The sequence below is a fragment of the uncultured Desulfovibrio sp. genome (assembly GCF_944327235.1).
Taxonomy (GTDB): domain Bacteria; phylum Desulfobacterota; class Desulfovibrionia; order Desulfovibrionales; family Desulfovibrionaceae; genus Desulfovibrio.
Genome location: NZ_CALVHE010000014.1, coordinates 1 through 42031, shown reverse-complemented (window position 1 = coordinate 42031; position 42031 = coordinate 1). Strand labels below are relative to the sequence as shown.

The window sequence follows — 42031 nt, the reverse complement described above, 5'->3', positions numbered from 1 at the left end:
ACAACAAGAAACAATATCTCCAGCATCACAAGATAGAACACATGTTTTCCCGGTGAATGACTGGCGTCACATAGCCACGCGCTATGATCGCTGTGCTCACAGATTCCTTTCAGCAATTCACCTTGCGGCTATCGTTATTTTTTACCTTTAATGAGTCCTGAGCCTACAAGATGGCCGCCATTCTGGACAAGTTCCCGAAGCTCCGGGTTTGCGCCGCGCATCTGGGGGGCTTCCGGCAATGGAAGTACGCGCTGGACGTGCTGGCCGACCGCAACGTCTGGATGGACACGTCCTCCTGCATGCAGGAGATCGACGACGACACCCTGCGCGCCATCCTGCGGCGGCACCCGCGCGAAAGGCTGGTCTTCGGCACGGATTACCCCATCATGGACCCGCAGGACGAGATCGACGCCCTCCAGCGCCGCACCCGCTTCACGGACAGCGAGCTTGACGAGCTGCTCATGAACGGATCGGCCATGCTTTTTGGCTGAGCCCGGCCCCTGCGCTTTCGTCCACGGGCGGTTGCGCGGGAGGGGCCCGGCCCCGTGCACGGCAAGGCCCCGTTTCCTGCCGGGAACGGGGCCTTGTTCTGCGCGCCTTGCGGAGAAGGGGGGATCAGTTCTGCGGGGCTGCGAGGCGGGCGCCGATGCAGCCCACGAGGATCAGCAGCATGAAGCCGGCCTGGGGCAGGGAGATGCGGTCTTGAAAGAAGAGCATGCCGCCCACGGCCACGCCGATGGAGCCGAGGCCGGTCCACAGCGCGTAGGACAGGCCGGCGGGCAGGAAGCGCATGGCGTAAGACAGCAGGCCCATGTTGAGGAAGCTCAGGACAATGGGGATGAGGGAGGCAACAAGGGGACGGGAGGTCGTGGGAGCCCATTTGAGGCTCAGGCCCCAGATAATTTCCGTGACGACTGCGGTGAACAAGGCAAGCCAGGGCATGGGGATACTCCTTGCGGCTTACGTGGTGAGCGCGGGCATGCGGAAGCCTGAAGATCATGCCCGCGTTCCTCCGCAAGGAGGGCGCATGCCGGCTTTCTACCATCCGGGGCATCCCGTGGCAAGTCCTAGGCTCAGGACTCATTATTTCCAATGACGTCAAAAAAGGATAAGTATGGATATGGAGGTTTCTATGTCCACTCTTTTTTACCTTTCTTCCGCTCAGATGGATGTCATTCGCCCTTTTTTTCCTCGTTCAAGAGGCATTCCCAGAAGGGACGATCAAAAAATTATCAGTGGAATTATCCATGTTCTCAAGTTCGGTCTCCGATGGAAGGATGCTCCAAAAGAATACGGCCCCTATAAAACTCTTTATAACCGTTTTGTCAGATGGAGTAACATGGGCGTCTTCAAAAAGATTTTTACGGCTCTTTCCGAAAGTACCCAGGACACCTCCCTTCTCATGATTGATGCTACCTGTCTGAAAGCTCACAGAACTGCCGCAAGTTTGAGAAAAAAAGGGCTTCCTCTCGCTGTATCGGACGCACAAAAGGAGGATTGAACACCAAATTACATGTAGTCTGCGACTTCGACGGACGTCCGATTCGGACATTGCTGACAGCCGGAAGCATCAGTGATTATGGCGGTGCGGCATGTCTCTTGCCAACTCTGCCTTCAACCCGAATACTTCTTGCTGACAGGGGCTATGATGCCGGATGGATTCGCAGTTTTTTGAAAAATCGAGGTTGCACTCCCTGCATTCCTTCTCGGAAAAATACAAGAGTCATGAGTATTACAACAAGAAACAATATCTCCAGCATCACAAGATAGAACACATGTTTTCCCGGTGAATGACTGGCGTCACATAGCCATGCGCTATGATCGCTGTGCTCATACATTCCTTTCAGCAATTCACCTTGCGGCTATCGTTATTTTTTACCTTTAATGAGTCCTGAGCCTAGGGCCTGTTAACACTATTCGTTGCCTGGTTGTGGGGAAGGGAAACCCCTCGCTTTGCTGTCGATGCCCGTAAGGCTCCTGTGTCGCCTAACGGACACGGCTCTGCAGGCCGCCTTTCGGTCGCTCCCTTCCCCCCAAGCCCCCCATCCCTTCCCCAGCGCGCTTTTACCGGGGGGAGAGTCAAAGACACGAGGCACTCTCGTCCCAAAAGCAAACGACGTGTATACAGCCTGTTTTGTTTATTCATTGAAATTATTTGAAAATTTGTTTAACAGACCCTGGAGCATTTCCGTTTGGAACGCTTCGCGTTCCAAACCATACGGCCGGGCGCTTCGCGGGAAAGCGTGGTTTTTCCGCTTGGTTTGGGCCGGGCGGCGCTGTGCCGCCGCCTCGCGGTTTATCTTTGAAAAAGATAACGCTCTCTCGCAAACGGCCAAAGCCGCGTCGCGCCGAAAACCGACGCCGAAAAAACAACCATCAAGAAACAGTAACGGCGACATCCGTACAGGATGTCGCCGTTTTCTTCGATCCCAAATACGGGGCGGCTCGCGCCCCTCTCGCTTACGGATGATCCTTGAACTTGTCGGCCAGGGCCTCGCTGCCGTTGTGGCACGGCGTACAATCCATGACGCCCTTGGCCCAGTTGGCCTCGTTGCCCTTGGTCTGGTGACAGGCCCCACAGGTCTCCACGGCGTCCTGCTTGGCGAAGGCGCCCTTGAAGTTCTTGCCCTGATCGATCTTGGCATTGAGGATCTCGGCAGCCTTGCCCGCCACGTCGGCCGTGAGGCGTCCGCAACGCTCGTTGCGCTTCTTGCTGGTGGCCTCGATCTTGTTGGCGTAGCACCACTTGGAGACGGAGATATGACACAGCACGGACTGCGACGCGCTCTGCGGCAGTTCGCCCTTCACGCCCTTGGCCGCATCGCCGGGCTGGTAGATGGGCAGCTTGGTGGTCTCGTACCAGCGATAAAGCTCATTGACCATCGGGGTGCGCTCGTCACGCCCCCAGAACAGGGCAAAGGCCGCCGCAGCGCCGTACAACGCGCCGCAGATGGTGCCCCAGTCGGAGATGCCGCCCTTGTTGGCCTCCAGCATGGAGAAGGGGAACTGGCTGTACGGGGCGCCGTACTTTTCGGCCATCAGGCCCACGATGCTGTAGAACGTGCCGTAGCCGCAGGCATAGCCCTTGTGCCAGTAGCCCTCATAAGCCACGGCGGCGCATTCCCTGGGATCAAGCTTGTGCGGCGTCCAGCTGAAATCGCCGCCCGCCTGCGCGAAGCGCTTCATTTTTTCCGAAGCCGCCACAGCCGTCGCCGCCACGCCCGAAAGCGCCGTTCCGGCGGCCAGACCGCCGAGTCCCATCATGAGTTGCCTTCTGCTGAGATCCATAGCTCCTCCCTTGGATAAAAACAGGTGCAACAACCCCGTACCTTACGGGGCCTTGTTCAATATTTCACTACACCCATCCTCCGGCAAGGTCAACGCGCGAACAGAATTTTCAAAAAAAATCCGTCCGACCTCTGGACGACTTTCAGGAAGGACTTACTTTTGCTTCACGACCGGATGCGGCTCCGCCCCCGGTCCTGAGAAGAGTTTTTTCCGCTGGGAGGATTCAGATATGTCCAAGATTATCGGCATCGACCTTGGGACCACCAATTCCTGCGTCTACGTCATGGAAGGTAAGGATCCCAAGTGCATCACCAATCCGGAAGGCGGTCGCACCACGCCCTCTGTCGTCGCCTTCACCGACAAGGAGCGGCTGGTGGGCGAGATCGCCAAGCGTCAGTCCGTGACCAACCCCAAACGGACCATTTTTGCCATCAAGCGCCTCATGGGCCGCAAGTACGCTTCCCCCGAAGTGGACCGCTGGAAGGAACACTCCCCCTACACCATCACCAAAGCCGCCAATGACGACGCCGGTGTGGAAGTGGATGGCCGCACCTACACGGCCCCTGAGATCTCGGCCATGATCCTGGCCAAGCTCAAGGCCGATGCGGAAGCCTACCTCGGTGAGAAGGTGAGCGAAGCCGTCATCACGGTGCCCGCCTACTTCAATGACGCCCAGCGTCAGGCCACCAAGGACGCCGGTCGCATCGCCGGTCTGGAAGTGAAACGCATCATCAACGAGCCGACCGCCGCCTCCCTTGCCTATGGCTTCGACAAGAAAGCCAATGAAAAGATCGCGGTGTTCGACCTCGGCGGCGGCACCTTCGATATCTCCATCCTGGAAGTGGGCGACAACGTCGTGGAAGTGCGCGCCACCAACGGCGATACCTTCCTCGGCGGCGAAGACTTCGACCAGCGCATCATCAATTTCCTGGTGGAAGAGTTCAAGAAGGAAAACGGCATCGACCTCTCCAAGGACAGCATGGCCCTGCAGCGTCTGAAGGAGTCCGCCGAAAAGGCCAAGAAAGAACTCTCCACTTCCATGGAAGCGGAAGTGAACCTGCCCTTCATCACGGCCGACCAGAACGGCCCCAAACATCTGCTGGTCAAGCTCTCCCGCGCCAAGCTGGAAGCCATGGTCAGCGACCTTGTGGACCGCACCATCGAGCCCTGCAAGAAGGCGCTGGCCGACGCCGGTCTGTCCGCCAACCAGATCGACGAGGTCATCCTCGTGGGCGGCATGACCCGTATGCCGCTGGTGCAGAAGGTAGTGGGCGAGTTCTTCGGCAAGGACCCCAACCGTTCCGTGAACCCGGACGAAGTGGTGGCCATGGGCGCCGCCATCCAGGGCGGTATCCTTACCGGCGACGTGAAGGACGTGCTGCTGCTTGACGTGACCCCGCTCTCCCTCGGCATCGAGACCATGGGCGGCGTGTTCACCAAGCTCATCGACCGCAACACCACCATCCCGACCCGCAAGAGCAACGTGTTCACCACGGCGGCGGACAATCAGCCTTCGGTGTCCATCCATGTGCTGCAGGGCGAGCGTCCCATGGCTGCCGACAACATGACCCTGGCCCGCTTCGACCTGACGGGCATCCCGCCGGCGCCGCGCGGCGTGCCGCAGATCGAGGTCAGCTTCGATATCGACGCCAACGGCATCGTCAACGTGTCGGCCAAGGATATGGGCACCGGCAAGGAACAGTCCATCAAGATCCAGTCCTCCTCCGGTCTCTCGGAAGAAGACATCCAGCGTCTGGTGCGTGAAGCCGAGGCCCACGCCAGCGAGGACAAGAAGAAGCAGGAAGTCATCGAGGCCCGCAACCATGCCGACAGCCTTATCTACGGCACGGAAAAGAGCCTGAACGACCTGGGCGACAAGGCCGATGCCGGACTCAAGGCCGACCTGGAAGGCAAGATCGCCAATCTGCGCAAGCTGATGGAAGGCGATGACGCCGCGGCCATCAAGGCGGCCACCGAAGAGCTGGCCAAGGCCTCGCACAAGCTGGCCGAGCAGCTCTACCAGCAGCAGGGCGGCGCGCAGCCCGGCGCCGACGGCGGGTGCGCCGGCGGTTCCTGCGGCGGCAATGCCGGCGGTTCCGCCAATGGCGGCGACGACGTGGTGGATGCCGACTACACGGAAGTGAAAAAGTAAACCTCCCGACGCATGAGCGTCAGCGTCTGTGCCAAAGGCGGGCTTCGGCCCGCCTTTTTTTGTTTGCGAGGCACCTTCCCTCGCCGCATCTCCCCGCAACGCCCATCTCGTCCGCGCCGTACGCTTGTGCGACAAGGCTTGCCTCATGCTACGCCCTGTATTATTCTGAACTGAAACGACTGGACATTTTTCTCCGGGGAGGGAACATGAAACGAATACTGCTTTTTTCGCTGCTCATGTCGACGTTCCTGCTGGCAAACGGCTGCACCAACGGCTCCTACCACGACTATGACTCACGGCATCGGCCGCCGCCTCCGGGCCACCGCCCCCCGCCGGACTACAGACCTGAGCATCGCCCGGACAACAAGCCAGCGCTTCGTCCCGACGACCGACCTGCGCATCGTCCGGAGAACAAGCCTCAGCTTCGTCCCGAACACAAGCCCGGGCCTCCACCGACCTCGCATCCCGACTCGCGCCCGAACAGACCGGTCCACCGGCCATGAAGCAAGACTGAAACGCCCGCGCGCGGCATCCCCGGCGGATGCCCGCCCGCTTTTTGGTTGCGGGACAGCCCCATAGCGAGCTTGTTCCTGTCCTTTCTTTTTTAACGCTGGGATCAGTATCCATGACTTTGCCGCGCTCTTTCTCCATCATCTGTCTGCTTGCGTTCCTCTGCCTCGTTCTGGGCGGATGCTCCCTCCCGACCACCAGTGGCAAGGAGACTTCCAAACCTACTGCCAAAAAGGGCTCCCTCGTCGTGCTGCTCCTGCCTGCGGACGGTCCCTTTGCGCCCATAGCCCAAAAAATACGGCGCGGCGCGACGACCGCCGCCCAAGAAATGAAGTCCAATGGCACCGAGGTCCAGCTCCTGACGATAGATTCAAGCGATCCATCCTGGGAGCTCCGCCTCAACGCCGCGATCGACTCCCGACCTGAAAGCTTCTTCGTGATCGGCGGGCCGCTCCAGAGTTCCGTCTACGCAAAGGCCCGAAAGTCCGGCATCCTGCGGCGTCATGCCTTCTTCACCTTCATGCCCCAACTGGACGACGGCGAGGAAGGCAAGCTGGCCTGGCGTTTCTTCCCCAGCCCGCAGGACCAGATCGACGCGCTGCTCTCCTTTGCTACCGATACCATGGGCGTCTCCACCTTCGGCGCCTTTTACCCCGGCGACGTCTACGGGCTGCGCATGACCGGCCTCATGGAACAAGCCCTTGCCAAGCGCGGCCTCAGCCTGCAAAAAGCTTCCTATGATGCCGGCAACCCCAATTCCTGGGCAAGCGCCGTGGCCCCCCTCATCAAGCCGACCCAGAACCAGGACGGCAGCAATGCCGTTCCCATTCCCCAGACAAGTTTCGAGGCGCTTTTCCTGCCGGATTCCTGGCGCAACATGGGTATGCTGACGACCGCCCTCACCTATAACGGCGAGGACAGGCTCATACTCATGGGCACGACGCTCTGGGAACAGGGCCTCTCCGGCAAGCGTCTGCCTGATGTGGAAAAGTTCGCCCTTGCCGTCTTCCCCGGCGCCTGGAACCAGGCCCGCGCCCCCAAGGCCCTGCAGGGCGCCGGTCATGACTTCTGGACCGCGCTGGGCTATGACTTCGTGCGCTTTGCCGTGCAGCTTGGCTTCGACAAACTCTCCCCCAGCCCCGACCGCGCTCCCAGCGAAGTCATCAATGCCGCCTGCGCCCGCGTGCGCATGATCTGGGGCATGGCGCCCATCTCCTGGGACGGCAACGGCATCGCCCACCAGAAGCTTTACCTCTTCCAGCCCGCGGCTGACGGCATGAAGCCGCTCTCGGCGGAAGACTACAAGGCCACCCGTCAGGCCATCCTGCAGCGCGCCGCCCTGCGGCAGCAGGGTCTGCCCAGCGTGGACGCACAGGGCAATCCCCTTGTGCCCGGCGTACAGCCCGGTGTACGACCCGGCCAGCCCATCCCTCTGGACGCCTCCGGCCAGCCCATCGCGCAGCCGGCCGCCGCACAACCCGGCGTCCAGCCCGCAACACAACCGGTTGCCGGACAACCGGCGCAGCAACCGGCCATCGGCACCACGCCGATCCCCTCCTACAAGCTGCGCCTGCCCGGATCGGGCAAATAGCATCAGTCCCCACAGTCGGACGCGGCCCCGCCGCGTCCGACCTTTTCAAGCTCAAAGGAAACCACATGTCCGAAAAAAACATCTCGCAGGCTGACGTGGCCCACATGGCTACGCTCTCGCGGCTGCACGTCTCCCCGGAGGAACAGGCCCTCTTTGCCCGCCAGTTCGGTGACATCCTGGCCTACATGGACGTGCTCGCCGGAGTGGACACCACCGGCATCGAGCCGCTTTACAGTCCGGTACAACATGAAGGCTCCCTCCGCGAGGATGAGGCCCGCCACCTCCGCAGCCGTGAAGCCGTCCTTGCCAATGCCCCGCATGGCGACGGGGAATATTTTGTCGTGCCGCGTATCGTCTAGTCCGACGGAGACCCCCATGACCGATTTCTGCACTCTCAGTCTGGGCGACGCTCTGGACGCCCTGTACACCCGACGCATGACCGCCGAACAGGCCACGCAGGCCTGCCTTGACCGCATCGCCGCCACGGAGCCCGTAGTGGACGCCCTGCTCCATGTCGATGCCGAAAAAGCTCTGGCCCACGCCCGCGCACTGGATGCCCAGGGCCCGGATACGAGCAAGCCCCTCTGGGGCATACCCGTCACCGTCAAGGACGCCCTCTCCACCGAAGGGATGCCCACCACCGCCGGCTCCCGTATTCTGGAAGGCTTCACCCCCATCTATGACGCCTTTGTGGTGGAGCGCCTCAAGGAAGCCGGGGCCGTCATCCTCGGCAAGAACAATCTGGACGAGTTCGCCATGGGTTCCGGCACCGAAAATTCCGCCTACAAGGCCAGCCGTAACCCCTGGGATCCCCAATGCGTGCCCGGCGGCTCAAGCGGCGGTTCCGCCGCCTCCGTGGCCGCCTGCCAGTGCTTCGCCTCCCTCGGCTCGGATACCGGTGGTTCCATCCGTCAGCCCGCCGCTCTCTGCGGCTGCGTGGGCCTCAAGCCCACCTACGGCCGCGTCTCCCGTTACGGACTCATCGCCTACGGCTCCTCGCTGGATCAGGTAGGCCCTCTGGCCCGCAGCGTGGAAGACTGCGCCCGCGTCCTGTCCGTCATCGCCGGATACGATGAACGAGACACCACCTGCGCGCCCGCGCCTCTCGACGATTATGTGGACGCCGCCCGTACCGGACGGCGAGCCGCCAGCCTCGACGGCGTCCACCTCGGCCTGCCCCGCGAATTCTACGGCGACGGCCTTGCCCCTGAAGTCCGCGAAGCCTGCAACAAGGCTATCGAGGCCGCCCGCGCCGCAGGAGCCGACATCGTGGACGTGAGCCTGCCCCACACTCATGCGGCCATAGCCACATATTACATCATCGCCATGGCCGAAGCCTCCTCCAACCTCGCCCGCTTCGACGGCGTGCGCTACGGCCGTCGCGCCGAGGATGTGGAAAATCTGGAGGAGCTCTACTTCCGCTCCCGCAGCGAAGGCTTCGGGCAGGAAGTCAAGCGCCGCATCATGCTGGGCACCTATGTGCTCTCCTCCGGCTACTATGACGCCTACTACCGCAAGGCCGCGCAGGTCCGCCGCCTCATCCGCGACGAATACCACGCCGCCCTCGGCCAGTGCGACGCCCTCTTCTGCCCCGTCTCCCCCGTGACCGCCTGGAAGATCGGGCACAAGAACGACGACCCGCTGCAGATGTACCTCATGGACGCCTATACGCTCTCCCTCAACCTCGCCGGTCTGCCGGGCCTCTCCCTGCCCGTGGGCCTCGGCGCGGAATCCGGCCTGCCCGTCGGGATGCAGCTCATGGGACTCCCCTTCTCCGAGGCCGCCCTGCTCCGCACCGGCGCCGCCCTCGAAGCCGTCCTCCCCGCCATCGGCACCCCCGCCGGGCTGTAAGCGGCTGCGGCTGAGGTCTTGTTTCTGTTTGTGAGGGGGAGAGGGGAACCGTTTTGAAAAACGGTTCCCCTCTCCCCCTCACGCTCCCCCTCTCCCTTCCCCAAACTTTTGCCGAGGTCCATGACGGGCGACTTGCCCCGCCAAGGTGACGCGCGGCTGTCACGTCCCCCGGCGACACAAAAAAACAAAGGCCGGACAGCGAAAACTGTCCGGCCTGCTCTTTGTTAGAGCGGTTCACCTTTGAAAAAGGTGAAACGCGAGGCGGCGGCACCGCGCCGCCCAGCCCTAAGTGAGCGGAAAAACCGCTCTTTTTCCGCGAAACGTCAGGCCGTATGGTTTGAAACGCAACGCATTTCAAACCGAAATTGCTCTAAGGGGTCGGCTGACTTGCGGTCAGGAGACGCCTTCCGATGCCACGGAGGCTTGTGTCTGGACAAATAACGTTTTTTGGAGGGGAGGGGTTCGGGGAGGGGGACCTTTTGTTCACAAAAGGTCCCCCTCCCCGAAAAACAAAACACAGGACATCATATCATGCCTTGTGCAGCATGATATCGAGGATGACCTTGTCGGCTTCCTTCATGCCGATGGAGCCGAGGCGGCCGAGGTTGGCGATGCAGGATTCTATATCGTCGTCGACGATACCTTCATTGCCGGGGACGACAGTGCCGTCGAGGGCCAGCAGCACGGCCTGGATACCGGCGCTGACGGCGGTGGCGACCTTGAGGGCGCAGCTGCTTTTGGCGCCGTCGCAGATCATGCCGGCCACGTTGCCGACCATGTTGCGGATGGTGCGTTCCATGTCCGGCAGCCCGCCGCCCATGAGCAGGGCCATGCCGCAGGCGGCGGCGGTAGCGGCCACCATGGCCCCGCAGTGCGCGGAGAGGCGGCCCAGATGGTGCTTGATATGGATGGAGGTCAGATGGCTGACGATGAGGGCGCGCGTCAGGTGTTCGTCGTCGCAGCCCTGCCGGATGGCGCAGGCCACCACCGGCATGGTGCAGGTGATGCCCTGGTTGCCGCTGCCGGAATTGCTCATGACCGGCATCATGACGCCGGCCATGCGGGCATCGGCCGCGGCGGCGGTGAGCTTGACGGCAAAGGTGGGCAGATCGTCGGCCAGCACATGCCGCCGGATCTGGGCATCCACCATCTTGCCCACGCCGAGGCCGTACTGTTTGCGCAGTCCTTCCTCGGCCACCTGACGATTCATGCGGGCGGCATCCAGGATGAAGCTGATCTCCTCGAGCGGCGCGGTACGGGCGAACTCGTCGATACGGGCCATGCTCAGGGGCCAGACGGTCGTCCCGTCCTCCTGCCGGGCGGGCGTTGCGGCCGTATCGCTGACGAGCACGCCATCCTGCCAGACGCGGGTGATATTGTCGTGGCTGTCGCGCAGCTCGGCGGCGGCGGTGCGACCATCGGCCGAGGCGGTCACGAGACAGTAGAGCAAATCCTCGTTGTCCGGCAGGTGGAGGACCACGGCCTCACTGGCGGCCATGTCGCGGGCGGCGGCAGCGGTAGCGGCGTCCAGATCGCGCAGACATTCCAGCCCAAGGGCGCTTTTGCCGCCCAGCGCACCGGCCGCGGCGGCCACGGCAAGGCCCATCTCCCCGGTGCCGGGCACCATGACGCCCATGCCGTTCTTGAGCAGATTGGCGCTCACCGCCACATCCAGCGACTGGGGACGGCAACCGAGGGCCTCGGCGGCGCGGGCCGCGCAGAGCGCCACGGCAATGGGCTCCGTGCAGCCCAGCGCGGGCACCACTTCCTTGTGCAGCAGGCCGATGATGGCCTTACGGTCTTGGGGGGTCAGACTCATGCCTGCTCCGATGCGCCGTTTTGCAGCGGGCCAAGCTCGCCGTTACGATTGAACAGACCTTCCAGCATGAGGGTCAGCGCGCCGTCGCCGGTGACGTTGCAGGCGGTGCCGAAGCTGTCCTGCAGGGCGAAGATGGCGATGAGCAGGGCCACGCCGTTCTGATCAAAGCCCAGTACGCCGGTCACGATGCCCAGCGAGGCCACCACCGTGCCGCCGGGCACGCCGGGCGCGCCCACGGCAAAGATGCCCAGCAGCACGCAGAAGAGCAGCATCACGCCCACGCTGGGCAGGCTGCCGTAGAGCATGAGATGCAGGGTCATGCAGAAGAAGGTCTCCGTGAGCACGGAACCGCAGAGGTGGACGGTCGCGCCCAGCGGCACCATGAATTCCACCATGTTGCGGCTCAGCACGCGGGACTTGCGGGCGCATTCCAGGGCCACGGGCAGGGTGGCCGCGCTGGACATGGTGCCCACGGCGGTGAGGTAGGCGGGCGTGTAGTGGCGGCAGACCTCAAAGGGATTACGCCCGGAGAGGATGCCGCCGATGCCGTACAGCAGGGCCAGCCAGATGAAATGCCCCACGATGACGATGAGCACCATGGAGACAAAGACCGGCAGATGCAGGCTCAGGGAGCCTTCATAGGCCAGACCGAGGAAGGAGAGCCCCACGAAGAAGGGGAGGATGGGTATCATGATGCGCACCACCAGCGCGCTCATGACGCGTTCCAGTTCGCTGAAGAGGCGACTCAGGGTCTCGGACTTGGTCCAGGCGATGGCCACGCCGAACAGCAGCGCCAGCACCAGCGCGCTCATGACGCTGAACAACGGCGGGATGTCCAGCCGAAAGACCATTTCCGGCAGCTTGCGGAGGGTCTCCGTCTCCTTGGCCACGGAAAGATGGGGGATGATGGCGTAACCGGAGATGGTGGAGAAGAGCGCCGCCCCCAGGGACGAGGCATAGGCCAGCGCCACGGCGGTGAAGAGGATCTTGCTGGCGTTCTGCCCCAGACGCACGATGGCGGGCGTGATGAAGCCGACGATGACCAGCGGCACGAGGAAGAAGATGATCTGTCCGAAGATGTGCCGCAGCGACACGACCACGTCCATGACGTGGTTGAGCGAGCTGTCGGCATTGTTGCCGATGTACGTGCCGACGAGCGCGCCGATGACGATGCCGGCCAGCAGTTTGAGGATCAGGGAAAAGTCCCCCGCCTTGGCAGCCATACTGCACCTCCCAAAATAAGGTTCCGGCCCGCGAGAGTACGAGCCGGAACCAGTATAGCGCACAGCGCCGGGGCACGCAACGCGGCCCCCCTATTCGAGGATATAGCGCATGGGATTGACCGGCACGCCGTTGAGGATGACCTCGTAATGCAGATGCGGGCCGGTGGTGCGGCCGGTCATGCCGATGTAGCCGATGACCTCGCCACGCTTGACGTACTGCCCGGGCTGGACCACGAAACGCTGCATGTGCGCGTACTTGGTGACGATGCCGCCGCCGTGGTTGATCTCCACACTGAGGCCGTAAGCCCCGTCATGCCCGGCCTTGAGGACGGTCCCCTGGGCCGTGGCCGTGATGGGCGTCCCGATCCGGTTGGAGATGTCGAGGCCCTTGTGGAACTGGCGTCTGCCGCCGCCGAAGGGAGCGGAGCGCGCGCCGAAGCCGGAGGTCACGAAACCCACCACCGGCCAGATGGTCGGCATGGTGGAGATGGCGTCACGGTTGTCGCGCAGGGCATGGAGCAAGTCCTGCTGGCGCACCTCTTCCAGCCGCACGGCGTCGGAAAGGGAGTCCAGGAAATCCTGCATCTTGCGGGCCGCCAGTTCCTGCCGGTGCATGGGCAGGTAGGAATGGGCAAAGCTGCCCGCCTGATCGTCCCCCACTTCGGCGGGGTCCTGCTCCATGTTCATCATGATGCGCAGCTTGCTGTCGAAGTTGCGCACCCGCTGCAGGTCCTGCGTCACCTCGCCCAGCTTGCCGCCGAGCAGCGAAAGCTGGCGGCGCTGGTCCTCCAGACGCCGTTCGGTATTGGCGAGGGACTCCTCAAGGTGCCGGTTCTGCAGCCATTCCCGCCACAACCACACATTGCAGGCCACCAGCGCCAGCACGATGATGCAGGAGACGAAGCCGAACCAGCCCCGCAGCCGCACATTACGGCTGCCGCTGCGTCCTTCGCGAAAGATGACGATATGGTATTTGCCGAGGAGCATACCTTCTACTTCTAAGCCGCCATGCGGGCCGCTGTCAACGCACGCGTCCGCCGCGGGCCCTGTCGCCGGGAGCGGACGCGGCCTGCGCCGCCTCACTGGTCAGGGCGCTGTCGCGGTGCTTGTCCAGCTGCCAGCGGGTGAGGGCGTTGCCGATGCACCGGCGCGAATCCCTGGCCACGGCGTAGAGATGTTCCAGCGTGGCGCTCATGTCGCTGCGGGCCGAATGCCCCGCCGAAGGGCAGACGTTGGCCCAGATGGGCAGTTCCCATTGCTGGGCGGCCTTGCGGATATATTTCTTTTCCACGAGCAGCAGCGGACGGATGAGCCGCAGCTTGCCGCCGAAAAAGGGTTCATTCATGCTCATGCCGTCCACGCGGCCGTTGCGGCAGAGATTGAGGAAGAACGTCTCCACGAGATCGTCGGCATTGTGGCCCAATGCCAGATGGGTCAGGCGATAGCGGGAACAAAGCTCGAACAGCCGTTTGCGCCGCAGCCAGGCGCAGCGGAAACAGGGGGAACGCCGCTGGTTCTCTTCCGAATGGGCGTGCGGGCCGTAGTCCGTCACTTCCAGATGCGAGGCGATGCCGTGCCGCGCGAGCCACGGCAGCAGGGCCGCGTGGCTTTGCGGATCGAAGCCCGGATTGAGATGGATGGCCATGAGCTCGAAACGGAAGGGGACGATGCCCTGCCGGATATGCAGGCTCTTCAGCAGCACAAAGCTGTCCACGCCGCCGGAGACGGCCACTCCCACCCGGCAGCCCGGCCAGAGCATACCCGCCTGCTGCATGGCCTTGCCCGCGCCCTTGACGCAGACCTCCTGGGCATAGGATCGTTTTTCGCGCATGGTTCCCCTTGCCTGCGGGCGGTTCCCGCAGGGCGGCATGTCGCACGAAGGCCCGCCCCGCGTCAAGAGGAACGGCGCGGGATGCCTTCGGGAACGGACGCCGACCTCCGGCGACGTCATGCGCGGGGGGCCATCTTCCCTTGACAGAAGGAAGACAGACACATAAGATTGTGCGTTACAACAAATTTGAGCCTTGCCGCCGCGTCCGTTCCCGGGCACGGCTCTTTTCGTCCCTGCCCCGGACGGATAACGCCCGGCAAGGCGGGTGAGGCCCTGTCGGAGCCGTCCCGCGACAGCCCCGCGCCAACCCAGAAGGAGGACGCATGGCCCGTATTACTGTGGAAGATTGTCAGGAACGCGTGGACAACCGCTTTCTGCTGGTGCAGATGGCCATCAAGCGCGTGCGCCAGTACCGCGAAGGCTACGAGGCGCTGGTGGACAGCCGCAACAAGGAAGTGGTGACCGCCCTGCGCGAGATCGCCGCCGGCAAGGTCATGCCCGAGGACATGAGCCTGTATACGCCGCTGCCTGAAGGTCAAGAGGCCCCCAACAGCGAAGGCTAGTCATGGCGCAACGCGATTATTACGAAGTGCTGGGAGTGTCCCGCGACGCTTCGGAAGACGAGATAAAAAAGGCCTACCGCAAGCTCGCCATGCAGTATCACCCGGACCGCAACCCGGGGGATGCCGAGGCCGAACGCAAGTTCAAGGAAGCCGCGGAAGCCTATGACGTGCTGCGCGATGCCGACAAGCGCGCCCGCTATGACCGCTTCGGTCATGCCGGTCTGCAGGGAGGCGCGGGCGGCTTCGGCAGCACGGACGATATTTTTGCCCACTTCAGCGACATCTTCGGGGACCTGTTCGGCTTTGGCGGCGGGACGGGCCGCAGCGGCCCCCGGCCCATGGCCGGCGCCGACCTGCGCTACAACCTGGAGATCAGCTTCGAGCAGGCGGCCACCGGCGCGGAGATCCCGCTCAAGCTGCCCCGTCACGAAGAGTGTCCCGAATGCAAGGGCAGCGGCGCGGCTCCCGGCACCAAGCCGGAGACCTGCCGCCAGTGCAACGGCACGGGACAGGTCCGCCGGACACAGGGTTTCTTCCAGCTGGCCATGCCCTGCCCGGCCTGTCATGGTACCGGTCAGGTCATCGCCACGCCCTGCCCCCGCTGCAAGGGGGACGGCGTGGTGGAGAACGTGCGCGAGATCGTGGTACGCATCCCGGCCGGGGTGGACACGGGCACGCGTCTGCGTGTACGCGACGAAGGAGAGGCCGGCGTGCACGGCGGCCCGCCCGGCGACCTTTATGTGGTGCTCCATGTCGAGCCGAGCAAGCACTATGACCGCCAGGGCCAGGACCTCATCTACGAATGCTCCATCAGCTTCGTGCAGGCCGCGCTGGGCCACCGCGTCGAAGTGCCGGGCCTCAACGGTCCCCTGCCGCTGGAGATCCCCAAGGGCATCCAGAGCGGCACGCCGCTGCGCCTCAAGGGCGAAGGTATGCCCTACCCCGGCCGCAGTCAGCGGGGGGATCTGCTGGTGGTGGTCAAGGTGCTGACGCCCACCAAGCTTTCCGAACGGCAGGAAGAGCTGCTGCGGGAATTTGAATCCCTCGGAGAGGAGAGCTTCCTCGAAAAAGCCAAGAAGGTCGGCAAGAAGATCGGCAAGAAGATCGGGCTCGACTAAACAGGGAACGTAGCGCGAGCGCCTGACATCAACAGGCGCTGGCGCGTTTCGCCATCGAAAAGACAGGACGCGAGGCGGCGGCACAGCGCCGCCCGGCCCGAAGCAAGCGGGAAAGGCGCGTTTTCTGTGGAACGACAGGCCATATGGTTTGGGACGCGAAGCGGTCCAAACGGAAAATGCTCGAAAAGAGGCTCACGATATCAGGGGGGACGCGTAGCGTCCCCCCTTGTTTTTCGCGGAAGGGCACGCCTCCCCATGCCGTTCTTTGCCGGAGCGCAGGGGCTTCCTCCAGCAGTCCCCGTCAAACTGCCGTGCCGGACCGGGAGAATGTCCCGCGATGCTTGCGCCCCTGCCCAAGACAGGCTAGAGTGTTGCAGGAGAGAAAAGTCGTTCCGTCCTGACCGGCCAGTCGCCGCCTCTGCCCGGGGAAGGCGATCCGCCGAAAGGGCAATACGTTGATTTTCTTTCCTTTCTGTGACGGCACAGAAAGTTTTCAGAAAATGCGTCAAAATAGACTGTTCAATCAATCAATTTCTTGCTAGGCTCTGGACATGCCGAGGATACATCCTCGACACCGCGCCTCCCGCCGCCATGCGCCACGGGAGGCGGCACCCCTGACCATGCCAGCAGCGCATTTTCTCCCGTTCCGCCGCATCCTGCCGGGGAGCGGGACGCCATGCCTCTGGCCCGCTTTTGCCAAACAGAGCGCCTTCGGGCGCAAGGAGGATCATAATGGCGAAGATGAAAACCATGGACGGCAATAACGCCACAGCGCACATTGCCTACGCCCTGTCCGACACGGCCGCCATCTACCCCATCACGCCCTCGTCCGTCATGGGCGAAGTGGTGGACGAGATGGCCGCCCGCGGCGCTCTCAATCTCATGGGCCAGAAAGTGCTCGTGCGGGAAATGCAGTCCGAGGCCGGCGCGGCCGGCGCCGTGCACGGTATGCTTTCCGGCGGGGCGCTGACCAGCACCTTCACGGCCTCGCAGGGCCTCCTGCTCATGATTCCCAACATGTACAAGATCGCCGGCGAACTGCTGCCCGGCGTCTTCCATGTGTCGGCCCGCGCCCTGGCCTCGCACGCCCTGTCCATCTTCGGCGATCATCAGGACGTCATGAGCGCCCGGCAGACGGGCTTTGTCTTCCTCTGCTCCTCCTCGGTGCAGGAATGCATGGACCTCGCGCTGGTGGCCCATCTGTCCGCCATCGACGCGAGCCTGCCCTTCTGCCACTTCTTCGACGGCTTCCGCACGTCTCATGAAGTGCAGAAGATCGAACTCATCGACTATGAGGACATCCGCGGTCTGGTGAGCTGGGACAAGGTGGAGGAGTTCCGCAACAACGCCATGAACCCCGAACACCCGCACATCCGCGGCACCGCCCAGAACCCGGACATCTATTTCCAGAACCGCGAGGCCAGCAACCTGTATTACGACATGGTGCCGTCCATCGTGCTGGAGAACATGCAGAAGGTGGCCTCCATCACCGGCCGTAAATACAAGCTCTTCGACTACGTGGGCGACCCCGAAGCCGACCGCGTGATCATCAGCATGGGTTCCTCCTGTGAAGTCATCGAAGAGACGGTGAACTACCTGAACCAGCGCGGCCAGCGCGTGGGTCTGGTGAAAGTGCGCCTGTTCCGGCCCTTCTCCGCCGCTCACCTCATGCAGGCCATCCCGGCCACCGCGAGCACCATCACCGTGCTCGACCGCACCAAGGAGCCCGGCTCCCTCGGTGATCCGCTCTATCAGGACGTGTGCACCGCCTTCATGGAAAAGGGCGAGGCCCCGACCCTCATCGCCGGCCGCTACGGTCTCGGCTCCAAGGACTTCACCCCCGGCATGGCCAAGGCCGTGTTCGACAACATGCTGGCCGTGGGGCCCAAGAACCACTTCACCGTGGGCATCCGCGACGACGTGACCAACCTCTCCCTTGACGTGGACGAGGAGATCGACACCGTGCCCGCCGGCACCGTGCAGTGCAAGTTCTTCGGCCTCGGCTCCGACGGCACCGTGGGCGCCAACAAGCAGGCCGTGAAGATCATCGGTGACAACACGGACATGTACGCCCAGGCTTACTTCGCTTACGACTCCAAGAAGTCCGGCGGCCTCACCGTGTCCCACCTGCGCTTCGGCAAGGCGCCCATCCAGTCCTCCTACCTCATCACGCAGGCGGACTACATCGCTTGCCACAAGTCCTCCTACGTCACCCAGTACGACGTGCTGGAAGGCGCCAAGGAAGGCGGCACCTTCGTGCTGAACTCCAACTGGTCGCTGGCCGACATGGAAAAGCACCTGCCCGCCGCCATGAAGCGCACCATCGCCCGCAAGAAGCTCAAGTTCTACAACGTGGACGCCGTCAAGGTGGCCGCGGAAGTGGGCCTCGGCGGCCGCATCAACATGATCATGCAGACGGCTTTCTTCAAGCTGGCCAACGTGATCCCCTTCGAGCACGCCGTGGAGCTGCTCAAGGAATCCATCAAGAAGGCCTACGGCATGAAGGGCGACAAGGTCGTCAACATGAACATCGCCGCCGTGGAAAAGGGCATGGACGCCCTTGAAGAGATCAAATACCCCGCCGAATGGGCCAACGCCACCGAAGGCGCGGAAGTCTGCCACTGCGGCGACGACGAGTATCTGCGCAACGTGGTGCGTCCCATCCTCGGCCAGCGCGGCGACAAGCTGCCCGTCTCCGCCATGGAGCCGGCCGGCCTCATGCCGCTGGGCACCGCCGCCTGCGAAAAGCGCGGCGCGGCCATCCTCGTGCCCGAATGGCAGGTGAACAACTGCATCCAGTGCTTCCAGTGCTCCTTCGTCTGCCCGCACGCCGCCATCCGTCCGGTCGTCGCCTCCGACGACGAGCTGGAAGGCGCGCCCGCGACCTTTGAGGTGAAGGACGCTCAGGGCAAGGAACTCAAGGGCTTCAAGATGCGTATGCAGGTCTACGCCGAGGACTGCCTCGGCTGCGGCTCCTGCGCCGACGTCTGCCCGGCCAAGGAAAAGGCGCTCGTTATGAAGCCGCTGGAGACCCAGATCGAGGCCCAGAAGGCCAATCTCGCCTTTGCCGAGGACCATATCGCCCTCAAGGACGACCTCATGCCGCGCGACAGCGTCAAGGGTTCGCAGCTCCAGCAGCCCCTGCATGAGTTCTCCGGCGCCTGCGCCGGTTGCGGCGAAACGCCCTACGCCAAGGTGCTGACCCAGCTCTTCGGTGAGCGTATGCTCATCGCCAACGCCACGGGCTGCTCGTCCATCTGGGGCGCCTCCTCGCCCACCACGCCGTACACCACCAACAAGGACGGCTTCGGCCCGGCCTGGGGCAACAGCCTCTTCGAGGACGCCGCCGAATACGGCTGCGGCATCGGCCTGGCCTATGTGCAGCGCCGCAACCGCCTGGCCATGCTCGTGCAGGAGGCCCTCAAGGACGAGAGCATCTCGCCCGAACTCAAGGACGCCATGGAAGGCTGGCTGGCCCACAAGGACGACGCCGAAGGTTCGCGCGAATACGGCGAGCGCGTGCTGGCCAACCTGGAAGACTTCGGCAGCCCGCTGGCCCACGAGATGTGGCACATGGGCGACCTCTTCACCAAGAAGAGCGTCTGGGTCTTCGGCGGCGACGGCTGGGCCTATGACATCGGCTACGGCGGCCTGGACCACGTGCTGGCCTCCGGCGACGACATCAACGTGCTGGTCTTCGACACCGAAGTGTATTCCAACACCGGCGGTCAGGCCTCCAAGTCCACGCCGCTGGGCGCCATCGCCCAGTTCGCCGCCTCCGGCAAGCGCATGGGCAAGAAGGATCTGGGCCGCATGGCCATGACCTACGGCTACGTCTATGTGGCGTCCATCTCCATGGGCGCGGACAAGGCGCAGGTGGTCAAGGCCTTCCGCGAGGCCGAAGCCTACAAGGGCCCCTCGCTCATCATCGCCTACGCGCCCTGCATCAATCAGGGCCTGCGCAAGGGCATGGGCAAGAGCATGGAAGAAGCCAAGCTGGCCGTGCAGACCGGCTACTGGCCGCTCTATCGCTACAACCCCGCTCTGGCGGCGGAAGGCAAGAACCCCTTCCAGCTCGACTACACCAAGGAGCCCAACGGCGGCCTGCAGGAATTCCTGGCCGGGGAGACCCGCTTCGCGGCCCTGGACAAGAAGGCCCCCGACGTGGCCCAGCAGCTGAAGGAACAGCTCGACAAGTCCTACATGGAACGCTTCGCCATGTACAAGCAAATGGCTGAACTGCCGCTGCCCGGCAGCAACAGCTAACGCCTCACGCACACCACAGGGGTACGGCGGGCTGCGCCGTACCCCTTCCTTGCGCAGCCCGGGCTTTGAGTATGGCAGCCCCGCTGCCGCCTTCGGAGGAAACATGAACGCCCTGTATCTCACCGCCACAGGCCCCCTGTCCGGCAAGACCGCCGCGGCTCTGGGCATCATGCACATGCTCAATCTCAGTATGCGCGACGTGGCCATTTTCCGGCCCATCATCAACACCCCCCAGATGACCGACCGCGACCCGGACATCCATCTCATGATGGAGCAGTTCAAACTGCGGCAGGACTATGCGGAGACCTTCGTCTATACCCACGAGGAGGCCCGCAAGGTCATCAACCGCGGCGATCATGATCTGGTCATCGAGACCATCATGAAGCAGTTCAAGAAACTGCAGGCCGAGCACGAATTCGTCTTTGTGGAAGGTACGGACTTCCTCGGCAAGGACGCGGTCTACGAATTCGAGCTCAACGCGGAGATCGCCTCCAATCTCGGCTGCCCGGTCATGCTGGTGGTCAACGGCGACCATCCGGCCGACGACCTGCGCCAGAGCCTCCAGAACGTCATGGCCACCATGAACGAGAACTCGCTGGAGGTCATCGCCACCATCATCAACCGCGGCCATCTCTCGCAGATGGAACTGGACGAGATCCGCGACGCGCTGAGCACCGAGGCGCACCGCGCCCTGGTCTACGCCATCCCCGATGACGCCACCATCGCCAAGGCCACCATGTACGACGTGAAAAAGAGCCTCGGCGCGGAAGTGCTCTACGGGGAGAACCGCCTCGATACCATGGTCGGTTCCTACCTCATCGCGGCCATGCACATCGACAATTTCCTCAAGTATGTGGAGAAGGACCAGCTCATCATCACGCCCGGCGACCGTACGGACATCCTGCTGGCCGCCATCGGCACCCGTATGTCCTCCTCCAAGCCGGACATCGCCGGCGTGCTCCTGACCGGCGGCATGAAGCCGCCCATCGAGGTCTGCGAGCTCATCGAGGGCTGGACCAATTCGCCGCTGCCCATCCTCATGACCAATACGCTCACCTATCAGAGCGTCATGGCCCTGCACGAAGTGTCCGGCTACATCGAGCCCACGGACACCCGCAAGATCAACACCGTCCTCGGCCTGTTCACTCACCATGTGAACTCCAAGGAGATCAGCAAGCGCCTGCAGTTCAGTTCCAACAGCTCGCGCATGACGCCCATGATGTTCGAATTCAACCTCATCGAGCGCGCCAAGACCAGAAAGATGCGCATCGTGCTGGCCGAAGGCGAGGAAGAGCGTATCCTCCAGGCCACGGACGTGCTGCTGCGCCGCGATGTGGCGGACATCATCCTGCTGGGCAACCCGGACGTCATCCACCAGAAGGCCCGTGACCTCAATCTGGACATCTCCGGCGCCACCATCGAGAACCCCGTCACCTCGTCGCGGTTCGACGATTACGCCAATACCTATTACGAGCTGCGCAAGGCCAAGGGCATCACGCCCGAGACCGCCCGCGACATCATGAACGACGCCACCTACTTCGCCACCATGATGGTCAAGAAGGACGACGCCGACGGCATGGTCTCCGGCGCGGTGAACACCACCGCCCACACCATCCGTCCGGCCTTCGAGTTCATCAAGACCAAGCCCGGCTTCTCGGTGGTGTCCTCGGTCTTCCTCATGTGCCTCAAGGACCGCGTGCTGGCCTTCGGGGACTGCGCGGTCAACCCCAACCCCACGGCCCAGCAGCTGGCCGAGATCGCCATCGCCTCGGCGCACACGGCGCGGGTGTTCGGCATCGAGCCGCGCGTGGCCATGCTGTCCTACTCCACCGGCACCTCCGGCAAGGGCGTGGACGTGGACAAGGTGAAGGAAGCCACGGCCATCGCCAAGGAGATGGCCCCCGACCTCCTGCTGGAAGGCCCCATCCAGTACGACGCGGCCATCGATCCCACGGTGGCCAAGACCAAGCTGCCCGACAGCAAGGTGGCCGGCCGCGCCACGGTCTTCATCTTCCCTGACCTCAACACGGGCAACAATACCTACAAGGCCGTGCAGCGCGCCGCCGAAGCCGTGGCCATCGGCCCGGTGCTCCAGGGCCTCAACAAGCCGGTCAACGACCTCTCCCGCGGCTGCACCGTGCCGGACATCGTGAACACCGTGGCCATCACCGCCGTGCAGGCCGCCGCCGAAAAGCACAAGTAGATCTGATCCCCGCACACCAACGCCGCCCGGACGTTTTCCCTACCTCGTCCGGGCGGCATCAACCATAAGGAAGTCTTGCCATGAAAGTTCTCGTGATCAATGCCGGTTCCTCTTCCTGCAAATACCAGCTGCTGGAAATGGAGACCGAGACCGTCCTGTGCTCCGGCGTGGCCGAACGCATCGGACAGGACATGGGCCGTCTGTCCCACAAGATCGCTCCTGATACCGACCAGGAAGAAAAGATCGTCAAGGAAGCGCCCTTCCCCACCCATGTGGAAGCCATGGAACTGGTCATCACCCTGCTGACCGATACGGAAAAGGGCGTCATCAAGGACAAGAGCGAGATCCACGCCATCGGTCACCGCGTGCTGCACGGCGGCGAATCCATCACCGACCCGGTGAAGGTGGACGATCACGTCAAGAAGATCATCCGTGACTGCTTCCTGCTTGGCCCCCTGCACAATCCGGCCAACCTCATGGGCATCGAAGTCTGTGAGAAGCTCTTCCCCGGCGTGCCCAACGTGGCCGTGTTCGACACCGAATTCGGCATGGGCATGGAGCAGGAAGCCTACATGTACGGCCTGCCCTACGAACTCTACGAAGAACTGCACATCCGCCGCTACGGCTTCCACGGCACCTCCCACAAGTACATCGCCAAGAAGACCGCCGAATATCTGGGCAAGCCGCTGAAGGATCTGCGCTCCATCACCATGCACCTCGGCAACGGCTCTTCCATGAGCTGCGTGCGCGACGGCAAGTGCCTCGACACCAGCATGGGCCTCACGCCTCTGGAAGGTCTGATCATGGGCACCCGCTGCGGCTCCATCGACCCGGCCATCGTGCCCTTCGTCATGGAGAAGAAGAAGCTCAACCCGGCCGAGATGGACACGCTCATGAACAAGAAGTCCGGCCTGCTGGGCCTGTGCGGCTTCACCGACATGCGCGACGTGCACAAGGAAGTGGACAACGGCAACAAGCGCGCCGAACTGGCCCTGAACATGCTCGTGCGCAGCATCAAGAAGACCCTGGGCAGCTACTTCTTCCTGCTGGAAGGCAAGGTGGATTCCATCGTCTTCACCGCCGGTATCGGTGAAAATGACGACATCGTGCGCGAAGCCGTCTGCAAGGGGCTGGAAGAATTCGGCATCTGCCTCAATACCGCCGAAAACGCCACCCGCCGTCCCGGCGCCCGCACCATCTCCACCCCCGACAGCCGCGTCAAGGTGCTGGTCATCCCCACCAACGAGGAACTGCAGATCGCCCAGGCCACCCTGGAGATCGTGGGCCGCTAGCCGCCATCCCCTTTCCCCGTCCCGCAAGGCCCTGCTCCGGCAGGGCCTTTTTTTGCGTCAAAACGCCGCCTGCCGCCGCAGACCGGCACACGACGGGACAATGTTTGTTGCGCCCGGCTGCAACCTTGGCTATCATTTGCCCCACATTCACTTTTTTCTGCAGGAGTGGCCCCATGCCGACACCCATTCTGGAAAAGGAAAGCCTCATTCCGGGCAGGACCAGCAAACTGGTCCTCCATGCGCCGCAGATCGCACGCAACGCCCGTCCCGGGCATTTCGTCATGCTGCGCATGAACCCTGACGGCGAGCGCATCCCGCTCACCATTGCTGATACCGACCCCGAAAAGGGGACCATCGTCATCGTCTATCTGGTCATGGGCAAGAGCACGGCCCTGCTGGAGGACCTCAAGGCCGGGGACAGCATCCTTGATGTGTGCGGGCCGCTCGGCAAGCCCACCCATATCGAGAAAAAGGGTACCGTCGTCTGTGTGGGCGGCGGCACGGGCATCGCCGCCATGCACCATATCGCCAAGGGGCACTGGCGGGCCGGCAATCGCGTCGTGGGCGTCATCGGCGCCCGCACCAAGGATCTGCTGCTCTTTGAAAAGGAACTCTCCAGCTTTGCCCACGAGCTGCTCATCTCCACCGATGACGGCAGCTACGGGCACAAGGGCCTTGTGACCGATCTTTTGCGCGAGCGTCTGGAAACGGACAAGGACGTCTTCGAAGTGGTGGCCGTGGGCCCCGTGCCCATGATGGCCGCCGTGGCCGAGACCACCCGCTCCTTCGGCGTGCGCACTACCGTCAGCCTCAACCCCATCATGGTGGACGGCATCGGCATGTGCGGCGCCTGTCGTGTGACCGTGGGCGGCAAGACCAAGTTCGCCTGTGTGGACGGCCCCGAATTCGACGGGCATCAGGTGGACTTTGCCGAACTGCGCCGCCGCCTCGGCGCTTTCCGCGAACAGGAGAAGATCTCCCTCGATCAGTACAGGAGCCAGCATGGAAACTAAAGAAAAAAAGACCGTCGCCCCGCGTACGGACATGCCCTGTCAGCCCGCCGACGTGCGCGCCCGCAACTTTGACGAGGTGGCCCTCGGCTATACCAAGGAAATGGCCTTGCAGGAGGCCGCCCGCTGCCTGCAGTGCAAGAATCCCCGCTGCGTCAAGGGCTGCCCGGTGGAGGTGCCCATCCGCGACTTCATCGGTGAAGTGGCGCGCGGCAATTTCGACGCGGCCTACCGCATCATCAAGACCACCAACAGTCTGCCCGCCGTCTGCGGCCGCGTCTGCCCTCAAGAAAATCAGTGCGAAGGCAACTGCGTGCTCAAGGCCAAGGGACAGCCGGTGGCCATCGGCCGTCTGGAGCGCTTCGTGGCCGACAACCATATCGCGTCCTCGGCCTGTGAGCAGGTCACGGGCACCAATTCCTGCGCCGTGCCGATGGGCGGCAAGAAGATGGCCTGCATCGGCTCCGGTCCGGCCTCGCTGACCTGCGCGGGCGTCTGTGCCGCCGCGGGCATCAAGGTGGACGTGTTCGAGGCCCTGCATGAGCCGGGCGGCGTGCTCATCTACGGTATCCCGGCCTTCCGTCTGCCCAAGAACGTGGTGGCCACCGAAGTGAACGGCCTGCGCCAGACCGGCGTGGACTTCCACCTCAACCACGTGGGCGGCCGCACCGTCAGCGTCACCGAACTGGCCAAGGAATACGACGCCGTGTTCATCGGCGTGGGTGCCGGTCTGCCGGTATTCCTCGGCGTGCCCGGTGAGAATCTGGTCGGGGTCTTTTCGGCCAACGAATACCTGACCCGCGTGAACCTCGGCCGCGCCTACGACTTCCCCAACCACGACACTCCGGCCTTCCACGGCAAGAACGTCACGGTCTTCGGCGCGGGCAACGTGGCCATGGACGCCGCCCGCACCGCCCTGCGCATGGGCGCGGAAAGCGTCCATATCGTCTATCGTCGCACCCGCGCGGAAATGCCCGCCCGTCATGAGGAAGTGGAACATGCCGAGGAGGAAGGCGTGAAGTTCGCCATGCTCTCGGCGCCCGTCCGCTTCAACGGGGACGACGAGATGCACCTTGTTTCCGTGACCCTGCAGAAGATGGAACTGGGCGAACCGGACGCCTCCGGTCGTCGTCGCCCCGTGCCGGTGCCGGGTTCGGAATATGACCTGCCCACCGATCTGGCCATCGTGGCCCTGGGTACCCGCTCCAATCCCATCCTGCTGGAAGCCACCGAAGGACTGGACAAGACCGAGCGCGGCTATATCAAGGTCAACGAGGAGACCGGGGAGACCTCCCTGCCCAACGTCTTTGCCGGCGGCGACATCGTCACCGGCGCTGCCACGGTCATCCTGGCCATGGGCGCTGGCCGCAGGGCCGGTCAGGAGATCGTGCGCCGTCTCGGCGGCATGTAGCAGACAAACGTCATCACGTGGAGACGGGAGGCGTCCGGCACAGACCGGAGCGCCTCCCGCTCCCGCTTTTTTGCCCTGCGCGCAACTGGCTGCGCCGTTCCGCCAGCCGGGCGACAAGGCCTTCTCACCCTCTCCCGGCATCAGCCGGAACCACAAGGACAGGCCATGATCTTGCGGGATCTGCATACCCACACCCTGTATTCCCACGGCCGCAATACCCCGGCGGAGATGTACGCCGCCGCCGAGGCCGCCGGTCTGCGTCTCTACGGCTTCAGCGAGCACTCGCCGCGCCCGCTGGGCTACACCTACAGCCACGAATACCGCGAGCAGCTCGAAGCGCACATGGACGATTATGTGCGCGAAGTGGCGACCCTCAAGGCACAGGCCGCCGCGGACCCGTCCCGCTGTCAGGTGCTCTTCGGCATGGAATTCGACTGGCTGGACGCGGAAGAGGCCTTCGTGCGGGCCGCCGCGGCGGCGCACGATTTTGATTACCGCCTCGGCAGCGTGCACTATCTCGGCACCTGGGGCTTCGACGACAAGCTGGAAGACTGGGACATCTCGCAAGACGCCTGCGAGCAGCATTACCGCGCCTATTTCGCCGCCTGGCGGAACATGATCGCGTCCGGTCTGTTCGACATCGCGGCTCACCCCGACATCATCAAGCTGTTCAGCGTGCAGAAATTCCACGTCTGGCTGTCCAAGGCCGACAGTCAGGCGCTGGTGCGCACCGCCCTTGCTGAACTGCGGGACGCGGGCATGAGCATGGAGATCTCCTCGGCCGGACTGCGCAAGCCCTGCCGCGAGATCTACCCCTGCCCCACCTTCATGCGGCTTGCCGCCGAACTGTCCGTGCCGGTGAGCTTTGCCTCCGACGCCCACGGCATCGAGGAAGTGGCCTACGCCTTCCCGCAGCTCGCCAACTACGCCCGCGCCTTCGGCATCTCCGAAAGCGTCTGGTTCGTGCGCGGCCGGATGCACCGGGAAGCGTTTTAGGGGCTATTGTCAGTTTGTGGGGGGAAGGGGGACCCCTTTCGCTGGCGCGCAAAGGGGTCCCCCTTCCCCCCACACCCCCCAACCCCTCCCCAAACGCGCTTTACTGCCTCCCTGCTCCGGTGTCACGGCATCCAAGCCGTCCCCCCTACCCCACCGCAGCCAAAATCTGTACAAAAAGCCGGACGGTTTGCGCTGTCCGGCCTCTTTATCATCCCGACGGGGGACAAAACAGCCACGCGACGCCTTGCCGGGCCGCACCGCCCGACATGTACCCTGTAAAAATTTTGGGAAAGGAGAGGGGGAGAGGGATAACCGTTTTTCAAAACGGTTTCCCTCTCCCTCTCGCATGATCACTATTTTTTCGTGGGGGAGCACATACGGCCCCTTCCCCCCAAAAAAGCAAACAATGGATAGTGCTCCCTCAAAACGAAACATCCCCCGGCGTGATCACGGCGGGGGATGTTTTTTCCTCACATTATCTCAAGGTCAGGACTTGTTGTCCTGCGCCGGGGGCTGGGCGGTGTCCTGCGCCAGCGGGGTCGCGGGTTCCAGCGGATTGACGGGCTTTTCCACGGCGGCGGGCTTCTTTTCGGGCAGGGGCGCTTCCACCACGGTACCGTCCGGCAGCACCATGGACAGGGCCCGCACAGGACAGGCTTCCATGCAGGCGGTGATGCGTTTGCCGTTCTCCTCGCGCCAGGCCTTGCACATGTCGCAACGCACGGCCACCTCGCGTCGAGAGCGCTGGGCCATGGTCTCCGCGTTGTCGGCGGCCATGTCCGGCATACCGATGGTGTCCAGCGTGATGGTGCCGTAGGGGCAGACGGCAATACAGAGCTTGCAGGCCACGCAGAGCTGCACGCGCATGTTGATGCGCCCGTCCTCGTCCTGCTGGAGTGCCCCGGTGGGACAGATGGCGCAGCAGGGCGCAGGCTCGCACTGATGGCAGCGCACCGTCGTGCGGAAGCCTTCGGCCTTGACCACCTGCACGCGCGAAACGAGCACGTCGCGGTGTTTCATGGCCTCCTTGAAGCTCATGCCGTGATGGGCCGCGATGCAGGCCACTTCGCAGCGGCGGCAGGCGCGGCACTTGTCGGGAACAACTTGAATATGCTCAATCATGCTTTTACTCCGCTTCCACATCAAGGCCCATGAGGGTCAGCCCGTGTCCCCCGCTGAAGTGCAGCCGCTCGCCGCCGCAGGCCGGGCAGACGAAATGCCGCCGGGTCAGGGCAAAGGTCGCGCCGCAGGCATCGCAACGGCAATCCAGCGGGGCCGTTTCCAGCACGAGCTCCGCCCCCTGCGCCGGACTGCCTTCGGCAAAGAGCTCGAAGCAGGCCCGCAGGGTCTCCGGCTCCACGCAGGACAGCAAACCCAGCCGACAGTCCAGACGGCTGATACGCGCCGCCCTCCGGGCACCGGGTCGGGCGTTGTGCTCCTCCACGGCCCTGACGGCCGTACGGAGCAGCCCCTGGACGAGCGCCGCCTCGTGCATGTCTCGTCGCTCAACGCTCCGTGCAGGACACGCAGGGGTCGATGCTGTTGGTGATCAGCGCCACATCGGCCACCGTGCAATCCCGCATCATGACGCCGAGGGCTTCCCAATTCATGTAGGACGGCACGCGCCACTTGAGCCGGGCCGGCATATCCGTGTCGTTGGTACGGATGTAATAGAAGACCTCGCCGCGCGGCGCTTCGCTGCGGGCACAGGCTTCCGCCGGATGGATCTGGTTCATGGGCGCGGTCACTGGCCCGTCCGGACATTTCTCGCAGCACTGCCGGATGATGCGGCAGGACTGGAAGATCTCATCCAGCCGTACCAGCGTCCGGCTGTTGACGCAGCAGCCGTCCCGATGGATGACGTCGAATTCCAATTCGGGATAGGCCGCATAGGGCGAGTCCTTGCGCACATCGTGCGTGATGCCCGACCCGCGGGCCACGGGGCCGACCACGCCCAGCCGCACGGCGTCCTCCAGCGGCAGCAAACCAAGGCCGCGCGTCCGGCCCAGCAGCATGGGGTCGTTGTCGTAGATGTCCCGTATCTCGTCCACGGCGGGCTCCACCTTGTCCAGCATGGACAGGATATAATCGAAGTGCCGGGCCTCCACGTCGCATTTGACGCCGCCGATGCAGTTGGACGCCAGGTTCATGCGGTTGCCGTAGACGGTCTCCTTGACGTCCTGCATCATCTCCCGCACTTCCATGACGTGCATGAACAGGGATTTGTAGCCGATGATATGCGCCTGGATGGCCGTATTGAAAAGATGCGAGGCCACCCGCTTGATCTCCTCGGCCATGACGCGCAGATAGCGGGCGCGAGGCGGGATGACGATGCCCAGCACGTTCTCCACGGCCATGCAGTAGGTGAAGGAGTGGCTGTTGGAGCAAAGCGAGCAGACGCGCTCGGTCAGCGTGGTATTCTGGATGAGGTTGCGCTGGCTGGCCAAAGCTTCCATGCCACGATGCACATGCCCGGAGGTGAGCTCCACCTTCCGGATGGTCTCGCCGTCCACGGTCAGATGGAAGTAGACGGGTTCCTCCAGCGCCACATGCACCGGGCCGAGCGGCATTTGAAAGGTCGTGGGCGTGCTCATGCCATGTTCCCCCTGTCCTTGAGGATGCGTTCCCAGAGGTCGGTGGTACAGGCCCCGTTCATCATGACCGACAACGGCACGGCCTCATTGAGCACGCCGGCGTCCAGCTCCTCGTCAAGGAAGAGACGACGCGGATTGGGATGCCCTTCCACACGGATGGCGTAAAGCTCCATCATCTCCCGCTCGTGCCAGTCGGCATTGGCGAACAGGGGCGTGATGGACGGCACGGTCTGCCATTCGTTGCCCAGGTTGACGGTCAGATTGTAGATCACGCCTTCCAGCTCGAAGTGATAGCAGATCTCCTGCTGTTGCTCGCTGAGCTGGTGACGGTTATAGGCCGAGATCATGCACAGACGTGCGCCGGCCTCCTTCAGCCGGGCGGCGGCCTGCGGCAGACGGCGCGGCTGGGGCAGCTTGAACCAGTGATAGGCGTTGCCGTAGGCGTCCGTGCTGTGATGGACGGCGGCGGGAGAGCCGCAGTCGCCGGTCAGCGCGTCGATGAGCCCCGGACGGCCCTTGATGATTTCCTGCATGACTATCCTTTGCCCGAAAGGGCAGCTTATTTCTTCACGGGTGCGGCCGACGGGGCCACGCTGTCATCCTGCGCCTGTCCTTCCCCGTGCGCGGACAGATGGCAGGCGTTGCGCTTGGCGTCCTCGATCTGACGGCATTTGGGGCAGAGATGCCGGATGACGTCGGGATCAAGGCTCGTGTTGTGCGCGTAAAGCTTGCGGGCCAGCGGCAGCGGGATGGGCCGGATGAGCGTGCCGCAATGGGAGCAGGGCTCATAGGTGATGGTCCGCTGCTCCAGCATGGTGTACTTGTCCGCCTCCACATGGGCATGATGCCAGTCGTCGTCGATGGTGATGGCCCCGGTGGGACAGTAATGGCGGCAGGAGGCGCACAGGCAGCAGGAATCCTGCCAGACGGTGATGGTATAGCCGGATCCGTCCTCATTGTGCCGGATATGGATGGCCCCGGCCGTGCAGGAATAGCGGCACATGCCGCAGCCCATGCAAAGCTCGGGATCGATGCGCACCGTTCCGCGGATGCGCTCCGGCGAAAAGGTCTCTCCCAGCGGGAAGGGATCCGTGCTCGGCCCCTCAAGGAGATTGCGGAAAAGAATCTTCAGAAAGCCTGCCATATTCACTCCTTGGGGAGGACGCCCCCGCGCCGGGATGTCGTCAACATGCCGCAGACATGGTGACAGACCCCGCAACGGCGGCAGGAGCTTTCCCCTTCCATACGGGCATTCAGGGATGTCAGCTGCTCGTTGAGACGACGCAGCACGCCGCCCAGCCAGGCCCACAGACGCCGCGGGGAGGTCTCCACCGCCCCGGATGTTCCTGTCGGCCCGCGACGCGGCGTCGTGCTCCGCCCAGCCGTCATCCTAGACCTCCAGCCCCAGCTTCTTGAGCCAGATCTGCTTGGCCAGCACCACGCCTTCCAGGATAGCCTGCGGGCGCGGCGGGCAGCCGGGCACGTTGACGTCCACCGGGATATGCCGGGAGATGGGCCCCTCGATGGAATAGCCCTCCCGGAAGACGCCGCCGGAAATGGGGCAGATCCCCACGGCCACCGTGACCTTGGGTTCGGGTATCTCGTTCCAGACCGTCAGCACGCGGTCCCGCACACGAGTGGTCAGAGGGCCGGTGATGAGCACGATGTCCGCATGGCGGGGGCTGCCGCAATACCGGCAGCCGAAGCGCTCCACGTCGTAGCGGGGGATGCAGGCCGTGGTGGCCAGCTCCACGTCACAGCCATTGCAGGAGCCGGCATTGATGCGGAAAAGCCAGGGCGAGCGCACCGACAGTTTCTTGAGCAGGGTATCAAGGCTCATGGCCGCCTCCTTACAGGGCCCAGACGAGCAGCAGGCTGCACAGAGCCAGCGCCGTGGGCACGGTCACATAAAAACGAAAGGCCTGATCGATGCGGAAACGCCCGGTAGCCGACTTGACCAGCGTCAGCGACACCAGCATGAGCCCCACGCACTTGGCCAGGAACCAGAGCAGATTGACGGGCCAGTAGTCGGAGATGAGCCCCGGGAAGAAGAGCGCCACGCCAAGCCCCAGCACCACGAAGGTCTTGAGCGCGCTCCCCATCTGGTAAAGGGCCAGCAGCGGCCCGCCGTATTCCAGCAGGGGCCCCTCGATGATCTCCGTTTCGGCTTCGGGGATGTCGAAGGGCACGACGCCCATGGTGCCGGGCAGAAACATCAGGTAGGCGACCAGAGCCGGGATCATGGCCGGATGGAAACCCAGAGAACCTTCCGCCAGCTGCCAGTCGATGATTTTCAGCAGGGAGAATTCCGCCGTGCCCCCGCTCTGGGAGCCGATCAGCATGGCCACGGCCAGCAAAATCATGAGCAGCGGCATCTCGTAGGCCAGCATGAGGAGCATCTCGCGCGAAAAGCCCACCGCGCCGAACGGCGAACTGGAGGCAGAACCGCCCAGCATCATGGCTATGGCCGGTATGGGCAGCAGGTAAAAGAGCACCAGCAGGTCGCCCATATTGTACAGACCGCCGAAGACGCCGGGCACGGGGATGAAGGCCGCACAGACGGCCATGCCCGCAAAGCCCACCACCGGCGCGGCCAGAAAGACGCTCTTGCAGGCCGTGCGGGGGATGAGGGTCTCCTTGGTGCAGAGCTTGGCGATGTCCAGCCACGGCTGGATGAGCGGCGGCCCCACGCGGCGCTGGAGACGCGCCTCCACGCGACGGTCAAGGGCTTTGTAGAAGAGCCCCAGCGTCAGCGCAAAGAGCCCGCCGGGAAAGAGGGTCATGTGCAGGATGGCGTACAGGGTCTCGCTCATGCTTCATGCTCCTTGCTGCCGCGCTCGCCTTGCGCGGGATCGGGCGCGCCGGGGAGATGCCCCAGCAGACGGACAAGGCCGCCGTAGATGCTCGCGGGCTTCATGCGGCTGGTGGCCGCCTCCGGCGGCAGACCGCAGGTATGGATATCCACTTCACGCAGACGCACGAAGCGCTTCACGAAGAGCAGCCCGCCGCCCACGGCCAGCGCCATCATGACGGCCATGCCCGTGGCGTTCCAGGCTCCAGGACCTTCGCTGACGCCCGCCGGGGAAATGCTCAGCGCCTCGAGGCCGTATTCGACCAGCACCTTGTTGATGGGCCAGAGCGCCAGTCCGGGGAAGATGCCGGTGACCAGACAGCCGAGAGCCAGCAGGCCCATGGGCGCGCGCATGATGTACGGCACCTCGCTGATGCGCTCCAGATGCGGCGCGGGCTGTCCGAGGAAGGCGGCATGGAGGAACTTGGCCACATAGGCCAGGGTGATGACGCTGCCCACCAGCGAGAGCAACGCCAGCAGGGGTTGATCAGCCTCCATGAGCGCATGGTAGATCAGCCACTTGGAGCTGAAACCGCTGGTCGGCGGCACGCCCACCACCGACAGGCCCGCAATGGCGAACATGGCGAGGGTGAAGGGCATCTTGCGCCCCAGACCGCCGAGGTCCTCCAGCGTTTCGCAGTGGCTGGCGAACATGACCGCCCCGCAGACAAGGAAGAGCAGGTCCTTGAAGAATACATGGTTGACCACATGCAGCAGGCCGCCCGCATAGCCCAGCGAGCCGCCCGCCGCCACGGCCAGCACCATGTAGCCGATCTGGCTGACCGTGGAATAGATGAAGACCAGCTTGACCTGATTGGCCCGCAGGGCCTGCAGGGCCGCGTAAACGATGGTGATGCCGCCGATCCACATGGCGGCGAGGCTCGCCATGTCGATGATCTCCTCGGACACCAGATCTTCCACGGTCAGCGCGGCGCCGCCCAGCAGGAGGAAGAGCTTGACCAGCCCGAAGACGGAACTTTTCAGCAGCACCGAGGAGATGAAGCCCGACACCGGCGTGGGGGCCACGGCCGGGTGCATCTGCCAGTCGATGCGGAAAGGAAGCTGCGCGGCCTTCATGAGGAAGCCCACGCCCAGCAGGCAGAAGCCCAGGGCAAAGGGCAGACCGTTCTTTCCTCCCAGAGATTCCAGATGATGGACCAGCGCCGCCATCGCTTCCGGGCTGCCCGTCATGGGCAGGTCGCCGGTCAGGCAACAGACGCCCACAAAGATGAAGCCCGCGCCGCAGACGTTGAAGCAGAAATACTTGAAAGCCTCGCGCAGAGAGAGGGCATCGCCTTCATGGGCCAGGACAAGGTAGAGCGTCCAGGCGCTCATGATCTCCCAGAACAGGAAGAAGCTGAAGAGGGTCGGCGCGGCGGCCATGCCTACCAGGCCGCCGCACATGGCCGTGAAGGAGCAGTAGAAGCGCCACTGACTGTGGCTATGGCTCATGTAGCCCAGGGCATAGATGACGTTGAGCGCGCCCACGCACGGCACCAGCAGGGCAAAGCCGAAGGACAGCGCGTCCAGCTCCCGCCCCTGTGCCGACACGAGGGCGGCGGTCAGCAGGAGCACCGCCAGCGCGGCCAGCCCGGCCTTGCGCGCATCACGCCGGAAAAAGGCGGGCAGCAACGCGCCGAAGACCGGCACCGCCACATAGAGGGGCCAGATGTTCCCCGACATGAGGAAGGCGGGGATGTCGAGCATCATCAGGGGCAGGAGCCCCATGAGCATGGCATCGGCGCCGGCCTCGGTCACATTCCCCAGCGGCAGGGGGATGAACTTGCCGTAAACGATCGAACCGGCCAGCCAGTCCACCAGCCAGGGGGCCAGCCCCGGCACAAGACAGAGCACGGTCAGGATGAGCAGCGCCAGACGTATGCACAGGGGAGCTTCCGTCACCGAAGGCAGGTGCGCCGGACGTTCCTCGAAAACCAGCGTCTTGAGGATGCGGATATAGTAGACCGCCCCCACCAGCGAACCGGCAAGGATGAGCGCGGCCAGCCAGACGTAACCGGCCTGCGTCATGGCCTTGATCATGAGATATTTGCTGAGGAAGCCCCCGAAAGGCGGCAGGCCCATGATGGTGATGAGGCCCACGCACATGCAGGACACGGTCCACGGCATGGAGCGGCCGAGGCCGCGCAGATCCGCCAGTTGCCGCGAACCGGCGCGCAGGATGAGCGCCCCCGCTCCGAGGAAGAGCAGGTCCTTCATGATGGCGTGCATACTCACATGGGCCAGCGTCGCGTAAAGGGCGGGCAGGGTCCCCACGCCCAGCACAAGGGCGATCTCGCCCAGCTGGCCCAGAGTGGAGAAGGCCAGCATACGCTTGATGTCCTGCTGACGCAGGGCCATGATCTCGCCGTAAACAAGGGTGAAGCCCCCCATGAAGACAAGGGCCGTGCCGTACCAGCTCAGGCCGTACAGCCCTTCCTGCGGTCTGGCGGAAGCCAGCATCCCGAGCAGGATCAGGCCGTAGATACCCATCTTGGTGATGATGCCCGACAGCGGCGCGGACACGGACGAGGGCGCCGCCGGGTGCGCATCCGGCAACCAGGAATGCAGCGGGACCAGACCGGCCTTGACGGCGAATCCGGCCAGACAGCAGACCATGCCCATCTTCAGGAGTTCGTCCGGCACCTTGGCCAGCAGGGCTGCCGGAAGGGCCATGGCGCCGCCGCAGACGAGCGTCAGACCAGGCAGGAGCAGGAGCGCGCCGCCCGCGCACATGAGGTAGTACTTGAAACCGGCGTCATAGGACGCGCGCCGACCCTCGTGCACCACGAGGAAATAGGATGCGAAGGTCATCAGCTCCCAGTAGCCGTAAAAGGCATCGGCATTGGGAGAACTCACGATGCCCGCCAGTGCCGCAAAGGTCAGCGGCAGGAAAAACCAGTACCGGGCCGGATGCTCGTCGTGAGCCATGTAGTCCACGGAGTAAAGACTGACAACCACGGCTACCAGACAGATCAGCGCAAGGAAGATCAGCGGCAGGCCCTTGAAAGGCGAATGCAGCGGGAAGAGGAAAACGCTGATGAGCGCCAGCACCGAGGTCAGCACCACGGCCCAGGGCGCAAGGCGGCTGCGCCGCAGGCTGCCCGCGCCGCCGAGGATAGCCCCGGCGTAGAACAGCCAGAAGGAGATATGCGGCAGGGTATGGCGCACCTCGCCCAGCTCCATGAAGCGGGCGAAAAGGCTTATCAGTTCATTGCGGGCCAGCCCCAGCGCACAGACCACCAAGGCCAGCAGGACGGCGATCAGACCGACCTTGCGCGGCGCAAGGGGGGCTGTATGCGCATACGGCGCTTCCAGCAGGGTGATGCGGACGGTATGGAGGTGCAGAGCCAGCAGGGCCAGCGTACAGGCCGAGGTCAGCAGGCAGAGGCCGAAGCCCGTATAGCCGGGCAGTCCCGCGTCGAGGAAGGCATTGGCAAGGAACAGGCGCGCTTCGGGGACGAAGAAGGGCGAACCGCCCACGCTGGCCATGAGGCCCAGAGCAAACAGCGCCCCGGACGCCGGACGTATCCGTCCCGCCCCGCGCAGGGCCGACAGGGTCGGCTTGGCGCCGTGGGACAGATCGGCCAGCGCGGCCAGCGCCAGCAGGCGGCTTGCCGCCTGAAACGTCACATACAGGAACACCACCAGTCGCGCGGTCATCCCGCCGCAGCCCAGCGCAAGGCAGATCACGCCCGCATCGACGAGCGCGCCCCAGCAGACCAGGCGTTTCAGGTTCTCGCGCTGTCGCACGGCCAGCCAGGTTCCGAAAAGAAGAAAGAACAGTCCCGGCAGAAAAAGTACCGGAAAGTCGGCAACTGTGATGGGTATGGTCATACGCGCCCCGGACGTTGGCTGCCCGCGTCCTCCGCTCTCGTCCCGGCGCGGTGCGCGACCTTCGCGACACGGGAAACGGCGAACAGCAAAAACGGATAAAAAAATCCCTTCACAAGCGGTTAGCGTAGCGGAAATATCCCTCCCTTGCAAGCAAGGCCGCGCAGTTCGTCTGTCGGGGTCAGCGCAGGCAGCCATGCGGGCGGACGCGCCGCGTCGTCGCGAGCATCCGGCGACAGATGGGGGCTTCTCTCCGTGCGGGCGTGAGGGGATTCACATGCCTCCGGGGCTGCCATATTGACATATCAAGTTATATTGATACAAGATGTGCCATCCCGTCACTCACCGTTGAAAGGAGCACATCCATGACGACCATCGGCAGTCTGTTGCGTGAACGCCGTGAACCCTTCATTTCCTTTGAATTCTTCCCGCCGTCCGACCCGGCGCAACTGCCTGCCTTCTACGAAACGGCGGCCCGCCTCAAGGCGGTCGATCCGCTCTTTGCCTCGGTGACCTACGGCGCGGGCGGCGGCAAGCAGCAGAACTCCCTGTCCGTCACGGCGGAACTCGTCCGGCGCGGCTTCCATGTCATGGCGCATCTGACCTGTGTGGGCGCTGAACAGGAGCGCATCCTCGGCTTCCTGGACGATCTGCGGGCCAATGGCGTGCAGGACGTGCTGGCCCTGCGCGGCGACGCTCCCGCTGACCAGCCGCACTGGGACTGGGAGAGCGGCCGTTTCCGCCATGCGCTCGATCTCGTGCGCTTCATCCGGCGGCAGATGCCGGACATGGGCGTGGCCGTGGCCGGGTACCCCTGCCCGCATCCCGAGTCCTCCACCTTCGCCGCGGACAGGCACCATCTGGCCGAAAAGATCGCCGCTGGCGCGGACTTCGTGGTGACGCAGCTCTTTTTCGATGTCCGCGAATATGTGGAACTGGTGCGCGGCCTGCGGGCACAGGGCTTCACCACGCCGGTCATCCCCGGTATTTTGCCCATCCAGAGCTTCGACTCCCTGCGCCGCGTGCTGCGCCTCTGCGGGGCCAATATCCCCGGCAAATTCTATCTGGAACTGGAAGAAGCCAACAAGGAAGGCGGCGTGGAGGCCGTACGCGAGGCGGGCCTGCGCTTCGCCGTACGTCAAATCCGCCGCCTGCTCGATGAAGGCGCGCCCGGTATCCACCTCTATACGCTCAACAAGGCCGACATGTGCCTGCGCCTTGTACAAGAGGCCGGGCTGTAGGAGCCACCGGCACGCGTACATGCTTGTTTGGGGGGAAGGGGAACCCCTCGCGTTGCTGTCGATGTCCGTAAGGCTCCTGCGTCGCCTAACGGACACGGCCTGCGGCCGCCTTTCGGTCGCCGCCGGCGCGGGCGGGGTTCCCCTTCCCCCCAAGCCCCCCATCCCTTCCCCAGCGCGCTTTTACCGAGGAAGAGTCAGGGCCACGAGCCTCCCCGCCCCAAAGACAAGCGGAGCGTGTAGAGACAGTTTATTTTTATTTACTTGAATTATTTGCAAAATTTATGTTGATACGCCCTAGGCGACGCAGGAGCCTTACAGGCATCGACAGCAGAGCGGGCGGTTCCCCTTCCCCCCAAACAGCGAACAGGAGCGACAAGTCCTCACAGGCGTCGCCCGCGCTTCAGCGCCGGAGATCTACCGGCACGCGCACCCGCTGTCCGGCCTTGTTGCGGAAGAGCACGTAACCGTTTTTCCATCCGAAAAGATAGACCCGGCGGGTGACGTCCACATCCTTGCGGCAGTAGGCGGCGATCTCCTCCACGCGGCCCTCCTTCCACCAGCGCAGGGCCTGCAGGCCGTCGGCGCTCTTGCCCTCATCAAGAGTGGCCTGCGCCACGTTATCCAGAGAGACCCGGTAGTGCAGGCGTTCCTGCAGGCATTGCAACAGATCGAGGCCGGGCAGCTCCTTCAGAGAAAATCCGGCAAAAGGCTGGAGCACGGCGTAATCGAAACGGAAGGAATTGAAGCCCACGACCAGCGGCGCGCTCCGCAGGCGTTCGAAGCAGGCGGCCAGCTCTTCCTGCCGGTAGGTATGGAATTGCCTGTCCCGGCTGTCGTAGAGCACGGCCACACTCACGCCCATGTCCCCGGCCCGGTGCCAGCCGCCCACCTCGGCGGCGCTGCGCCGGGTCTCCACGTCCAGCACCACGAAGGGCGGCACGCCCTCCTCGGAGAGTTCCCCCGCGGCGTCCGGGGCCGCCGCAACCGCCCTTTCCGGCGCATCCGGGACCACCTCCGTGTCCGGCAGGGCCGTCTGCCCGTCCGACAAGACGGTTTCCCCGCGCTCCACCGGCCGCATCCCGTCCGTACCGCTCTCCCCGGCCGCGCCTGTCAGTCCGCGCGCCGGTGCGGGCGAACAGCGCCATTCCCGCGCCAGCGCCTCGCCTTCGGCCTCGCCGCCCGGAGCCAGCACGTCATCCACCAGCGCCACGGCCCCGGTCTTGATGATGGGCCGGTTGCCCGAGCCGCACTTGGGCGAATGCACGCAGGAGGGGCAACCGTCCTCACAAGGGCAGGACGCTATGGCCTCCCGACTCAGACGCAGCAGCTCCCCGGCCTGCGGGAAGGCCTGCCGCGTCAGGCCCGCGCCGCCGGGCAGACCGTCATAGATGAACACGCCCGGCAGGCCGGTCTGCGGATGCAGCGGGATGGAGATGCCGCCGAAATCGTTGCGATCCGCCATGACCAGCAGGGGCAGCAGGCCAATGGCCGCATGTTCCAGCGCATGGATGGCCCCCATGAAATGCACGAAAGCCTCTTCCAGCCGCAGGCGCGTGCTGTCGGGAAAGACGTACCACAGCCCTTCCGTCTCGAAGACATGCGGCGGCGCGTCCAGCGGCACGATGGTCAGCAGGCGGTTGCCGGAGGTGCTGCGCTTCTCGTAGCCCGTGACTTGGTCCATGATCCGCAGGCGGCCCCGGCAGACCATGCCCCGGCCCAGCGGACGGCGTTCCACCTCTTCCAGGATGTCCGTACTCTTCTGTCCCCGCACCCGCGTGAACCAGCCCACCTTTTCCGGCCGCACCAGCACCCGGCCGCGTTCCGTGTCCAGCTCCTGCACCACATAACTTTTGCCCTGATGCAGATAGACAGCGCCGGGATGCGTCTCCCGCCAGGCGCGCCAGCCGTCCACCGAGCCGATGATCCGCCCTTCCGTGTCCTCGATGACGCAGGACTGCCCCGCGCCGCGCAGGTCCACCAGACGCTGCGGCCGCTTGCGGGCCGCCAGCCATTGATCCCCCTCCGCGCTGCGCAGGAGCGTGCCCGCCCGCTCGAGCTGTCGCACGGCCTCCCGCGCCGCCGCCTGCCGCAGCCAGACCTCCCCGTCCCGCAGGGGCATCTCCGCCGCCGCGCATTCCAGATGCCGGGACAGGATCACCTCGTTGTCAGGATTGACCACCGCCCTTTCCGGCGGACGGCTGAAAAAATCGTCGGGGTGGCGCATAAAGTATTGATCGAGCGCGTCCTCCCCGGCCACCAGCAGCACCGCGGACTCCTGCTGCGCCCGGCCCACGCGGCCGCCGCGCTGTAACGTCGCCATGACCGTGCCGGGATAGCCCACGAGGATGCAGACATCCAGCCCGCCGATGTCGATGCCCAATTCCAGCGCGCTGGTGCTCACCACGGCCAGCAGTTCACCCGAGGCCATACGCGCCTCGATGTCCCGGCGCTCTTCGGGCAGATAGCCCGCCCGATAGGCCGCGATCTTTCCGGCATAGGCCCCGTGCAGGCTCCCCGCCCAGAGGCTGATGAGTTCGGTCATGCGCCGGGAACGGCAATAGACGATGGTACGCAGATCACGGGCCAGCGCGGCCTTGAGCAGGTCGATGGCCGCCGTGGACGGACTTTGTTCAGGATCGAGAAAGACCACATGGCGCGGCCCCTGCGGCGCGCCGGATTCGTCCACCACCACGGGCGCGGGCAGACCGGACGTCTCGTCCGCCCCGCAGAGCGCCGCCGCCAACTCGCCGGGATTGCCCACCGTGGCCGTGCAGAAGATATAGGTCGGTCGCGCGCCGTAGCGTCCGGCAAGCCGGTTGAGCCGCCGGAACACCTGCGCCATGTGCGCCCCAAAGACCCCACGGTAGGTATGCGCCTCGTCCACCACCACATGGGACAGCCCCGCAAGAAACGCGGCCCACTGTTCATGATGCGGCAGGATGGCCAGATGCAGCATCTCGGGATTGCTGATCAGCACCTGTGGCGGATCACGCCGGATCTTGCGCCGAAAATGCTCCGAGGTGTCCCCGTCGTACAGGGCCGCCCGTGGACGGCTGATCTCCGGCCACAGGGCGCACAGGCTGTTGAAGCCCGCCAGCTGATCCTGCGCCAGCGCCTTGAGGGGAAAAAGATACAGGGCCCGCGCGTCCGGGTCCTGCAGGTAGCGCTCCAGCACGGGCAGATGATAGACAAGGCTCTTGCCGCTGGCCGTGGGCGTGGCCACCACCACCGATCGCCCGGAACGCACATAGTCCGTGGCCAGCGCCTGATGCGCATACAGCCGCTCCAGCCCCCGCGCTTCCAGCAAGCGCCGCATGGCCGCCGACCACGGCAGGCGCGAGTCCGCAAATCGCGCTTCCCGTCCCGGCAGCAGGCGATGCGTCCGTATCTGTCCGGCAAAACGCGGTGATGCCAGCAGTTTTTCTATATATTCATCCACCGGCACGGACTACTCTCCGGACGGCCCGCTCGTTTCGCCCGTCTCCATCGTCGCGTCGTCCGCGCTCAGGCTGTTGGCTGCGCGTCCCACATCCACGGACTCGCTCAGGCCCTCCTCCGGCGGCACGCACAACCCTGCCGCCTCGCAGGCCGTCAGACGCCGCACCACACGCGCGGGCGCGCCCGCCGCCACACACAAGGGCGGCACATCCCGCGTCACCACACTGCCCGCGCCGATGATGGCCCCGTGCCCGATGGTGACGCCCTTCAGCACCATGCAGCCCATGCCCAGCCAGGCATGATCCCCGATCTCCACCGGCGCGTCATGCTCCAGCCCCGGATCGACGCAACGCCGCTCCGGCGGCCACGGGGCATGAAAATCCGAATCCACCACGATACAGTTGGGCGCCAGCATGACCTGCCGCCCCAATCTGATGCTGGTGGAACGCGCCGTCAGCGCCGCCCCGGTGAGCTGGCAGCCCTCCCCCAGCACGATCCGCGCGCCGGGCCCGAACGTCCGCAAACGGCACGGCGCCAGCACCGTGGCCGCCGTGGCCCGCCGCCACGAGGAAATGAAGCTGCACCCCGCGCCGATCTCGATACTGCTGCCCGGCCAGCGCATGAGCCCCACCGGGCCGTGCGCGCTCACGCCCGCCCCCGTGCGTACCCCAAGAAAGCGCGCCTTGCAGCGCAGCCGCAACGTCCCCAGCAGCCTGCCGCCATCCTGCATGATCCGCAGGCTCGCGTAACTGATGATATTGGCGGGCGTCAGCCCCCGCTCCCGGATCTTGCGCCAAAGGCTCATTCGGGCACCTCGTTGATTGTGGGGAGGGAAGTTTTTTGCGAGGGGGAGAGGGAGCCCCTTTTGGAAAAGGGTCTCCCTCTCCCCCTCGCGCTCCCCCTCTCCCTTCCGAAAACTTTTGTCAGGGTCACAGACGGGATGACGCGGCAC

Annotated in this window: 31 protein-coding genes and 2 pseudogenes; 16 read left to right on the top strand and 17 right to left on the bottom strand. The window is 64.2% G+C overall.

Features of this window, described 5'->3' with window-relative positions; translation table 11 throughout:
• A pseudogene (locus Q0K00_RS03830) lies at positions 1-151 on the top strand (IS5/IS1182 family transposase); the annotation flags it as partial.
• 19 nt (positions 152-170) lie between these two features.
• The gene (locus Q0K00_RS03825) at positions 171-491 is read left to right on the top strand and encodes an amidohydrolase family protein (RefSeq protein ID WP_077073805.1); all 321 of its coding nucleotides are present in this window, start codon (positions 171-173) and stop codon (positions 489-491) included.
• Positions 492-615: 124 nt separating this feature from the next.
• On the opposite strand, the gene Q0K00_RS03820 is transcribed toward Q0K00_RS03825, so the two are convergent.
• On the bottom strand, positions 616-942 hold the full coding sequence (locus Q0K00_RS03820) for an SMR family transporter (RefSeq protein WP_289616696.1): 327 nt from the start codon (positions 940-942) through the stop codon (positions 616-618).
• 190 nt (positions 943-1132) lie between these two features.
• Here Q0K00_RS03820 and Q0K00_RS03815 point away from each other — a divergent pair.
• Positions 1133-1885: pseudogene (locus tag Q0K00_RS03815) on the top strand (IS5 family transposase).
• Between the two features lie 575 nt (positions 1886-2460).
• On the opposite strand, the gene Q0K00_RS03810 reads toward Q0K00_RS03815, so the two are convergent.
• The gene (locus Q0K00_RS03810) at positions 2461-3288 is read right to left on the bottom strand and encodes a C-GCAxxG-C-C family protein (RefSeq protein ID WP_297227484.1); all 828 of its coding nucleotides are present in this window, start codon (positions 3286-3288) and stop codon (positions 2461-2463) included.
• 229 nt (positions 3289-3517) lie between these two features.
• On the opposite strand from Q0K00_RS03810, the gene dnaK reads away from it, so the two are divergent.
• The 4 genes from dnaK to gatA all read left to right on the top strand — a co-directional run bounded on the left by dnaK (position 3518) and on the right by gatA (position 9392).
• Positions 3518-5440, top strand: a complete 1923-nt coding sequence (gene dnaK / locus Q0K00_RS03805) for a molecular chaperone DnaK (RefSeq protein ID WP_297227483.1) — start codon at positions 3518-3520, stop codon at positions 5438-5440.
• 625 nt (positions 5441-6065) lie between these two features.
• On the top strand, positions 6066-7541 hold the full coding sequence (locus Q0K00_RS03800; RefSeq protein ID WP_297227482.1) for an ABC transporter substrate-binding protein: 1476 nt from the start codon (positions 6066-6068) through the stop codon (positions 7539-7541).
• A 65-nt stretch (positions 7542-7606) separates the two neighbouring features.
• Positions 7607-7900 (top strand): Asp-tRNA(Asn)/Glu-tRNA(Gln) amidotransferase subunit GatC, encoded by a 294-nt coding sequence (gene gatC, locus Q0K00_RS03795; RefSeq protein ID WP_297227481.1) that lies wholly within the window; start codon positions 7607-7609, stop codon positions 7898-7900.
• 16 nt (positions 7901-7916) lie between these two features.
• The gene (gene gatA / locus Q0K00_RS03790) at positions 7917-9392 is read left to right on the top strand and encodes an Asp-tRNA(Asn)/Glu-tRNA(Gln) amidotransferase subunit GatA (protein WP_297227479.1); all 1476 of its coding nucleotides are present in this window, start codon (positions 7917-7919) and stop codon (positions 9390-9392) included.
• A gap of 529 nt (positions 9393-9921) precedes the next feature.
• On the opposite strand, the gene Q0K00_RS03785 is transcribed toward gatA, so the two are convergent.
• The 4 genes from Q0K00_RS03785 to Q0K00_RS03770 all read right to left on the bottom strand — a co-directional run bounded on the left by Q0K00_RS03785 (position 9922) and on the right by Q0K00_RS03770 (position 14265).
• On the bottom strand, positions 9922-11211 hold the full coding sequence (locus Q0K00_RS03785) for a serine dehydratase subunit alpha family protein (RefSeq protein ID WP_297227478.1): 1290 nt from the start codon (positions 11209-11211) through the stop codon (positions 9922-9924).
• Positions 11208-12434 carry a dicarboxylate/amino acid:cation symporter gene (locus Q0K00_RS03780; RefSeq protein WP_297227477.1) on the bottom strand — a complete coding sequence of 409 codons (1227 nt, stop codon included), beginning with the start codon at positions 12432-12434 and terminating at the stop codon, positions 11208-11210. Before Q0K00_RS03780 ends, Q0K00_RS03785 begins: the two co-directional genes overlap by 4 nt.
• A gap of 90 nt (positions 12435-12524) precedes the next feature.
• Positions 12525-13421, bottom strand: coding sequence for a M23 family metallopeptidase (locus Q0K00_RS03775; protein WP_297227476.1), 897 nt, complete (start codon positions 13419-13421; stop codon positions 12525-12527).
• A gap of 34 nt (positions 13422-13455) precedes the next feature.
• A complete protein-coding gene (locus tag Q0K00_RS03770) occupies positions 13456-14265 on the bottom strand; it encodes a tRNA 2-thiocytidine biosynthesis TtcA family protein (protein WP_297227474.1) in 810 nt (269 codons plus the stop codon).
• 323 nt (positions 14266-14588) lie between these two features.
• On the opposite strand from Q0K00_RS03770, the gene rpoZ reads away from it, so the two are divergent.
• From rpoZ to Q0K00_RS03730, 8 genes are all read left to right on the top strand, one after another.
• Positions 14589-14828 (top strand): DNA-directed RNA polymerase subunit omega, encoded by a 240-nt coding sequence (rpoZ, locus tag Q0K00_RS03765; protein ID WP_296304060.1) that lies wholly within the window; start codon positions 14589-14591, stop codon positions 14826-14828.
• 2 nt (positions 14829-14830) lie between these two features.
• Positions 14831-15946 (top strand): molecular chaperone DnaJ, encoded by a 1116-nt coding sequence (dnaJ, locus tag Q0K00_RS03760; RefSeq protein WP_297227473.1) that lies wholly within the window; start codon positions 14831-14833, stop codon positions 15944-15946.
• Between the two features lie 732 nt (positions 15947-16678).
• Positions 16679-20212, top strand: a complete 3534-nt coding sequence (nifJ, locus tag Q0K00_RS03755) for a pyruvate:ferredoxin (flavodoxin) oxidoreductase (RefSeq protein ID WP_297227472.1) — start codon at positions 16679-16681, stop codon at positions 20210-20212.
• Positions 20213-20315: 103 nt separating this feature from the next.
• Complete coding sequence (gene pta / locus Q0K00_RS03750) at positions 20316-22415, top strand: phosphate acetyltransferase (RefSeq protein WP_297227470.1); 2100 nt, start codon at positions 20316-20318, stop codon at positions 22413-22415.
• An 80-nt stretch (positions 22416-22495) separates the two neighbouring features.
• Entirely contained in the window at positions 22496-23707 is a 1212-nt protein-coding gene (locus tag Q0K00_RS03745; RefSeq protein WP_297227469.1) for an acetate kinase, read from the top strand.
• 173 nt (positions 23708-23880) lie between these two features.
• Positions 23881-24720: a sulfide/dihydroorotate dehydrogenase-like FAD/NAD-binding protein gene (locus tag Q0K00_RS03740; RefSeq protein WP_297227468.1), complete on the top strand. Its 840-nt coding sequence runs from the start codon at positions 23881-23883 to the stop codon at positions 24718-24720.
• On the top strand, positions 24710-26128 hold the full coding sequence (gltA, locus tag Q0K00_RS03735; RefSeq protein ID WP_297227467.1) for an NADPH-dependent glutamate synthase: 1419 nt from the start codon (positions 24710-24712) through the stop codon (positions 26126-26128). Before Q0K00_RS03740 ends, gltA begins: the two co-directional genes overlap by 11 nt.
• A 165-nt stretch (positions 26129-26293) precedes the next feature.
• Positions 26294-27124, top strand: a complete 831-nt coding sequence (locus Q0K00_RS03730; protein ID WP_297227466.1) for a histidinol-phosphatase — start codon at positions 26294-26296, stop codon at positions 27122-27124.
• A gap of 486 nt (positions 27125-27610) precedes the next feature.
• Here the strand turns inward: Q0K00_RS03730 and Q0K00_RS03725 are convergent, their stop codons facing one another.
• From Q0K00_RS03725 to Q0K00_RS03685, 9 genes are read right to left on the bottom strand one after another with little or no spacing between them, the layout of a single operon-like run.
• On the bottom strand, positions 27611-28246 hold the full coding sequence (locus Q0K00_RS03725) for a 4Fe-4S dicluster domain-containing protein (protein WP_297227465.1): 636 nt from the start codon (positions 28244-28246) through the stop codon (positions 27611-27613).
• A 4-nt stretch (positions 28247-28250) separates the two neighbouring features.
• Entirely contained in the window at positions 28251-28619 is a 369-nt protein-coding gene (locus tag Q0K00_RS03720) for a hydrogenase maturation nickel metallochaperone HypA (protein ID WP_297227464.1), read from the bottom strand.
• A gap of 10 nt (positions 28620-28629) precedes the next feature.
• Positions 28630-29718: a nickel-dependent hydrogenase large subunit gene (locus Q0K00_RS03715; protein WP_297227463.1), complete on the bottom strand. Its 1089-nt coding sequence runs from the start codon at positions 29716-29718 to the stop codon at positions 28630-28632.
• Entirely contained in the window at positions 29715-30251 is a 537-nt protein-coding gene (locus Q0K00_RS03710) for an NADH-quinone oxidoreductase subunit C (protein ID WP_297227462.1), read from the bottom strand. The genes Q0K00_RS03715 and Q0K00_RS03710 overlap by 4 nt, the downstream gene beginning before the upstream one ends.
• A gap of 26 nt (positions 30252-30277) precedes the next feature.
• Complete coding sequence (locus Q0K00_RS03705; protein WP_297227461.1) at positions 30278-30862, bottom strand: 4Fe-4S binding protein; 585 nt, start codon at positions 30860-30862, stop codon at positions 30278-30280.
• Positions 30863-30864: 2 nt separating this feature from the next.
• Entirely contained in the window at positions 30865-31107 is a 243-nt protein-coding gene (locus tag Q0K00_RS03700; RefSeq protein ID WP_297227460.1) for a hypothetical protein, read from the bottom strand.
• A 1-nt stretch (position 31108) separates the two neighbouring features.
• Positions 31109-31558, bottom strand: coding sequence for an NADH-quinone oxidoreductase subunit NuoB (nuoB, locus tag Q0K00_RS03695; RefSeq protein WP_297227458.1), 450 nt, complete (start codon positions 31556-31558; stop codon positions 31109-31111).
• A 10-nt stretch (positions 31559-31568) separates the two neighbouring features.
• Positions 31569-32531, bottom strand: coding sequence for a respiratory chain complex I subunit 1 family protein (locus Q0K00_RS03690; RefSeq protein WP_297227457.1), 963 nt, complete (start codon positions 32529-32531; stop codon positions 31569-31571).
• On the bottom strand, positions 32528-36403 hold the full coding sequence (locus Q0K00_RS03685; protein ID WP_297227456.1) for a proton-conducting transporter membrane subunit: 3876 nt from the start codon (positions 36401-36403) through the stop codon (positions 32528-32530). The genes Q0K00_RS03690 and Q0K00_RS03685 overlap by 4 nt, the downstream gene beginning before the upstream one ends.
• Positions 36404-36765: 362 nt before the next feature.
• Here Q0K00_RS03685 and Q0K00_RS03680 point away from each other — a divergent pair, with 362 nt between their 5' ends.
• Positions 36766-37641 carry a methylenetetrahydrofolate reductase gene (locus Q0K00_RS03680; RefSeq protein WP_297227455.1) on the top strand — a complete coding sequence of 292 codons (876 nt, stop codon included), beginning with the start codon at positions 36766-36768 and terminating at the stop codon, positions 37639-37641.
• 400 nt (positions 37642-38041) lie between these two features.
• Here the strand turns inward: Q0K00_RS03680 and Q0K00_RS03675 are convergent, their stop codons facing one another.
• Both Q0K00_RS03675 and Q0K00_RS03670 read right to left on the bottom strand, forming a co-directional pair.
• Entirely contained in the window at positions 38042-41086 is a 3045-nt protein-coding gene (locus tag Q0K00_RS03675) for a DEAD/DEAH box helicase (RefSeq protein ID WP_297227454.1), read from the bottom strand.
• A 3-nt stretch (positions 41087-41089) separates the two neighbouring features.
• On the bottom strand, positions 41090-41884 hold the full coding sequence (locus Q0K00_RS03670) for an acyltransferase (protein WP_297227453.1): 795 nt from the start codon (positions 41882-41884) through the stop codon (positions 41090-41092).
• Between the last annotated feature and the right edge of the window lie 147 nt (positions 41885-42031).

Coding starts and splice junctions, on each gene's coding strand:
- pta (WP_297227470.1), top strand. CDS start 20,316: ATGAACGCCCTGTATCTCACCGCCACAGGCCCCCTGTCCGGCAAGACC.
- Q0K00_RS03725 (WP_297227465.1), bottom strand. CDS start 28,246: ATGATTGAGCATATTCAAGTTGTTCCCGACAAGTGCCGCGCCTGCCGC.
- Q0K00_RS03770 (WP_297227474.1), bottom strand. CDS start 14,265: ATGCGCGAAAAACGATCCTATGCCCAGGAGGTCTGCGTCAAGGGCGCG.
- Q0K00_RS03670 (WP_297227453.1), bottom strand. CDS start 41,884: ATGAGCCTTTGGCGCAAGATCCGGGAGCGGGGGCTGACGCCCGCCAAT.
- Q0K00_RS03825 (WP_077073805.1), top strand. CDS start 171: ATGGCCGCCATTCTGGACAAGTTCCCGAAGCTCCGGGTTTGCGCCGCG.
- Q0K00_RS03780 (WP_297227477.1), bottom strand. CDS start 12,434: ATGGCTGCCAAGGCGGGGGACTTTTCCCTGATCCTCAAACTGCTGGCC.
- Q0K00_RS03705 (WP_297227461.1), bottom strand. CDS start 30,862: ATGGCAGGCTTTCTGAAGATTCTTTTCCGCAATCTCCTTGAGGGGCCG.
- Q0K00_RS03685 (WP_297227456.1), bottom strand. CDS start 36,403: ATGACCATACCCATCACAGTTGCCGACTTTCCGGTACTTTTTCTGCCG.
- Q0K00_RS03740 (WP_297227468.1), top strand. CDS start 23,881: ATGCCGACACCCATTCTGGAAAAGGAAAGCCTCATTCCGGGCAGGACC.
- Q0K00_RS03690 (WP_297227457.1), bottom strand. CDS start 32,531: ATGAGCGAGACCCTGTACGCCATCCTGCACATGACCCTCTTTCCCGGC.
- Q0K00_RS03810 (WP_297227484.1), bottom strand. CDS start 3,288: ATGGATCTCAGCAGAAGGCAACTCATGATGGGACTCGGCGGTCTGGCC.
- Q0K00_RS03720 (WP_297227464.1), bottom strand. CDS start 28,619: ATGCACGAGGCGGCGCTCGTCCAGGGGCTGCTCCGTACGGCCGTCAGG.
- gatC (WP_297227481.1), top strand. CDS start 7,607: ATGTCCGAAAAAAACATCTCGCAGGCTGACGTGGCCCACATGGCTACG.
- nifJ (WP_297227472.1), top strand. CDS start 16,679: ATGGCGAAGATGAAAACCATGGACGGCAATAACGCCACAGCGCACATT.
- Q0K00_RS03680 (WP_297227455.1), top strand. CDS start 36,766: ATGACGACCATCGGCAGTCTGTTGCGTGAACGCCGTGAACCCTTCATT.
- nuoB (WP_297227458.1), bottom strand. CDS start 31,558: ATGAGCCTTGATACCCTGCTCAAGAAACTGTCGGTGCGCTCGCCCTGG.
- Q0K00_RS03715 (WP_297227463.1), bottom strand. CDS start 29,718: ATGAGCACGCCCACGACCTTTCAAATGCCGCTCGGCCCGGTGCATGTG.
- Q0K00_RS03710 (WP_297227462.1), bottom strand. CDS start 30,251: ATGCAGGAAATCATCAAGGGCCGTCCGGGGCTCATCGACGCGCTGACC.
- Q0K00_RS03745 (WP_297227469.1), top strand. CDS start 22,496: ATGAAAGTTCTCGTGATCAATGCCGGTTCCTCTTCCTGCAAATACCAG.
- dnaK (WP_297227483.1), top strand. CDS start 3,518: ATGTCCAAGATTATCGGCATCGACCTTGGGACCACCAATTCCTGCGTC.
- Q0K00_RS03820 (WP_289616696.1), bottom strand. CDS start 942: ATGCCCTGGCTTGCCTTGTTCACCGCAGTCGTCACGGAAATTATCTGG.
- Q0K00_RS03800 (WP_297227482.1), top strand. CDS start 6,066: ATGACTTTGCCGCGCTCTTTCTCCATCATCTGTCTGCTTGCGTTCCTC.
- Q0K00_RS03785 (WP_297227478.1), bottom strand. CDS start 11,211: ATGAGTCTGACCCCCCAAGACCGTAAGGCCATCATCGGCCTGCTGCAC.
- gatA (WP_297227479.1), top strand. CDS start 7,917: ATGACCGATTTCTGCACTCTCAGTCTGGGCGACGCTCTGGACGCCCTG.
- rpoZ (WP_296304060.1), top strand. CDS start 14,589: ATGGCCCGTATTACTGTGGAAGATTGTCAGGAACGCGTGGACAACCGC.
- Q0K00_RS03700 (WP_297227460.1), bottom strand. CDS start 31,107: ATGACGGCTGGGCGGAGCACGACGCCGCGTCGCGGGCCGACAGGAACA.
- Q0K00_RS03775 (WP_297227476.1), bottom strand. CDS start 13,421: ATGCTCCTCGGCAAATACCATATCGTCATCTTTCGCGAAGGACGCAGC.
- Q0K00_RS03730 (WP_297227466.1), top strand. CDS start 26,294: ATGATCTTGCGGGATCTGCATACCCACACCCTGTATTCCCACGGCCGC.
- gltA (WP_297227467.1), top strand. CDS start 24,710: ATGGAAACTAAAGAAAAAAAGACCGTCGCCCCGCGTACGGACATGCCC.
- dnaJ (WP_297227473.1), top strand. CDS start 14,831: ATGGCGCAACGCGATTATTACGAAGTGCTGGGAGTGTCCCGCGACGCT.